At 70.7% G+C, this 55,492-nt stretch carries 58 protein-coding genes (2 of these 58 only partly in view); 8 read left to right on the forward strand and 50 right to left on the reverse strand.

The genetic code is table 11. The features are described from left to right. Positions 1 to 145 carry the 3' end of a hypothetical protein gene (locus ABH940_RS13570; RefSeq protein WP_370105356.1) on the forward strand. Its footprint begins 848 nt before the window's first position, so 145 of the gene's 993 nt are visible here — the last part of the coding sequence; the start codon falls outside the window, past its left edge; it ends in the stop codon at positions 143 to 145. A gap of 43 nt (positions 146 to 188) precedes the next feature. On the opposite strand, the gene ABH940_RS13575 is transcribed toward ABH940_RS13570, so the two are convergent. The 9 genes from ABH940_RS13575 to ABH940_RS13615 form a co-directional block, all read right to left on the reverse strand. Beyond that, entirely contained in the window at positions 189 to 1,619 is a 1,431-nt protein-coding gene (locus tag ABH940_RS13575) for an NAD(P)/FAD-dependent oxidoreductase (RefSeq protein ID WP_370068723.1), read from the reverse strand. A 73-nt stretch (positions 1,620 to 1,692) separates the two neighbouring features. Continuing rightward, positions 1,693 to 3,519, reverse strand: a complete 1,827-nt coding sequence (locus tag ABH940_RS13580) for a serine/threonine-protein kinase (RefSeq protein WP_370105357.1) — start codon at positions 3,517 to 3,519, stop codon at positions 1,693 to 1,695. Between the two features lie 347 nt (positions 3,520 to 3,866). Then, on the reverse strand, positions 3,867 to 5,072 hold the full coding sequence (locus ABH940_RS13585) for a hypothetical protein (protein ID WP_370068727.1): 1,206 nt from the start codon (positions 5,070 to 5,072) through the stop codon (positions 3,867 to 3,869). A gap of 4 nt (positions 5,073 to 5,076) precedes the next feature. Further along, entirely contained in the window at positions 5,077 to 6,849 is a 1,773-nt protein-coding gene (locus ABH940_RS13590; RefSeq protein WP_370105358.1) for a protein kinase, read from the reverse strand. Between the two features lie 135 nt (positions 6,850 to 6,984). Further along, on the reverse strand, positions 6,985 to 8,721 hold the full coding sequence (locus tag ABH940_RS13595) for a glycerol-3-phosphate dehydrogenase/oxidase (protein ID WP_370068731.1): 1,737 nt from the start codon (positions 8,719 to 8,721) through the stop codon (positions 6,985 to 6,987). A 246-nt stretch (positions 8,722 to 8,967) separates the two neighbouring features. Further along, positions 8,968 to 10,080 (reverse strand): GuaB3 family IMP dehydrogenase-related protein, encoded by a 1,113-nt coding sequence (locus ABH940_RS13600; RefSeq protein ID WP_196193070.1) that lies wholly within the window; start codon positions 10,078 to 10,080, stop codon positions 8,968 to 8,970. A gap of 110 nt (positions 10,081 to 10,190) precedes the next feature. Continuing rightward, a complete protein-coding gene (gene guaB / locus ABH940_RS13605) occupies positions 10,191 to 11,693 on the reverse strand; it encodes an IMP dehydrogenase (protein ID WP_370068734.1) in 1,503 nt (500 codons plus the stop codon). Positions 11,694 to 11,929: 236 nt separating this feature from the next. After that, the gene (locus tag ABH940_RS13610; RefSeq protein ID WP_370068736.1) at positions 11,930 to 12,553 is read right to left on the reverse strand and encodes a sigma-70 family RNA polymerase sigma factor; all 624 of its coding nucleotides are present in this window, start codon (positions 12,551 to 12,553) and stop codon (positions 11,930 to 11,932) included. A 194-nt stretch (positions 12,554 to 12,747) separates the two neighbouring features. Then, positions 12,748 to 13,359, reverse strand: coding sequence for a response regulator transcription factor (locus ABH940_RS13615; protein WP_030251459.1), 612 nt, complete (start codon positions 13,357 to 13,359; stop codon positions 12,748 to 12,750). 465 nt (positions 13,360 to 13,824) lie between these two features. On the opposite strand from ABH940_RS13615, the gene ABH940_RS13620 reads away from it, so the two are divergent. Beyond that, entirely contained in the window at positions 13,825 to 14,142 is a 318-nt protein-coding gene (locus tag ABH940_RS13620) for a WhiB family transcriptional regulator (protein WP_370068739.1), read from the forward strand. A gap of 76 nt (positions 14,143 to 14,218) precedes the next feature. On the opposite strand, the gene ABH940_RS13625 is transcribed toward ABH940_RS13620, so the two are convergent. The 3 genes from ABH940_RS13625 to groES all read right to left on the reverse strand — a co-directional run bounded on the left by ABH940_RS13625 (position 14,219) and on the right by groES (position 17,309). Beyond that, on the reverse strand, positions 14,219 to 15,124 hold the full coding sequence (locus ABH940_RS13625) for a LysR family transcriptional regulator (protein ID WP_370068741.1): 906 nt from the start codon (positions 15,122 to 15,124) through the stop codon (positions 14,219 to 14,221). A gap of 148 nt (positions 15,125 to 15,272) precedes the next feature. Continuing rightward, entirely contained in the window at positions 15,273 to 16,907 is a 1,635-nt protein-coding gene (gene groL, locus ABH940_RS13630; protein WP_370068743.1) for a chaperonin GroEL, read from the reverse strand. Positions 16,908 to 17,000: 93 nt separating this feature from the next. Further along, positions 17,001 to 17,309 (reverse strand): co-chaperone GroES, encoded by a 309-nt coding sequence (groES, locus tag ABH940_RS13635; protein ID WP_196193076.1) that lies wholly within the window; start codon positions 17,307 to 17,309, stop codon positions 17,001 to 17,003. A gap of 339 nt (positions 17,310 to 17,648) precedes the next feature. On the opposite strand from groES, the gene ABH940_RS13640 reads away from it, so the two are divergent. Then, positions 17,649 to 18,848 (forward strand): SAM-dependent methyltransferase, encoded by a 1,200-nt coding sequence (locus tag ABH940_RS13640; protein WP_370105359.1) that lies wholly within the window; start codon positions 17,649 to 17,651, stop codon positions 18,846 to 18,848. Positions 18,849 to 18,852: 4 nt separating this feature from the next. Here ABH940_RS13640 and tsaD read toward each other — a convergent pair whose 3' ends face one another. From tsaD to tsaB, 3 genes are read right to left on the reverse strand one after another with little or no spacing between them, the layout of a single operon-like run. Beyond that, entirely contained in the window at positions 18,853 to 19,941 is a 1,089-nt protein-coding gene (gene tsaD, locus ABH940_RS13645) for a tRNA (adenosine(37)-N6)-threonylcarbamoyltransferase complex transferase subunit TsaD (protein ID WP_370068747.1), read from the reverse strand. Beyond that, positions 19,931 to 20,533, reverse strand: coding sequence for a ribosomal protein S18-alanine N-acetyltransferase (gene rimI, locus ABH940_RS13650; protein WP_370105360.1), 603 nt, complete (start codon positions 20,531 to 20,533; stop codon positions 19,931 to 19,933). Before rimI ends, tsaD begins: the two co-directional genes overlap by 11 nt. Next, positions 20,530 to 21,210, reverse strand: a complete 681-nt coding sequence (gene tsaB / locus ABH940_RS13655; RefSeq protein ID WP_370068751.1) for a tRNA (adenosine(37)-N6)-threonylcarbamoyltransferase complex dimerization subunit type 1 TsaB — start codon at positions 21,208 to 21,210, stop codon at positions 20,530 to 20,532. Before tsaB ends, rimI begins: the two co-directional genes overlap by 4 nt. 180 nt (positions 21,211 to 21,390) lie before the next feature. Here tsaB and ABH940_RS13660 point away from each other — a divergent pair, with 180 nt between their 5' ends. Further along, positions 21,391 to 21,954 carry a hypothetical protein gene (locus tag ABH940_RS13660; RefSeq protein WP_370068753.1) on the forward strand — a complete coding sequence of 188 codons (564 nt, stop codon included), beginning with the start codon at positions 21,391 to 21,393 and terminating at the stop codon, positions 21,952 to 21,954. Between the two features lie 88 nt (positions 21,955 to 22,042). On the opposite strand, the gene ABH940_RS13665 is transcribed toward ABH940_RS13660, so the two are convergent. The 10 genes from ABH940_RS13665 to ABH940_RS13710 form a co-directional block, all read right to left on the reverse strand. Continuing rightward, positions 22,043 to 23,923, reverse strand: coding sequence for a protease pro-enzyme activation domain-containing protein (locus tag ABH940_RS13665; RefSeq protein ID WP_370105413.1), 1,881 nt, complete (start codon positions 23,921 to 23,923; stop codon positions 22,043 to 22,045). A gap of 393 nt (positions 23,924 to 24,316) precedes the next feature. Next, positions 24,317 to 24,481 (reverse strand): hypothetical protein, encoded by a 165-nt coding sequence (locus tag ABH940_RS13670; protein ID WP_370068755.1) that lies wholly within the window; start codon positions 24,479 to 24,481, stop codon positions 24,317 to 24,319. Between the two features lie 115 nt (positions 24,482 to 24,596). Beyond that, positions 24,597 to 25,154 (reverse strand): tRNA (adenosine(37)-N6)-threonylcarbamoyltransferase complex ATPase subunit type 1 TsaE, encoded by a 558-nt coding sequence (gene tsaE, locus ABH940_RS13675; RefSeq protein ID WP_370068757.1) that lies wholly within the window; start codon positions 25,152 to 25,154, stop codon positions 24,597 to 24,599. Between the two features lie 74 nt (positions 25,155 to 25,228). Next, complete coding sequence (locus ABH940_RS13680; RefSeq protein ID WP_370068759.1) at positions 25,229 to 26,674, reverse strand: alpha/beta fold hydrolase; 1,446 nt, start codon at positions 26,672 to 26,674, stop codon at positions 25,229 to 25,231. Further along, positions 26,674 to 27,810, reverse strand: coding sequence for an alanine racemase (alr, locus tag ABH940_RS13685; RefSeq protein WP_370068761.1), 1,137 nt, complete (start codon positions 27,808 to 27,810; stop codon positions 26,674 to 26,676). Before alr ends, ABH940_RS13680 begins: the two co-directional genes overlap by 1 nt. A 181-nt stretch (positions 27,811 to 27,991) precedes the next feature. Continuing rightward, the gene (locus ABH940_RS13690) at positions 27,992 to 28,570 is read right to left on the reverse strand and encodes a L,D-transpeptidase (RefSeq protein ID WP_370068763.1); all 579 of its coding nucleotides are present in this window, start codon (positions 28,568 to 28,570) and stop codon (positions 27,992 to 27,994) included. 118 nt (positions 28,571 to 28,688) lie between these two features. After that, entirely contained in the window at positions 28,689 to 30,185 is a 1,497-nt protein-coding gene (locus ABH940_RS13695; protein ID WP_370068765.1) for an NAD(P)H-hydrate dehydratase, read from the reverse strand. Between the two features lie 25 nt (positions 30,186 to 30,210). Continuing rightward, on the reverse strand, positions 30,211 to 30,579 hold the full coding sequence (locus ABH940_RS13700; RefSeq protein ID WP_370068767.1) for a holo-ACP synthase: 369 nt from the start codon (positions 30,577 to 30,579) through the stop codon (positions 30,211 to 30,213). 81 nt (positions 30,580 to 30,660) lie between these two features. Then, positions 30,661 to 32,532, reverse strand: a complete 1,872-nt coding sequence (glmS, locus tag ABH940_RS13705; RefSeq protein ID WP_370068769.1) for a glutamine--fructose-6-phosphate transaminase (isomerizing) — start codon at positions 32,530 to 32,532, stop codon at positions 30,661 to 30,663. A 76-nt stretch (positions 32,533 to 32,608) separates the two neighbouring features. Further along, on the reverse strand, positions 32,609 to 33,184 hold the full coding sequence (locus ABH940_RS13710) for a TetR/AcrR family transcriptional regulator (protein WP_370105361.1): 576 nt from the start codon (positions 33,182 to 33,184) through the stop codon (positions 32,609 to 32,611). Positions 33,185 to 33,249: 65 nt separating this feature from the next. Here ABH940_RS13710 and ABH940_RS13715 point away from each other — a divergent pair, with 65 nt between their 5' ends. Then, positions 33,250 to 33,756 carry an FBP domain-containing protein gene (locus ABH940_RS13715; protein ID WP_370105362.1) on the forward strand — a complete coding sequence of 169 codons (507 nt, stop codon included), beginning with the start codon at positions 33,250 to 33,252 and terminating at the stop codon, positions 33,754 to 33,756. A 117-nt stretch (positions 33,757 to 33,873) separates the two neighbouring features. Further along, positions 33,874 to 34,854 carry a type I pantothenate kinase gene (coaA, locus tag ABH940_RS13720; protein WP_370068775.1) on the forward strand — a complete coding sequence of 327 codons (981 nt, stop codon included), beginning with the start codon at positions 33,874 to 33,876 and terminating at the stop codon, positions 34,852 to 34,854. Positions 34,855 to 34,867: 13 nt separating this feature from the next. Here coaA and ABH940_RS13725 read toward each other — a convergent pair whose 3' ends face one another. The 7 genes from ABH940_RS13725 to ABH940_RS13755 form a co-directional block, all read right to left on the reverse strand. Next, positions 34,868 to 35,296: a hypothetical protein gene (locus ABH940_RS13725; protein WP_370068777.1), complete on the reverse strand. Its 429-nt coding sequence runs from the start codon at positions 35,294 to 35,296 to the stop codon at positions 34,868 to 34,870. 38 nt (positions 35,297 to 35,334) lie between these two features. Next, positions 35,335 to 35,886: a hypothetical protein gene (locus ABH940_RS13730; protein ID WP_370105363.1), complete on the reverse strand. Its 552-nt coding sequence runs from the start codon at positions 35,884 to 35,886 to the stop codon at positions 35,335 to 35,337. 71 nt (positions 35,887 to 35,957) lie between these two features. Then, positions 35,958 to 37,208, reverse strand: coding sequence for an aminotransferase class I/II-fold pyridoxal phosphate-dependent enzyme (locus tag ABH940_RS13735; protein WP_370068781.1), 1,251 nt, complete (start codon positions 37,206 to 37,208; stop codon positions 35,958 to 35,960). A gap of 178 nt (positions 37,209 to 37,386) precedes the next feature. Then, the gene (glmM, locus tag ABH940_RS13740; protein ID WP_370105364.1) at positions 37,387 to 38,745 is read right to left on the reverse strand and encodes a phosphoglucosamine mutase; all 1,359 of its coding nucleotides are present in this window, start codon (positions 38,743 to 38,745) and stop codon (positions 37,387 to 37,389) included. 119 nt (positions 38,746 to 38,864) lie between these two features. Beyond that, positions 38,865 to 39,356, reverse strand: coding sequence for a 30S ribosomal protein S9 (gene rpsI / locus ABH940_RS13745; RefSeq protein ID WP_370068785.1), 492 nt, complete (start codon positions 39,354 to 39,356; stop codon positions 38,865 to 38,867). A 42-nt stretch (positions 39,357 to 39,398) separates the two neighbouring features. Next, entirely contained in the window at positions 39,399 to 39,842 is a 444-nt protein-coding gene (gene rplM, locus ABH940_RS13750) for a 50S ribosomal protein L13 (RefSeq protein WP_370068787.1), read from the reverse strand. Positions 39,843 to 40,161: 319 nt separating this feature from the next. Further along, positions 40,162 to 41,808 carry an ABC-F family ATP-binding cassette domain-containing protein gene (locus ABH940_RS13755; RefSeq protein ID WP_370068789.1) on the reverse strand — a complete coding sequence of 549 codons (1,647 nt, stop codon included), beginning with the start codon at positions 41,806 to 41,808 and terminating at the stop codon, positions 40,162 to 40,164. A gap of 108 nt (positions 41,809 to 41,916) precedes the next feature. On the opposite strand from ABH940_RS13755, the gene ABH940_RS13760 reads away from it, so the two are divergent. After that, positions 41,917 to 43,029 (forward strand): hypothetical protein, encoded by a 1,113-nt coding sequence (locus ABH940_RS13760; RefSeq protein WP_370105365.1) that lies wholly within the window; start codon positions 41,917 to 41,919, stop codon positions 43,027 to 43,029. Between the two features lie 28 nt (positions 43,030 to 43,057). Here ABH940_RS13760 and truA read toward each other — a convergent pair whose 3' ends face one another. The 10 genes from truA to secY all read right to left on the reverse strand — a co-directional run bounded on the left by truA (position 43,058) and on the right by secY (position 50,441). Next, positions 43,058 to 43,954, reverse strand: coding sequence for a tRNA pseudouridine(38-40) synthase TruA (truA, locus tag ABH940_RS13765; protein ID WP_370068793.1), 897 nt, complete (start codon positions 43,952 to 43,954; stop codon positions 43,058 to 43,060). A 219-nt stretch (positions 43,955 to 44,173) separates the two neighbouring features. Further along, positions 44,174 to 44,593, reverse strand: a complete 420-nt coding sequence (gene rplQ, locus ABH940_RS13770; protein WP_370068795.1) for a 50S ribosomal protein L17 — start codon at positions 44,591 to 44,593, stop codon at positions 44,174 to 44,176. Between the two features lie 145 nt (positions 44,594 to 44,738). After that, positions 44,739 to 45,758: a DNA-directed RNA polymerase subunit alpha gene (locus ABH940_RS13775; protein ID WP_370068797.1), complete on the reverse strand. Its 1,020-nt coding sequence runs from the start codon at positions 45,756 to 45,758 to the stop codon at positions 44,739 to 44,741. A 122-nt stretch (positions 45,759 to 45,880) separates the two neighbouring features. Continuing rightward, entirely contained in the window at positions 45,881 to 46,288 is a 408-nt protein-coding gene (gene rpsK / locus ABH940_RS13780; protein WP_030251538.1) for a 30S ribosomal protein S11, read from the reverse strand. Positions 46,289 to 46,363: 75 nt separating this feature from the next. After that, positions 46,364 to 46,744 carry a 30S ribosomal protein S13 gene (gene rpsM / locus ABH940_RS13785; protein ID WP_370068800.1) on the reverse strand — a complete coding sequence of 127 codons (381 nt, stop codon included), beginning with the start codon at positions 46,742 to 46,744 and terminating at the stop codon, positions 46,364 to 46,366. A gap of 206 nt (positions 46,745 to 46,950) precedes the next feature. Continuing rightward, positions 46,951 to 47,064: a 50S ribosomal protein L36 gene (gene rpmJ, locus ABH940_RS13790; protein WP_009740505.1), complete on the reverse strand. Its 114-nt coding sequence runs from the start codon at positions 47,062 to 47,064 to the stop codon at positions 46,951 to 46,953. 33 nt (positions 47,065 to 47,097) lie between these two features. Further along, positions 47,098 to 47,319, reverse strand: a complete 222-nt coding sequence (gene infA, locus ABH940_RS13795) for a translation initiation factor IF-1 (protein WP_003956442.1) — start codon at positions 47,317 to 47,319, stop codon at positions 47,098 to 47,100. Between the two features lie 187 nt (positions 47,320 to 47,506). Further along, complete coding sequence (map, locus tag ABH940_RS13800; RefSeq protein WP_370068804.1) at positions 47,507 to 48,340, reverse strand: type I methionyl aminopeptidase; 834 nt, start codon at positions 48,338 to 48,340, stop codon at positions 47,507 to 47,509. A 131-nt stretch (positions 48,341 to 48,471) separates the two neighbouring features. Further along, complete coding sequence (locus tag ABH940_RS13805; RefSeq protein ID WP_370068806.1) at positions 48,472 to 49,131, reverse strand: adenylate kinase; 660 nt, start codon at positions 49,129 to 49,131, stop codon at positions 48,472 to 48,474. After that, the gene (gene secY, locus ABH940_RS13810; RefSeq protein ID WP_370068808.1) at positions 49,131 to 50,441 is read right to left on the reverse strand and encodes a preprotein translocase subunit SecY; all 1,311 of its coding nucleotides are present in this window, start codon (positions 50,439 to 50,441) and stop codon (positions 49,131 to 49,133) included. Before secY ends, ABH940_RS13805 begins: the two co-directional genes overlap by 1 nt. A gap of 373 nt (positions 50,442 to 50,814) precedes the next feature. On the opposite strand from secY, the gene ABH940_RS13815 reads away from it, so the two are divergent. Continuing rightward, positions 50,815 to 52,269: a glycosyltransferase family 39 protein gene (locus tag ABH940_RS13815; RefSeq protein ID WP_370105366.1), complete on the forward strand. Its 1,455-nt coding sequence runs from the start codon at positions 50,815 to 50,817 to the stop codon at positions 52,267 to 52,269. A gap of 144 nt (positions 52,270 to 52,413) precedes the next feature. Here the strand turns inward: ABH940_RS13815 and rplO are convergent, their stop codons facing one another. The 8 genes from rplO to rplE all read right to left on the reverse strand — a co-directional run. Then, complete coding sequence (gene rplO, locus ABH940_RS13820; RefSeq protein WP_196193106.1) at positions 52,414 to 52,869, reverse strand: 50S ribosomal protein L15; 456 nt, start codon at positions 52,867 to 52,869, stop codon at positions 52,414 to 52,416. Position 52,870: 1 nt separating this feature from the next. After that, positions 52,871 to 53,053, reverse strand: a complete 183-nt coding sequence (gene rpmD, locus ABH940_RS13825) for a 50S ribosomal protein L30 (RefSeq protein WP_042367653.1) — start codon at positions 53,051 to 53,053, stop codon at positions 52,871 to 52,873. After that, positions 53,053 to 53,679, reverse strand: a complete 627-nt coding sequence (gene rpsE, locus ABH940_RS13830; RefSeq protein WP_111504516.1) for a 30S ribosomal protein S5 — start codon at positions 53,677 to 53,679, stop codon at positions 53,053 to 53,055. Before rpsE ends, rpmD begins: the two co-directional genes overlap by 1 nt. A gap of 45 nt (positions 53,680 to 53,724) precedes the next feature. Continuing rightward, positions 53,725 to 54,108: a 50S ribosomal protein L18 gene (gene rplR / locus ABH940_RS13835; protein WP_037605700.1), complete on the reverse strand. Its 384-nt coding sequence runs from the start codon at positions 54,106 to 54,108 to the stop codon at positions 53,725 to 53,727. A gap of 3 nt (positions 54,109 to 54,111) precedes the next feature. Then, a complete protein-coding gene (gene rplF, locus ABH940_RS13840; RefSeq protein WP_370068814.1) occupies positions 54,112 to 54,651 on the reverse strand; it encodes a 50S ribosomal protein L6 in 540 nt (179 codons plus the stop codon). Between the two features lie 23 nt (positions 54,652 to 54,674). Continuing rightward, positions 54,675 to 55,082: a 30S ribosomal protein S8 gene (gene rpsH / locus ABH940_RS13845; protein ID WP_370068816.1), complete on the reverse strand. Its 408-nt coding sequence runs from the start codon at positions 55,080 to 55,082 to the stop codon at positions 54,675 to 54,677. 199 nt (positions 55,083 to 55,281) lie between these two features. Beyond that, the gene (locus ABH940_RS13850) at positions 55,282 to 55,467 is read right to left on the reverse strand and encodes a type Z 30S ribosomal protein S14 (RefSeq protein ID WP_196193109.1); all 186 of its coding nucleotides are present in this window, start codon (positions 55,465 to 55,467) and stop codon (positions 55,282 to 55,284) included. A gap of 3 nt (positions 55,468 to 55,470) precedes the next feature. Next, positions 55,471 to 55,492, reverse strand: partial view of a 50S ribosomal protein L5 gene (gene rplE / locus ABH940_RS13855; RefSeq protein WP_370068819.1) — the 3' end only. Its footprint extends 548 nt past the window's final position; only the last 22 of its 570 coding nucleotides appear in the window; the start codon falls outside the window, past its right edge; it ends in the stop codon at positions 55,471 to 55,473.

Consider the following 55,492-nt stretch of genomic DNA (forward strand, 5'->3'; position numbering starts at 1 on the left):
GGCCCACGGCGTGGTCGGCCACTTCACCTACTACGTCATCGCCGGTCCGTCCGGCAGTGCTCCGGGCATGCACAACCCGGCCTCCGTCGCGGCGACGCAGCGGATGGCGTCCTTCGCGGTGACCGCCCTCAAGCGCCAGCGCTGACACCGCAGTTCGGCCCCCCGCGGGCAGTTCGGCCCGTTCGGCCCTACACCAGCTCCGCCACCGCCGTGCCCACCGCGCGGTGGAAGGTGGGGTAGGCCCAGATCGTCGTCGCCAGCTCGCTCAGCGGGATTCGGGCGGAGACGGCGAGCGAGAGCAGCCCGAGGAGCTCGCCGCCCGACGGGCCCGCGGAGGTCGCCCCGACGAGGGTGTCGCCCGAGGCCACGAGCTTGATGAAGCCCGCGTTGCCGTTCACGCCGTGGATGTAGCCGCGGGGGGAGTCGGCCAGCTCGGTGACGGCGACCCGGACCGGAAGGCCCTGCGCGCGGGCGTCGGCCTCGGTCAGGCCGACCGCGCCGATCTCGGGATCGGTGAAGGTGACGCGCGGGACCGCGTGGTAGCGGGCGGGCGCGCCGCCCTGGCCGAGGATGGCGCGGACGGTGATGTCCGCCTGGTACATCGACATGTGCGTGAACGCGCCCTTGCCGGTGATGTCGCCGATCGCCCAGACCCCGATCGGCCAGCGCTCGACCGGCCAACCCTCGGCCGACCTGCCGCCCGGCGTCCCCGCCACGCGGCAGCGTTCGTCGATCGGCACCACCCGCGCGTCCGCCGGGATGCCGAGCACGCCCGCGCCGATCCTGTCCATCGCCACCCGGCGCCCGGTCGCGACCAACAGCCGTTCGCCGCTGAGGCGTTCACCGCGTCGGCAGATCATCTGGAACCGTCCGTCGCGGTACTCGACCGAGGCCAGTTCGGTTCCGGTGTGCACGGCGACGCCGTCGCCGGTCAGCACCTGGGTGACCAGGTCGGAGGACTCCGGCTCCTCCCGGCCCAGCAGGCGCGGGCCGACCTCGACCACTGTGACCGCGCAGCCCAGGCGTTGCAGCGCCTGGCCGAGCTCCAGTCCGATCGCGCCGCCGCCCAGCACCAGCAGCGACTCCGGCAGTTCGTCGGCCTCGATCAGCTCGCGGTTGGTCCAGTACGGGGTGCCCCCGAGCCCGGGGACGGGCGGCGTGACCGGCTCGGATCCCGTTGCCAGCACCACGGCCTGACGGGGCATCAGAACGGACTCCAGGCCGTCGGTGCCGAGCACGGTGACCTCGCCGGGCCCGGTCAGCCGCGCCGTGCCGCGCAGAAAACGGCCGCCACGACCGGTGAAGCGGTCCACCGCGGCCTTGTCGTCCCAGTTGTCGGTGGCCTCCCTGACCCGCCGCGCGACCGGGCGGAACTCCGGGTGGACCCGGACGATGCCCGCCATTCCCGGGATCCGCCGCGCCTCGCCGACCAGGTCCGCCGAGCGGACCATGATCTTGGAGGGGATGCAGCCGTAGTAGGGGCACTCGCCCCCCACCAGCCGTTCGTCGACGCCGACCACGTCCAGCCCGGCGTCCGCCAGCCGTCCGGCGACGTCCTCACCTCCGGGGCCCATTCCGATGACGACCACGTCTGGTGTCTCACGCGCCGAAGCGGGCATGACGTGCCTCCCGAAAGGTGAATTTCAGGGAACGGCTGGGTTCACACCACGGTGTTCACACCACGGTACCGTTCTACCGGGCCCCGGGCACGGTGAACGTCGCCATGACCTCTTCGAACCGGTTGTAGCCGTTGTCCCAGTCCGTCTGCGGGTAGGAGACGAGGAAGTCGTACTCGGTGCCGTCCGCCGCCTGCCAGAACTGCTCCAGCTCCTCGCGGCGCTCGCCCTTGGTGTCGGTGTAGTAGAACGCCAACTGCGCTCCCGGTCGGCCCTGGTAGGTGTTCTGCCCGAGGCTGATCTGCTGGAACGTCTTGTCGTGCGACTGCACCTGGCTCCGGATGGACTGCGCCTGCTGGAACGGCGTGAGCGGGTTGGCAACGGTGACGCCGAAGCGGATCAGGTGCTCGCCGTGGTCGGGGGTGTAGTCGATCCGGCCCAGGCCTCCGCTGGCGTCCCTGGCCCAGGGCTGCGCCGGGTCGTCGGGCATGCCGAAGGAGAAGTGTCCGTCCGGATCGGTGGTCAGGACGTATCCGGCCCCGACCGGCGCCGGTGAGGCGGACGCCGACGCCGAGGCCCCGGGCTGCGTGCCGGTGCCGGTGCCGGTGCCGTTGCCGGTCCCGGACCCACCGGTGCTGTGGTGGCGCAGCAGGTACGTGACGCCCGCGCCCGCGCCGCCCGCGACGAGTGCCGCGACCAGCAGCCACGCCCAGGCCCGGCCGCGCCGCGCCTTCGGACGCACCACAGCGGTCACCGGCTCGCCGCCGGAACCGCTGCCCGGTATCGGGGACGACATCGGGGTCCCCTGCGCCGGGACACGCGCCGTCGGGCCGGTCGGCAGGCCGCTCCGACCCTGGCCGCTCACGGCACCGGCCTGGCCCGGTACCACCGCCGTCGCCACAGCCGTCGCCTCGCCCGCCACCGGGCTGACGACGGTGCCGAGCGCGGTCGGCGCGTGGCCGTCCTCGTACGGGCCGTCGTGCAGTCCGTCGAACGTGCCGTCGTAGCTGCCGTCGTTCCCGGCCGGCTCCAGCCGGTCGACGGCCGGAACCGACTGGGTCGGGGTGCGCAGCGGGCTCGGACCGAGGGTGATGTTGGTGGTGTGGCCCGCGGCGACGCTCTCCAGCATCCGCAGCACGTCGGCCGCGGGCGGGCGCTCCTGCGGGTCCTTGGCCATCAGCGCGCGTAGCACCGGCGCCAGCGCCCCGGCGTTGCGCGGCTCCGGCAGCGGGTCGGTGACCACCGCCGCCAGCGTCGTCAGCGGTGACTCCCGGCGGAACGGCGACTCCCCCTCGACGGCCGCGTAGAGGGTCGCGCCGAGCGCCCACAGGTCCGACTCAGGCCCGGGACGGCCGCCGTGGACACGCTCGGGGGCCAGGTAGTCGGGCGAGCCGACCAGGTCGCCGGTGCGGGTCAGCGCGGAGTCGCCGACGAAGGTCGCGATGCCGAAGTCGGTCAGCACGACGCGGCCGGTGGCGCGCTCCAGCAGCACGTTGGCGGGCTTGACGTCGCGGTGGATCACGCCGGCCTGGTGGCCCCGGTCCAGCGCGGACAGCACCTGCGCGCCGATCCGGGCGGCCTCGCGCGGGTCGACCACGCCCTCCTGCTCGACCAGTTCGGACAGCGACCGGCCGTCGATCAGCTCCATCACGATCCACGGCTTGCCGTCCTGCTCCAGGACGTCGTGGATGGTGATCACACCGGGGTGCTTGATCCGCGCGGCGGCGCGGGCCTCCTGCTTCATCCGCGACTGGACGATCTGCAGGTCCTCCTCGGCGAGGTGGCCGACGGAGAGCTCCTTGACCGCGACCTCGCGGTCCAGCATCTGGTCGGTGGCACGCCACACGGTGCCCATGCCGCCGCGTCCGAGGCGCGCGCCGAGCAGGTATCTGCCCGCCAGCATGCGACCGGTCTCCGTGCCCACCGTGAGCCCCCTCATCCCGCTCGTCCTGCCGTCCACCCGGTGCCCGCGGCAGGAACCGCGGTACGGCGCACCTTATCCCGTGCCCGGACCTCCCGGCGGCCCCAGGCGACGCCTTGAGACCGGGATGTGACGCTCCCGCACACCGACCGTCGCGCAGCTGTCACTGAGGATCCGTGACACGATCCGTCACGCTGCCCCCAAGGCGTCCCGTGGCCCCCGGTACGGCCGTCGGACCACGTCGTCCGGCCACGCCGACCGCCCCGCACGCGGGCCCTGCGCACCGCCCTGTGCGCCGCCCTGTGCACCTCAGTGCGCCTCAGTGCGCCTCAGTGCGCCAGCATCGAGACGAGCACCAGTGCGATCAGGGTCACAAGGATAATCACACCGACCAGCAGTGGTCCCAGCAGCACCGTCCCCCGCTTGGGAGCCGCGTGGTGGTGCCGTTCGGCGACCTCCGCCGGGGTGCGCTGGGCCGGAAGTCGCGCCGCGCCGCCCGCCCGGTCGGAGGGCGGCAGTTCCAGCCTGAACTCCGTTGCCCCGGTCAGCGGTTCGGGTGCGCGCTGCAGCAGCCTGCGCAGGGCGCTGCGGACCGCGGGCAGCCCCGGCCGCCGGTTCGGGTCGGCGTCGAGCAGGCGCACGACCACTGGCCAGACCGGGCCTGCCGATCGCGGGTCCGGCAGGACTCCCGCCCGTACCGCGTAGAAGAGCTGCTCCGCGTCGCTCTCGGGGAACGGCGCCTTCCCGGTGCAGGCCCGGTAGAGCAGCACGCCCAGCGCCCAGACGTCCGCCGCCGGGCCGACCGGGACTCCCGTCCCGTCCACGACGCCGAGCTGTTCGGGCGCCCAACGCTCCGCCACCGGACCGACGACGACCGACCGCGCGTCCCTGGCCCGCACCCGGGCCGGGCTCCACAGCGCCGTCGGCACGCCGGCGCCGGCCTGAGCGGTCCCAGGACCGCCGCAGAGCGCCTCCTGCGCGGCGGAGACCGCCAACCCGCCCAGCAGCGCGGTGCCGTCCTCGCAGACGGTCACCGACAGCGCAGTGACGTTTCCGTGCACGATCCCGGCCCGGTGCACGGCCTCCAGCCCGGTCGCGACGTCGTAGACCACCTCGGCCGCCCGGTAGGGCGTCAGCGGGCCGTCCTCCAGCAGCTGAGCCAGCGGAATGCCGGGGATGCGCTCGCCGACCGTCCAGAGGTAGCCGCTCTCGGCGAAGGCGTGGAAGACCTGGTTCAGCCGCGGGTGGTCGCCCACCGCCTGCGCCACGGTGGCCGCCTGCGTGAACGCGAGGGTGGCGGCGTCGTTCTCGTCCGTGTCGCCCTTCGCCCCGCCGGCCCCGCCCGTGCCGCCGGCCCCGTCTTCCGCTTCCTCGGTGAACTGGTCGAACGGGCGCACCAGTTCGGGCAGCGGCACGGCTTCGAGCAGGACCGGTGCGCCGCTGCGCAGGTCCATCGCCTCGACGGCGGCACCGCGGCGACGCTCGGTGAGCTCGTAGCGCTCGGCGAGCAACCGCCCTGCGGACGCCCTGGCCATCGGTTCAGCCCCCCGGCTGGAAGGTGTCGAAGAAGCGCGCGAGCAGCTGCCCGCTGCGGCCGTCGGTCCAGCTCGTCAACGGCGCGGTCCAGTAGAGGGCGTAGGCGTGGTGCGCGTCCACGACGAAGCCACGGTTCAGGGACTGACGCATCGTCGACCCGGACTGGTAGCCCCACTCCCAGTCCGCCGCGTCCCAGCCCCGGTAGCTGACCTGGTCCAGCCGGATCAGGTGATAGTCCGTCAGATCGGCGGCCACGCTCGACTCTTCCTTCTTCCACGCCGCCAGCGCCCCGTCGGACTGCGGATGCGCGCTGAAGTCGACCTGCAAGGTCCCGGCCGGGCCGCTGAACTTGACGGAGGACGCGCTCTCGCTCACCAACCGCCAGCCGTCGGGGATCTGGAGGTGCGACCCGCCCGGCCCGGCCACCTGGTGGTAGCCGGCGGCCGTCGGACGCGCCGTGCCGGTGCCGGTGCCGTCGCCGGACCCGGAGTCGCCTGCGGTCGGGGTCTGCGGGGCGCTGTCGCCCGAACTGCCAGGTGCCGCCGTGCTCGTGGCACCGGCCCCGACCCCGGAACCGCTGCCGCTACCGCTACCGCCGGAGTTGTTGCGCATGCTGGCGACTGCGGCGGTGACCAGCAGCACGGCGGCCAGCACGATCCCGCCGATGAGCAGCGCGCGCTGCCGACCCGCCCAGCCCGTGCTCCGCGGCGCCGCCGGGCCGCCGCCGGACAGCTGCGTGGTCGCCGACGCCGGGTCGGGCCCCGGCGCCCCCACCGCCTCGGATCCTGCCGCCTTTCCCGACGCGAGCCCCGACGCGAGCCCCGACCCGAGTCCCGACGTGACGGACGGCTGCACCCGCGTCCGCTCCGGCTCGGGCACGACCTGCGTCGGCGCGTCCGGCGCGACCGCGGCGAAGTTCGTCGTGGCACGGGCCCGGCGCTCGTACTCGCCGACCACCCCGCGCAGCATGGCCTGCGCCGTCGACGCGTCCAGCCGCTGACGAGGGTCCTTGCGCAGCAGTCCGGCGATGACCGGCTCCAGCAACTCGCCGTGGCGCAGCGGCGGCACCGGGTCCGTCATCACCGCGGTCAGCGTGGACAGCGCCGAGCCCTTGTCGTACGGCGGGGTGCCCTCCACCATCGCGAAGATCGTCGCCCCGAGCGACCACATGTCCGCCGGCGGGCCCGGCACCCCGCCGCGCGCCCGCTCCGGCGAGATGTACGACGGCGCGCCGACCAGCATCCCCGTCGAGGTGACCGACGGGTCCCCCTCGACCCGGGCGATGCCGAAGTCGGTCAGCACGACCCGGCCGTCGAAGCCCATCAGCACGTTGGACGGCTTGACGTCCCGATGCAGGATCCCGACCCGGTGCGCCTCGGCGAGGACGCCCAGCAACTCCAGCGCGACCTCCGCGGCACGCTGTGGCGGCAGCACGCCGTCGGCCTGGATCACCTCACTCAGCGACCGGGACTCGACCAGCTCCATCACGATCCACGGCCGACCGTCCTCCTCGACCACGTCGTAGACGGTGACCGCGCCGTTGTGCCGGATCCGGGCGATGGCCTTGGCCTCGGTCAACGTCCGCGAGACGAGCCGCCTGCGCTCCTCGTCGTCGACGTCGGAGGCGAAGCGAAGTTCCTTGACCGCCACGTCCCGGCCCAGGAACTCGTCCTCGGCCCGCCACACGGTGCCCATCCCGCCCTGACCGAGTACGGCCGTCAACCGGTACCGCCCCGCGAGGAGCCTGCCGGCCTGCGGGTCTTGCTCGCCGCTCATCCGTTTCCGTCCCCTCCGCGTGGTTCCTGTCGCACGCCATCATCCCGTGACGCCCACACTGCTTTCACCCGGGCCCAAGGGGTCCTGGGGCAAAAGGTGACGTTGCAACCGCCTCAGGGACGCAATCTGACGTCGTCACTTCAGCGGCACGATGTCCGGCGCGCCCAACCGCGCAGCGTCCGCGGCCAGGTCGTCGGGCTGCTGCTGCGACTCCCGCTCCGCCTCCACCCGGACGCGGTAGTGCTCGATCTCGTTCTCGATCTGCGCCTTGTCCCACCCCAGTTCAGGAGCCATCAGCCCGGCCGCCTCGGCCATCACCGCCGTCCCCCGGTCGAAGGTCTCGATCGAGATGCGGGTTCGGCGCGCCAGCACGTCGTCCAGGTGCCGTGCGCCCTCCGCCCGCGCCGCGTAGACGACCTCGGCGCGCAGGTAGTCGTCCGCGCCGTTCAGTGGCTCGCCGAGGTTTGGATCGGCGAGTACCAGCTCCAACAGCTCCTCCGTCAGCGAGCCGTAGCGGTTGAGCAGGTGCTCGACCCGGGCCACGTGCAGCCCGCTGCGGCGCGCCAGCTCGGCGCGCGCGTTCCACAGCGCGCGGTACCCCTCCGCGCCCGCCAGCGGGATGGTGTCCGTGATGCAGGGCGAGATCCTCCCCCAGCGTCCCGCCGGGGGTACCCCCACATCCAACCCGTGCACCACCTCGTCGACCGCGTCCTCGGCCATCACCCGGTAGGTCGTGTACTTGCCTCCCGCCACCACGACCAGCCCCGGCGCGGCATGCTGCACCACGTGCTCGCGGCTGAGTTTTGACGTCGCGTCCGACTCCCCGGCGAGCAACGGCCGCAGGCCCGCATAGACGCCCTCGACGTCCTCACGCGTCAGCGGCATCGCCAGCACCGAGTTGACGTGCTCCAGCAGGTACTCGATGTCCGCGCTGCTGGCGGCGGGGTGGTCCTTGTCGAGCGTCCACTCGGTGTCGGTGGTGCCGACGATCCAGTGGCGTCCCCACGGGATGACGAAGAGCACGCTCTTCTCGGTGCGCAGGATCAGCCCGGTCGCGGAGTGGATCCGGTCGCGCGGCACCACCAGGTGGATGCCCTTGGAGGCGCGGACGTGGAACTGGCCACGCTCGCCGACCATCGCCTGGGTCTCGTCCGTCCACACGCCGGTCGCGTTGACGATCTGCCGGGCCCGGATCTCGAACTGCCCGCCGGTCTCCAGATCGTGGACCCGTGCGCCGACCACACGCTCGCCCTCGCGCAGAAAGCCGACCACCCGCGCCCTGTTCGCCGGAAGCGCGCCGTAGGACGCGGCGGTGCGGACCAGCATCGTCACCAACCGCGCGTCGTCCACCTGCGCGTCGTAGTACTGCACCGCGCCGACCAGCGCGTCCTTGCGCAGACACGGTGCCTGGTGCAGCGCCTGCCGCCGCGTCAGGTGACGGTGCAACGGCAGCCCCCGGCCGTGGCCGCTGGACACCGACATCGCGTCGTAGAGCGCGACGCCCGAGCCGACGTAGGGGCGCTCCCAGCCGCGCCCCTGCAGCGGGTAGAGGAACGGCACCGGCTTGACCAGGTGCGGCGCGAGCCGGTCCAGCAGCAGGCCGCGCTCCTTGAGCGCCTCCTTGACCAGGGCGAAGTCGAGCATCTCCAGGTACCGCAGGCCGCCGTGGATCAGCTTGCTGGAACGGGAGGAGGTGCCGGAGGCCCAGTCACGCGCCTCGACCAGTCCGGTGACCAGACCGCGCGTCGCCGCGTCCAACGCGGTTCCGGCGCCGACGACGCCTCCGCCGACCACCAGCACGTCGAGCTCGCGCTCCCCCATCCGCGCGAGCGCCTCCGCGCGCTCCTCCGGACCCAGCTTGATGCTCCGCATGACGCCTCCGCTCATCGGCTCCGCAGATCCGCTCCGCTGACCCACAGTACGAAACGCACGGCAGGATCGGCTCGACGGCACGAAGTCAGTTGGCGGAACGCTCAGGCGACGGGACGTTGCAGACGTCAGGGGCGCGGGGAACTGCGCGACAAGCCACCGTGCGAGGTACAACCCCGACCTAAGAGGGCCATCCGCATGTCAGTGGTTTCTCGCGCAGTTCCCCGCGCCCCTGTCGCGCTCACGCGCTTACCGGGCGACGGTGACCTCGACGCGCTGGAACTCCTTGAGCTCCGAGTAACCGGTCGTCGCCATCGCGCGACGCAGCGCACCGAAGAGGTTCATGGTGCCGTCCGGCGTGTGCGACGGGCCGAGCAGGATCTCCTCGGTGGTGCCGACGGTGCCCAGGTTGACCCGCTTGCCGCGCGGCAGCTCCTCGTGGACGGCCTCGCTGCCCCAGTGGAAGCCCTTGCCCGGCGCGTCGTTGGCGCGCGCCAGCGCCGCGCCGATCATGACGGCGTCCGCGCCGCAGGCGATCGCCTTGGAGAGGTCGCCGGAGAAGCCCACACCGCCGTCGGCGATGACGTGGACGTAGCGACCGCCGGACTCGTCCATGTAGTCGCGCCGCGCCGCCGCGACGTCCGCGACGGCCGTGGCCATCGGGACCTGGATGCCCAGCACCGCACGGGTGGTGTGCGCGGCGCCGCCGCCGAAGCCGACGAGGACGCCGGCCGCGCCGGTCCGCATCAGGTGCAGCGCCGCGGTGTAGGTCGCGCAGCCGCCGACGATGACCGGGACGTCGAGCTCGTAGATGAACTGCTTGAGGTTCAGCGGCTCGGCAGCGCTGGACACGTGCTCGGCGGAGACGGTGGTGCCACGGATGACGAAGATGTCGACGCCCGCGTCCACGACGACCTTGGAGAACTCGGCGGTCCGCTGCGGCGACAGCGCGGCGGCGGTGACGACGCCGGAGTCGCGGATCTCCTTGAGGCGCTGCGTGATCAGCTCAGCCTTGATCGGCTCGCGGTAGATCTCCTGGAGGCGACGGGTGGCCAGCGCCTCGTCCTTGACCTCGGTGATCTCCTGCAGCAGCGGGCGCGGGTCCTCGTAACGGGTCCACAGACCCTCGAGGTTCAGCACGCCGAGGCCGCCGAGGCGACCGAACGCGATGGCCTGCTCCGGCGAGACGACCGAGTCCATCGGCGCGGCCAGGAACGGCAGCTCAAAACGGTAGGCGTCGATCTGCCACGCGATCGAGACCTCCTTCGGGTCCCGCGTGCGACGGCTCGGGACGACCGCGATGTCGTCGAAGGCGTACGCCCGCCGGCCCCGCTTGCCCCGCCCGATCTCGATCTCGGTCACCTGAACTGCTCCCTCGGTTGTGCTCAGCGACTGCCAGGGTCAGTATCTCGCACAACGCCGGAGGGGCCGCGCGCGGCGGCCCCTCCGTGAGACGACTGTCGAGCAGGCGACTAGTTCGACGAGTAGTTCGGCGCCTCGACCGTCATCTGGATGTCGTGCGGGTGGCTCTCCTTCAGACCGGCGGAGGTGATCCGGACGAAGCGCGCGTCGCGCTTCATCGCGTCGACCGTCTCGGCGCCCACGTAGCCCATGGACTGACGCAGTCCGCCGACCAGCTGGTAGATGACCGAGCCGACCGGGCCGCGGTAGGCGACCTGGCCCTCGATGCCCTCAGCGATCAGCTTCTCGTCGGAGGTGACGTCGCCCTGGAAGTAGCGGTCCTTGGAGAAGGACTTGGCCTGGCCACGCGACTGCATCGCGCCCAGCGAGCCCATGCCGCGGTAGGACTTGTACTGCTTGCCGTTGATGAAGAGCAGCTCGCCCGGCGACTCCTCGCAACCGGCCAGCAGGCTGCCCAGCATGACGGTGTCGGCACCGGCGGCCAGCGCCTTGCCGATGTCGCCGGAGTACTGCAGGCCGCCGTCACCGATCAGCGGGACGCCCGCGGCGTTGGCCGCGACCGCGGCCTCGTAGATCGCGGTGACCTGCGGGACGCCGACACCGGCGACCACGCGGGTGGTGCAGATGGAACCCGGGCCGATGCCGACCTTGATGCCGTCGCAGCCGGCGTCGATCAATGCCTGCGCGCCGTCACGGGTGGCGACGTTGCCGCCGACCACGTCGGCCGTGACGGACGACTTGATCTTCGCCATCCAGTTGAGCGCGTTGCGGTTGTGGCCGTGCGAGGTGTCCACGACGATGAAGTCCGCGCCGGCCTCGGCCAGGGCGATCGCCCGGTCCAGCGCCTCGGCGGAGGCGCCGACCGCGGCCCCGACGATCAGACGGCCCTCGACGTCCTTGGAGGCGTTGGGGTACTGCTCGGCCTTGACGAAGTCCTTGACCGTGATCAGGCCCTTGAGCTTGCCCTGCTCGTCGACGAGCGGCAGCTTCTCGATCTTGTGACGGCGCAGCAGCGCCATCGCGTCGACGCCGGAGATGCCCACCTGGCCGGTGATCAGCGGCATCGGCGTCATGACCTCGCGCACCTGGCGGCTGCGGTCCGACTCGAAGGCCATGTCACGGTTGGTGACGATGCCCAGCAGACGACCCTCGGGGTCGGTGACCGGAACACCGGAGATCCGGAACTTGGCGCAGAGCGCGTCGGCGTCGGCGAGGGTCGCCTCCGGCGACACCGTGATCGGGTCGGTGACCATGCCGGACTCGGAGCGCTTGACCAGGTCGACCTGGTTCACCTGGTCCTCGACGGACAGGTTGCGGTGCAGCACGCCGACGCCGCCCTGACGGGCCATGGCGATGGCCATGCGCGCCTCGGTGACCTTGTCCATGGCGGCGGACAGCAGCGGGATGTTCACCCGCACATTGCGCGACACGCGCGAGGAAGTGTCCACGGCATTGGGCAGGACCTCGGAGGGGCCTGGCAGCAGCAGCACATCGTCGTAGGTGAGCCCGAGCATGCCGAACTTCTCGGGGACCCCAGCTGCGTTGTAAGACATGACACCCTTCCCGAAGTGGATCCGTGGATCTCCTTGGACGGGAAGGTGGTGGCCGCACCCGCCCGACGCGACACGGCGCCTACGGGGGCCGCAGTGTGGGCAGCTCGGCACCGTTGACTAATTCTACCGGGCCCCCAGAGACCCTCTTGTGCATCCGCAACAACTGAGGTAGCGGTCACATTCCCGCACTCTTGGATGATCGTCCAGTTGCACGATCCGGGGGCGCGAAGTTCAGGTCAGGCCGAGAGCCCCTCGGGCCCGCCGCCTTCGGCGAGCGCGCGCAGGCGCGAGAGCGCACGGTGCTGGGCCACCCGGACCGCCCCCGGCGACATACCGAGGACCTCGCCCGTCTCCTCCGCGCTGAACCCCGCGGCGATCCGCAGGATGACCAGCTCACGCTGACGCTCCGGCAGGAGCGCCAGAAGTTCGCGCATCCACGCGGCGTCGCTGCTCAGCAGCGCCCGCTCCTCCGGGCCCAGCGCGTCGTCCGGCGTGTCAGGGAGTTCCTCGCCGAGCGGGACGCTGTGCGCCGGCCCACCACGCATCGCCGCGCGTTGCAGATCGGCGATCTTGTGCGCCGCGATGCCGTAGACGAACGCCTCGAAGGGGCGCCCCTCGTCTCGGTAGCGGGGCAACGCGCACAGGACGGCCAGGCAGACCTCCTGCGCCACGTCGTCCACATGGTGTCTCGCATTGCCCGGCAGTCTGACCAGCCGGGCGCGGCAATACCGCAGGACCAGCGGGTGCACCTGCGCGAGCAGGGCGTCCACCGCCTCGGGATCCCCACCCACCGCGTGCACCACGAGCGACCCGATGGGCACGCCGGGCCCGCTCACGGGGCTCGCCTCGTCGTCACGCACTGGTCCATGGTGCCTGGTCATGGATGAAAACGTGACACCGCACCCAGACTTGTGCATCGGAACGTTATCCACCACGCCCACGCCACCATCCCCGCCCGGCCCGACTTCGCGCTACACCCCCATGGTGCGCCCTCGGGTGGGAAGTGGGCCACGCCGCCTCCCACCCGGCAGCCAAACAGCTCCCGGCGAGGGGATCAGCGGACGAGGCCCCAGCGGAAACCGAGCGCGACCGCGTGCGCGCGGTCGGACGCGCCGAGCTTCTTGAAGAGGCGACGGGCGTGCGTCTTGACGGTGTCCTCGGAGAGGAACAGCTCGCGCCCGATCTCGGCGTTGCTGCGGCCATGACTCATGCCCTCCAGCACCTGGATCTCACGAGCCGTCAGCGTCGGGGCCGCGCCCATCTCCGCGCAGCGGAGGCGCCGCGGGGCGAGCCGCCAGGTCGGGTCGGCCAGCGCCTGGGTGACCGTGGCACGCAGCTCGGCACGGGACGCGTCCTTGTGCAGGTAGCCGCGGGCACCGGCGGCGACCGCCAGGGCGACGCCGTCGAGGTCCTCGGCGACGGTGAGCATGATGATGCGGGCGCCCGGGTCCGCAGAGAGCAGCCGGCGGACGGTCTCCACACCGCCGAGGCCGGGCATGCGCACGTCCATCAGCACCAGATCGGAGCGGTCCGCGACCCATCGGCGGAGAACTTCCTCACCGTTGGTGGCCGTGGTGACCCGGTCGACGCCGGGGACCGTGGCCACGGCGCGCCGGAGCGCCTCCCGGGCGAGTGGGGAATCGTCACAGACGAGAACGGATGTCATGACCCGCCTCCGCAGCTGATGAGCGTCACGTTGAGCCTCCTGGCTGGTACGAATCGTCACCGGCACGGCCTCCGGCATACCGGCGTCTTCCCCGACGCCCGTGCCGTTTGCCGCCTCCGCACTCCCAACGACCGTCACCCGAATGAGTTACGGTCTGGCAGCAGCCTCCACCACTCTACGTGGTCGACCCGCTACGGATCATCCACCTCGCGGTGCGCACCGGCGCAAAATGCGCCGCTCGTACGACGCCCGCGCGCCTCGTCGGGCTTGCCTTTAGGCCCAACGAGTGCACCCGCATGCAGGACACGCACCCCTTCCCTTCGTCCCATTAGTCCGTTTTCATGGGATTTAATGGTTTTCGGCACGTTGTGCCACGCTGATGGCCTCTTGTCCGTTAGATCTGCATGAGTCATATTTCCATCAGTTCGTACTGAACCGCTAGCACCACGCAAGGGAATGACGACCATGGCCGACTACTCACGGCTTCCTGGCCCGAACGCAGACCTGTGGGACTGGCAGCTCTCCGCCGCGTGCCGCGGCGTGGACAGCTCACTCTTCTTCCACCCGGAGGGCGAGCGTGGCGCGGCGCGCAGCTCGCGCGAGCAGTCCGCGAAGGAGGTCTGCATGCGGTGCCCGGTCCGCGCGCAGTGCGGGGCACACGCGCTGGCAGTACGTGAGCCCTACGGGGTGTGGGGCGGTCTGACCGAGGACGAACGCGAGGAACTGCTCGGACGGGCGCGCCGTCGCACGATGGATCCGCTGTCACTGCTGCCGATCGACTGACTCCGGGTCAGCCCTCGACCCTGCCGTAACGTTTCTGCACGGGCGCGGCGCCCCCTGCGGGGGGCCGCGCCTGTCGTCACCGGCCCTTCAGCTTCTCCAACATCGACGACACCGCCGGCACCCGCTCCAGGTCCGGCAGCGTCAGCGCGACGATCTCGCGGGCGACGCCCGAGCCGAGCGGCAAGACCGCCACGCCGTCCGCGCGTGTCGCGGCCAGCGCGAGGCGCGGCAGCACGGCCACGCCGACGCCGGCGGCGACCAGTCCGAGCACGGCCGGGTAGTCGTCGGTGGCGAAGTCGATCCGCGGGGTGAAGCCGGCGACCTCGCAGAGGTCCACCAGGTGCCCGCGGCACTGCGGACACCCGGCGATCCACGGCTCCTCCGCGAGCGCGGCGAGGTCCAGCTGCCCCTCGTCCCCGCTTCCCGCCAGCGGGTGGTTCGTCGGCAGCAGCGCGACCATCGGGTCGTCCCGCAGATGGGTCACCACGAGGTCGCTCCACTCCTCGGCGCTGTTGTCCGCCGGCGAGGAGGGGTAGCGGAACGCGAGCACGACCTCGCACTCGGCGGCCCGCAGCATGCCGATCGACGTCGGCGGCTCGGCCTCGGTCAGCGAGACCCGCACCCCGGGCGAGTCGGCACGCAGCGCGGCGACGGCCGGGGGCACGAGCGTGGCGCTCGCGGTCGGGAACGACACCAGCCGCACGCGGCCGGCCCGGAGGCCGGCGATACCGGCCAGCTCGTCCTCGGCGGCGGTCAGCCCGGCGAGGATGCCTGCGGCGTGCGAGGCGAGCACCTCGCCCGCCTCGCTCAGCGCGACGCCCCGTCCGACGCGGACGACGAGCGGGGTGCCGACGGACTTCTCCAGCGCCTTCATCTGCTGACTGATGGCTGGCTGCGTCAGCCCGAGCTCGCGCGCGGCAGCAGAAAAGGAGCCCTGACGGGCGACGGCACGCAGGACACGGAGATGACGGGCCTCGATCACGGGGTCAAGGATAGGTGCGCCGTTGCACTGCCTGGGGGCGCGAGGCCCTACTGATGCGCGGCTCCGCCTGCCCGAAGTGCGTGGTGCAACGGAACGCCGGAGGCCCGGCACCCCGCAGGGGGTACCGGGCCTCAGAGCGACGGGAGCGTCAGTGCGCGTGGCCGTGGCCGCCGTGGGAGTGGCCGGCCGCAGCCGGCTCCTCCTCCTTCTTCTCGACGACCAGGGTCTCGGTCGTGAGCAGCAGGGAGGCGATGGACGCGGCGTTCTCCAGCGCGGAGCGGGTCACCTTGACCGGGTCGATGACGCCGGCCTTGAGCAGGTCGCCGTACTCGCCGGTCGCGGCGTTGAAGCCCTCGCGGACATCGGTCAGCTCGGAGACCTTGGTGGTGATGACGTAGCCCTCGAGGCCCGCGTTCTGGGCGATCCAGCGCAGCGGCTCGACCAGGGCGCGGCGGACGACGGAGACACCCACGGCCTCGTCGCCGGTCAGGCCCAGGCCCTCGTCCAGCACCTTCTGCGCGTGGACCAGGGAGGCGCCGCCGCCGGCGACGATGCCCTCCTCGACCGCGGCGCGGGTCGCCGAGATGGCGTCCTCCAGGCGGTGCTTCTTCTCCTTGAGCTCGACCTCGGTGGCCGCGCCGACCTTGATGACGCAGACGCCGCCGGCCAGCTTGGCCAGGCGCTCCTGCAGCTTCTCGCGGTCCCAGTCGGAGTCGGTGCCGTCGATCTCGCCCTTGATCTGGGCGACGCGACCGGCGACCTCCTCGGCGGAGCCGGCACCGTCGACGATGGTGGTCTCGTCCTTGGTGATGGTCACGCGGCGGGCGCTGCCCAGCACGTCCAGACCGGCCTGGTCGAGCTTGAGGCCGACCTCCTCGGCGATGACGGTGGCGCCGGTCAGCGTGGCGATGTCGCCCAGCATGGCCTTGCGGCGGTCACCGAAGCCGGGGGCCTTGACGGCCACGGCGTTGAAGGTGCCACGGATCTTGTTCACGACGAGGGTGGAGAGCGCCTCGCCCTCGATGTCCTCGGCGATGATCAGCAGCGGCTTGGAGGCACCGCCCTGCAGGATCTTCTCCAGCAGCGGGAGCAGGTCCTGGATCGAGGAGATCTTGCCCTGGTTGATCAGGATGTACGGGTCCTCGAGGACAGCCTCCATACGCTCCTGGTCGGTGACCATGTACGGCGAGAGGTAGCCCTTGTCGAACTGCATGCCCTCGGTGAACTCGAGCTCGAGACCGAAGGCGTTGGACTCCTCGACGGTGATGACACCGTCCTTGCCCACCTTGTCCATGGCCTCGGCGATGAGCTCGCCGACCTGGGTGTCCTGCGCCGAGAGCGCGGCGACGGCGGCGATGTCGTCCTTGCCCTCGATCTCGCGGGCGACGGAGAGCAGGTGCTCGGAGACGGCCTTGACGGCGGCGTCGATACCGCGCTTCAGGGCGGCCGGGCCGGCGCCCGCGGCGACGTTGCGCAGACCCTCGTTGACGAGCGCCTGGGCCAGCACGGTGGCGGTGGTGGTGCCGTCACCAGCGACGTCGTTGGTCTTGGTGGCCACCTCCTTCACCAGCTGCGCGCCGAGGTTCTCGTACGGGTCATCCAGCTCGACCTCGCGGGCGATGGTGACACCGTCGTTGGTGATGGTGGGGGCGCCGAACTTCTTGTCGATCACGACGTTGCGGCCCTTGGGACCGATCGTCACCTTGACCGTGTCGGCCAGCTTGTTGACACCGCGCTCCAGCGAGCGGCGGGCGTCCTCGTCGAACTGCAGGATCTTCGCCATGCCTAGGGGTTCCCTCTCGAAACAACCGCGCCCCGGGCCCCGTGGTACGGGCGTCCGGGGCGGGTCACGACTTAGCCGACTGAGCGGTGAGTCTTACTTCTCGATGATCGCGAGCACGTCGCGGGCCGAGAGGACCAGGTACTCCTGGCCGTTGTACTTGACCTCGGTGCCGCCGTACTTGCTGTAGAGGACGACGTCGCCGACCTTGACGTCGAGCGGCAGACGCTGACCGTCCTCGAAGCGACCCGGGCCGACAGCCAGGACGACGCCCTCCTGGGGCTTCTCCTTGGCAGTGTCCGGGATGACCAGGCCAGAGGCCGTGGTCTGCTCGGCGTCGAGCGGCTGGACCACAATGCGGTCCTCGAGCGGCTTGATGGCAACCTTGGAGCTGGTGGTCGTCACGATCCGACCTCCCCCTTCGGAGATCTCACGGGGTACACATGTCTTGGGGCGTGAAGACATGGCATGCCCGTCGTCGCGGTGCCGGACGTACCGTCTCACGCTTAGCGCTCTCTGGTGGAGAGTGCCAACGACGACTGTAGGCGGCGGTTAGCACTCGGTCAACCAGAGTGCCAACGTGGTGCGCGAGAAACCACCGATGAGCGGATGGTCCTGCCCGTTCGGCGGGCCACGTGGGCGGGTGGTTTGTGGCGCAGTTCCCCGCGCCCCTGAGGTGCATGCTCACCCGCCTGCCCATGGTGGCCGTGCTCGGAAGATCCCCCCACTTGCCAGAATGTCCTCGTGGAGATCGAAGCGTTGCGTGCCCTGTTCACCCCCGAGGGCCAAGCCCTGCTGGACGAGTTGCGGGATTACTCCCCCGGTGACGAGCTCGCGCTCGCGACACGCCTGCGGCGGGAGTACGACGCCGGGCTGGTGTCCGCCGCGCTGAGCCAGGCACGGCTCCGCACCCGCGCGGCGGCGAAGTTCGGGGCGGATGCGCAGCGGATGTACTTCACGCCGAACGGGGTCGAGCAATCCACCCGTTCGGGTGTGGCCCAGTGGCGCGCGGAGCGGTTCCGTGCGCTGGGGGTCGGCTCCGTCGCGGACCTGTGTTCCGGGATCGGCGGGGACGCCCTCGCGCTCGCACGGGCCGGGATCAGGGTGCTGGCCGTGGACCGGGACCCGCTCGCCTGCGCCGCCGCCGAGGCGAACGCCGCGGCCCTCGGGCTGAGCGGGCTGATCGAGACCCGCTGCGCCGACGTGACCGAGGTCGACACGAGAGGCTACGACGCGGTCTTCGTGGACCCCGCCCGCCGGGCCACCGGGCGCGGCCGGATCTTCGATCCGGAGGCGTACTCGCCGCCGCTCAGCTGGGCGATCGAGGCGGCGCGCAAGGCGCCCGTCGCCGCGCTCAAGGTCGCGCCCGGAATCCCGCACGAGGCCGTGCCCGAGGACGCCGAGGCCGAATGGGTCTCCGACCGCGGGGACGTGAAGGAGGCCGCGCTCTGGTTCGGCTCGAAGCCGGAGCCGGACCGGCCGCACCGGGCGACGCTGCTGCCGGAAGGCGCCAGCCTGACGGGCGGCCTGCTCCCGGACCCGGAGACCGGGCCCGTCCGCCGCTACCTGTACGAGCCCGACGGCGCGGTCATCCGCGCCCATCTCGTCGCCGAGGTGGCCGGGCAGCTCCGCGACCAGCTCGGCGGCGCGACCCTGATCGACCCGACCATCGCGTATCTGACGTCGGATCAGCTCACGGCGACCCCCTACGCGACCGCGTACGAGATCACCGACGCGCTGCCGTTCAACCTCAAGAAGCTGAAGGCGCTGGTCCGCGAGCGCGGCATCGGCACGCTGGTCGTCAAGAAGCGCGGCTCGGCGATCGAGCCCGAGGAGCTGCGCCGGAAGGTGAAGCCCGAAGGGGCGAACTCGGCCGTCGTGGTGTTGACCCGGGCGGCCGGTGCGCCGGTCATGCTGATCGGGCAACCGGCCACCAACGGGTGACGGCCTATTCGGACAGCCGGTGCAGCTCGTCGTGGGACGCGGGGACCGGCGCGGGGACGTGCGTCTCGGTGACCGGGAGGGACGAGTCGGCGGAGAGGTCGAAGGCCGACGGCCTGCGGTCGCGCCGGACCATCTCCGCGCCGAGGGCGGCGACCATCGCGCCGTTGTCGGTGCAGAGCTTGGGGCGTGGGACGCGCAGCGTGATGCCCGCGCGCTCGCAGCGCTCCTGGGCCATGGCCCGCAGACGGGAGTTGGCCGCGACGCCGCCGCCGATCATCAGGTGGTCGACGCCCTCGTCCTTGCAGGCACGGACCGCCTTCCTGGTCAGCACGTCCGTCACCGCCTCCTGGAACGAAGCGGCGACGTCCCGGATCGGGACCTCCTCGCCCGCTCGGCGCTTGGCCTCGACCCAGCGGGAGACGGCCGTCTTGAGGCCGGAGAAGGAGAAGTCGTACGCCGGGTCCTTGGCACCGCTCAGACCGCGCGGGAAGGCGATGGCCTTCGGGTCGCCCTCCTTGGCGTAGCGGTCGATCACCGGGCCGCCGGGGAAGCCCAGGTTGAGCAGGCGGGCGACCTTGTCGAAGGCCTCTCCCGCGGCGTCGTCGATGGTGGCGCCGAGCGAGCGGACCTCGCTGGTGATGTCCTCGGTGAACAGCAGCGACGAGTGCCCGCCGGAGACCAGCAGCGCCATGGTCGGCTCGGGCAGGCGCCCGTGCTCCAGCTGGTCCACGCAGATGTGCGAGGCGAGGTGGTTGACGCCGTAGAGCGGCTTGTCGAGCGCGTAGGCGTACGCCTTGGCCGCGCTGACGCCGACCAGCAGCGCACCGGCCAGGCCGGGACCGGCGGTGACGGCGATGCCGTCGAGGTCGCTCGCCTTGATCCCGGCCGTGTCCAGCGCGCGCTGGACGGTGGGGACCATCGCCTCCAGGTGCGCGCGGCTGGCGATCTCCGGCACGACGCCGCCGAAGCGGCCGTGTTCGTCGACGCTGGACGCGACGGCGTCGGCGAGCAGCGTGGTGCCCCGGACGATGCCGACGCCGGTCTCGTCGCAGGAGGTCTCGATCCCGAGGACCAGCGGTTCGTCAGCGGCCATCGTCTGTTGTTCCTTCGCTTCTCTGAACGCGGTCTGCGTCGTCGTGTCCGTCGGTGTCCGTCATCTGACGACTCATCACCAGGGCGTCCACGCCGGACGGTTGGTAGTAGTTGCGGCGGATGCCGACCGGCGCGAAGCCGAAGCGCCGGTAGAGCCGCTGGGCGCGGTCGTTGTCGACCCGGACCTCCAGCAGCAGGTCGTTGCACTCGGCCTCGGCGGCCTGGTCGATCAGCCGTCGCAGCAGGCGGGCGCCGAGGCCGGTGCCCCACTGGTCCTGCGCCACCGCGATGGTCTGCACGTCGCCCTCGCCCGCGATCGCCATCAGCCCGGCGTAGCCGACGATCCGGCGCCCCGCGCCCGCGCCCGCGCCGTCGCCCTCCCCCTCACCCTGCTCCGCGACGGTGTACCAGCGGGTCGCGCCCGGGTGCCGGGCGTCGGCGAGCTCGGACCAGAACATGCCGACCGACCACGCGTCGTCGGGGAAGAGCTCCCGCTCCAGTACGAGCACGGCCTCGATGTCCCACCAGCGCATCTCGCGCAGCGTGGCGGGAGTCCGCGCCGTCTCCGGCAGCTGCGCGGTACCGGCGGTCATGCGGGGAGCACCGTCTTGTAGTTCTTCGGGACCTCCGCGTCCGGCCGTCGCAGGTAGAGCGCGGTGGTCGGCGGCAGCAGCGGCGTGCCCGAGGCGAGCGCGTCCGCGGCGAAGGCCGCGAGCGCGGCGGCGGACTGGTGCTCGGGCGCACCGGTCGGGATGTCGGTGAAGACGTCCGGGTAGAGCAGCGCGCCCGCGCCGACGGCGGGCAGCCCGGCCACCCTCTCCGCGATCTCCGCCGGGCGGTCGACCGCCGGGCCCTCGACCCGGACGCCGGCGGCGTCGTAGCGGGCCCAGTAGACCTCCTTGCGGCGGGCGTCCGTGGCGGCGACGAACGGGCCCGTCACCACCCCGGCGTCCCGCGCCGCGCGGGCCACTCCGTCGAGCGAGCAGACGCCGTAGACGGGGATGCCGAGCGCGTGCCCGAACGCGGCGGCCGTGGCCAGGCCGACCCGCAGACCGGTGTACGGGCCCGGTCCGACGCCGACGACCACACCGCCCAGCGACTCCTTGGGCGTGCCCGCCTCGCGCAGCACCGCGTCGATGGTGGGAAGCAGCAGCTCACCATGGCGGCGCGCGTCGACCTGGTCGGCAGCGGCCCGGACGGTACGGGTGTCGGTGTCGTACACGGCGGCGGTGACGGCGGGCGTGGCGGTGTCGAACGCAAGCAGAAGCACGCACCCAGGTTAGTCGGTGGCCCGGACTGCTCATCCGCGAGACGCCCGCCCGCCTGTGCTCGTCGCGGCTGGGAGGATGAGAGGCTTGGACCCGGTCGTGGCCCTCGCACACGCGTGTGTGCGCCACGTCCGCAGAAACGGTCGGCCACTCGGTCGGTCGGAGGAGTGGGAGGAGAGACCGTGGCGAAACTCGGTTCGGGCTCGGTGGTCACCGTGCTGACCGCGGGAGCCCTCGCCGTCGTCACCCTGCTCGCCGTGCAGGCCAAGAACTCCGCGTCCGCGACGGTCGCCGCACCACCCGGCAAGGTCCCCTCGGCCTCCGCGTCCGCGGGGCGGGGCGGGACGCAGGCCAAGCCGCCCGCGGTCCCCGCGGACTCGGGAACGGGTCGGCGGGTGGTGTACTCGCTCGCCCAGAAGCGCGTCTGGCTGGTGGACCCGAGCGACGCGAGCGCGGACCGCACCTTCACCGTGATGCCGGGGAACGTCGACCCGCTTCCGGGCACCTACGCGGCGACCACGCTCCTGCCGGGGCCGTACACCGGCTCGGACGGCAAGCTGATCAAGAACGCGGTCCTGTTCACCAGCCGCGACGGCACCAGAATCGGCTTCAGCTCCGCCGTCGACGGCAGCACTCCCCCGCCGGACCCGTCCAAGCACCTCGGCGGCATCCGCGAGTCGGTCGCCGACGGCCAGGCGCTGTACGACTTCGCGCCGTACAACACCAAGGTCGTGGTCGTTTCCTGACGAGTCCCAGGCAGGAACGCGTGTGGCCCCGCACCGAGGTGCGGGGCCACACGCGTTCAGTGGTTCAGCAGTTCACCGGCGGACCGCGTCAGCGGCGGATGCCGAAGGACTCGATGTACCAGTAGGTCGGCGAGCCGAGGCCGGTGGAGTCGTCGTAGCCCTTCGTCGCCGACAGCGACGAGTCGGTGCCGAGGGTGCGGGCGGAGGTGCTGGTGCCACCCGAGGCGTCCACGCTGTTGTTGAAGTTGACGCGGGCGACCGCCAGCTGGACGTTCGGGCCGAACGGGTGGTCGGTCACGTCGTGCAGCAGGGCCTTGCGGGCGTAGATCGCCGGGTCGGCGAAGCCGAGCGCGAAGCCCTGCTTCTCCTGCGCCAGCGCCTCGATCGCCGTGAAGACCGGCGAGGCGAGGCTGGTGCCGCCGATGCGGTACTCGCTGTACTTGACCGTCCCGTTCGGGAAGGCCTGGGTCTGGCCCATCAGGAAGCCGGTCTGCGGGTCGGCGACCGCGGCGACGTCCGGGACGACGCGCATCGGGCCGTTCTTGCTCGCCGACAGCGAGGACGGGACGACGCCCGCCTGGTACCACGGCTGCGCGGTACGGGCGCTGACGCCACCGCCCGAGCCGCTCTGGAACCCGCCCGGGAAGCCGGTCCAGCTCTTGCCGTTCGCCGCCAGCGGGGCGACGTCCGTGCCCCAGCCGGTCTCGAACTCGTAGTTGCCGTGCTTGCCGACGGCCAGCGAGGTACCGCCGACCGCGGTCACCCACGGCAGGGCGGCGGGCATGTCGGCCTGCTTCGTACCGGAGTTGGCGACCTCGTCGCCGTTGTCGCCGGAGGAGAAGTCAAAGCTGATGCCCTCGACCGCGCCGCGCTCGAAGATGTTGTTGTAGACGGCGTCGTTCGACGGGTCGCTGGCGTTCTCCGGCTCACCCCACGAGTCGCTGACGAGGGACGCCAGGTGGTTCGTGACGATGTTGTTCAGCGCGTCGATCAGGTCCGCGTCGTAGCACGAGGCTGCGGCGACGTAGTGGATGTTCGCGGCCGGGGCGACCGCGTGGACCGCCTCGACGTCGAGCGTCTGCTCGCCGTACCAGCCGGACGCACCACAGTCGTTGGCGGCGGTGTGGGTCCAGGTGGCGGGGTCGTACTCCTTGAACTGGCCCGTCTTGTAGGCCGCGTCACCGTTGAGCCCGGCGTAGGTGCTCGCGTCCGAGGCGATCGTCGGCGAGTCGTACGCGTCCACGATCGCGATGGTCTGGCCCTTGCCGGTCAGACCGGAGGCCGTGGCGCCGTAGGCGGAGCGCAGCTGGTGACCGTTGTAGCCCTTGATGACGTACGGCACGGTACGGCCGTCCACCTTGGGCAGGGTCTTCGCCGGGTTCGAGCCGTAGTAGCTCGAGAACGGACCCGAGTTGACGTACGCCGGGCCGGGGCCGGGCAGCGTGTCCTCGTGCGTCGCCTTCGACGGGGCGGTGCTCAGACCGGTGACGGTGAGCACTGCGTCCGCGACGTCGGCCGGCACGGTCAGCGCGCCCGCCGGGGCGCGGTAGACGTGGCCGTCGGTGGCGAAGCTGTGCAGCTGCGAACCGAACGCGGTCTGCGCGGCGGCGGCGTCACCGGTGACGGTCAGGTACTGGTCGTTCTCCGCGGTGACCTTGAAGCCGGAGGCGGCCAGCCACTGCTTGACCGCGGCGACCTGCGCCTTGGTCGGGCCGTACTTCGCCTGGACGGCCTGCGGGCTCAGATACTTGCCGTAGTCGGCGTTCTGAGGGTTCGACACCTGCGCGGCATAGGCGGCGAGTCCGGCCTGGTCACCCGCGAGGTACACGCGCGCGGTGACCGCGTTGCTCTGGGCCACCTGGCCCTTGTCCGCGGCGACCGCGGCCCAGGTCGGCTTCCCGCCGGCAATCGCGTGCCGGGCGGGCGTGGCACTGGCCGGCGCCCCCGCGGCGACGGCAGCCGCGAGCATGGGCAGCGTCGCCACCAAAGCTATGCCGGCACGCCGATGAGATCCCCTGATGTGCTTCAAACGCCCTCCCCGGGCCGTAGCAGCGGGCCCAATGTTCCCCGCTGCGATGTATGGCAAGGGGAATAGAACCGGGGAATGAACCATCGGTCAAGAGTGCGAAGCGCGTGTGTTACCGAGTTCAGTGGTGACAAGGCGACATTTCACGCGGGGAAATGTGGTTTTGACGGCGCATAGGAATGTGTCATGCACGCCAGGGAGGTTGTAGCTCCCCAGGGGCGCGGGGCTCTGGGGGTGCACCTACCCGCGGGAGCCAAAAGTCAGTGGCTTGGCGCGCGCCCGCGCGGCGGATCCGCATATCAGCAGAGCCCCTCGCCCCTGACGTTTGCAACGTCCCTATTCGTCGGAAGTGGGCGTTTCGTCGTCCGAATTGCTCTCCGCGTTCGCCGACTCGTCCTCCGAGGGTGGCGTGCAGACCGCTGCCGCCGACGGGCCGGATGCGAGCAGACGGGCGACGTCCACGTCGGTGGCGCGGGGGTCGGACGAGGTCGTGCCGGGCATTCGGTCTCCCCGAGGGGTGTCAGGTGCGGCTCATTCCATCTTCCCGACAGCGCGTCGGAAAAACAACCGCAAACCCCGGCAAGGCGGCCGGCAACGTCACCAGGCCGTGCGGGCGCTACGCCCGGGCGACCGCCAGCGCGCCGAGGTCGACGTCCGCCCAGCGGTCGCCGAGGCCGCGGAGGGTGACCGTGCGGTCGTCGGGGACCTCCGGGTTCAGGTCCTCAGCCAGGGACAGCAGGTGGTCCTCGTGCCCGGCCGCGCCGCCCAGCGCGCGGTCGATGCGGACCTCCAGGCGGGTCTCGGAGAGCTCCTCGACCTTGCCCTCGCCCCACTCGACGACCACGACCGACTCCGGCAGGGAGACGTCCAGGTCCAGGTCCTCCATCTCGTCCAGGCCGCCGCTCAGGCGGTACGCGTCGACGTGGACCAGCGCCGGGCCGCCGACCAGCGACGGGTGGACCCGGGCGATCACGAAGGTCGGCGAGGTCACCGCACCGCGTACGCCGAGGCCCTCGCCCAGGCCACGGGTCAGCGTGGTCTTGCCCGCGCCCAGCTCACCGGAGAGCAGCACCAGGTCCCCCGGGCGCAGCACCGTCGCCAGGGTGCGGCCGAGCTCCTGCATCGCGGCCGGGTCCGGAACGGAGATCGTGACAGCGTTCACGGCGTTGCCCATGGGTCCTGCGGGTCCTTTCGGTTCGGGGCGTCAGCCCGACAATCAGGCAGAAGGGGCCACCCGGCACTCAGCCGTCAGGCCTGGCGCGTGTCCTGCGCGAGATCGTGCACGTGTTGCGGCAGCGGCGCACCGCAGTGCCCGGCTGCGCGTTCGAGGAGGTCGGCGAGGCGGGCGTCGACCAGGTCCGGGCGCTCCAGCATCAGCAGGTGGCCGGTGTCCGGGAGTATGTCCAGCTCCGCGTCGGGCAGCTCGGCGGCGATCGCCTCGCTGTGCGAGGGCGGCGTGAGCAGGTCCTCGTCCCCCGCCATGACCAGGGTCGGGATGTCGCGGAGGACGGCCAGCGCGGCCGTCTTCTCGTGCGCGGGGAAGACCGGGAAGAACTCGGCGACCACGTCGACCGGCGTGGACTCCAGCAGGTCCTGCGCGAAGTGGGCCAGTGCGGGATCGACGTCCTCGGCGCCGAAGGAGAACTTCTGGTAGATCGCGGCGGTCAGCTCGCTGCTGAGACGACGGCCGCGCTCGACCAGCTCGGCCTGGCGGCCCAGTGCCTTGATCACACCGGGGCCGATCCGGTGGAACATCCTCGCGCCGACACCGGGGAGGCCGAGGGTCACCCCGCGCCAGCTGCCCGCGGTGGTACCGAGCAGGGCGACTCCGGCGACCCGTTCGGCGAAGAGCTCGGGACGCTGGTCGGCCAGCGCCATGATCGTCATCCCGCCCATGGAGTGCCCCACCAGCACCAGCGGTCCGGTCGGCGCGACGGCGTCGATCACCGCGCCGAGGTCCTGGCCGAGCTGGTCGATGGAGGACTGCTCTCCGGCCAGGTAGCTGCGGGAGCGCTCGGAGCGGCCGTGGCTGCGCTGGTCCCAGAAGACCAGCCGCAGTCCGTCGCGGAAAGCCTCGCGCTGGAAGTGCCAGCTGTCCTGGTTGAGGCAGTAACCGTGAGCGAAGACGACGGTCAGCGGCGGGGTGGGGGGCATTCCGAGCCAGCTGCCGACGCCGGACAGCACGCCGCCCAGCGGTCCGGGCTGCGGCTCGGCACCCGACGCACGCCGTCTGCCGAGCCAACTGCGCAGCGTGGGGCGACCGTTGCCGTTGCCGGCCCGGCCGGGATCGGCTCCGACCGGCGCGGCGGCTGTCTCGCCGTCGCCGTCAGTGCGCTCCGCGGGTTCCGCGCGCTCCGCGGCTTCGCGGGCGATCGCCGGGGCACTGCCGGCCCAGCCGGAGCCGTCGAGCTCGACGTAGAGGTCGGTACCGTCGGCCGCGGCGACATGGAGCGGGGTGCCGCGGAGCGAGCCGAACGCCGCCGCCGCGTCGATCTCGGCGCGGGCCCGGCGGCGCATGTCGCGGCCGACGGTCAGCCGCTCCAGCGCGACGCCCGCCGCCGCACCGGCCGCGACCACCCCGAGGGAGACGCCGACGATGCCCGCGCGGCGCCAGCGGCCGGCCGCGACGTCACCGACGACCGCGCCCGCCACGTCCCGCACCTGGCGGACGACGCCTCCGCTCTCCTCCGGCATCAGCCGCCGCCCTCCAGGTAGCGGCGCGGCACCCGGGCGCCGATACGGGTGACGATCTCGTACGCGATAGTGCCCGCCGCGCGGGCCCAGTCCTCGGCCGTCGGCTCGCCGAGGTCGCCGGGGCCGAAGACGACGACCTGGTCGCCCACCTCGGCGGCGTCACCGCCGAGGTCGACCACGAACTGGTCCATCGCGACGCGTCCGGCGACGGTGCGCCACTTGCCCCCGAGCCAGACCGGTCCGGCGCCGCTTGCGTGACGCGGGATCCCGTCGGCGTAGCCGAGCGGGACCAGGGCCAGCGTGGTTTCGCCCGGAGTGGTGTAGGTGAGGCCGTAGCTGACGCCGTGTCCGCTGGGCACCCGCTTGACCTGGGCGACCCGGGCGACCAGCGACATCACCGGCCGCAGCCCGAAGTCGGCCGGTCCGCCGACCTCCGGAACCGGGGACAGCCCGTACTGGGCCAGACCGGTCCGAACCAGGTCGAAGTGGGACTCCGGCAGGGTCAGCGTGGCGGGCGAGTTGGCGATGTGGCGCACCTCGGGCCGCAGGCCTGCCGCCTCGGCGACGTCCAGCGCGCTGCGGTACGCGTCGAGCTGCGCCGCGACGGAGGGGTGGCCGGGCTCGTCGGCGCAGGCGAAGTGGGACCAGACGCCGGTGACCTTGATCAGGCCCTCGGCCTCGGCGGCGCGGGCGGCGGCGACCAGCTCGGGCCAGTCGTGCGGCTGCGCGCCGTTGCGACCGAGTCCGGTGTCCGCCTTCAGCTGCACCCGGGCCGGGCGGCCGACCTCGCGGACCGCGTCCAGCACGTGGGGCAGCGCCCACAGGCCGCTGACGGTGATGTCGACGTCCGCCGCGACCGCCTCGCGCCACGGGCCGCCCGGCGTCCACAGCCAGCACAGCACCGGGGCCTGGTCCGGGCCGATCCCGGCGGCGCGCAGTGCGAGCGCCTCCTCCGGGGTGGCCGTGCCGAGCCAGCTCGCACCGGCGGCGAGGGCCGCGCGGGCACACGGGATCGCGCCGTGGCCGTAGGCGTCGGCCTTGACCACGGACATGACTCCGGCCGACCCGACACGCTCGCGCAACGCGGCGATATTGCCGCGCAGCGCCGCCAGGTCGATCAGAGCTTCGGCTCGCATCGCAGTTTCCATCGGGGGTAAGTCTCCCAGAAGCAGGCGGGCGCCCGTCACCAAGTGATGGGCGCCACAGTGTCGCGTAGTGCGGGTGGGGCCGCTCAACCGACCCCCGGCCCTTCCGTCCGAGCGTGTCCGAGCGTGCGGCTCAGCTGCCGGGCTCAGCTGCCGGGCTCAGGCGTCTTGCTCAGGTGCCGGGCTTGCGCCCGAAGACGTCGACGACATCGCCGACGCGCAGCAGCTCCCAGGCGATCCGCGCGTCGTGGACGGTCATGTTGACGCAGCCGTGCGAGCCGGGCGGGGTCGACATCGGGATGCCCACCGCGTGCAGCGCCTCGCCGCCGGAGAAGAACTGGCTGTCGGGCATGGGCACGTGGTAGATCGAGGAGACATGGTGCAGGTCGCGCCAGTAGATGTGCCACAGGCCGTCACGGGTGACGTACCCCTTGCGGCCGGTGCGGACGGCCACCGGGCCGAAGACGAGCTTGCCGCCGTCCGAGATCCACAGCTTCTGGTGGGTCAGGTCCACGCAGACCACCCGGCCCCGGTCTGCCGGGCAGGGCGACTTCGGCGCGGTCGTGACCGCGTGCGCCGTGACCGCGTGCGTCGTGACCGCGTGCGTCGTCCCGACGTGCGTCACCGCGGCAGGCGTCGTCAGCGTCGGGGTGGCGGCGTTCGCCGTTCCCGCGCCCAGGGTGCCCACCCCGACCAGCAGTGCCGCGGTCGCCAGGGCCGCCGCGGTCACTCGTGCCCTCAGCTGCGTCAACTCTCCCCCTGCTTTCCGTCCGCTGTGCACGGTGTCGTTGGGAAGACAATCAATTCGGCTGATCGGTTGCACGTATGACCGCGGTTCACCCCCGTCCGGCCGAATATCACCACGAAACTCACCGGAACGGTGGAACCCCGTCATCGCCGTCCCCCGCGATGACGGACCGCCAGGCCTCGGGCAGCGCGGCCGTGATCGCGGTGGCGCAGGTCGGCGCGCCGCCGGAGGAGATCCTGCCCGCCAGACCGTGCAGATACGCGGCGACGGATCCGGCGTCCCTCGGGGCCAGCCCGGCGGCGAGCAGCGCACCGGCCAGTCCGGCCAGCACGTCGCCGCTCCCGGCGGTGGCGAGCTGCGCGGTCCCGGTGGGGTTGACCCGGGCCGGGCCCTCGGGACCGGTGACGACCGTGGTCGAGCCCTTGAGCAGCACCGTGCAGCCGTACGCCCGGGCGAGCGTGCGCGCGTACCGCAACCGCTCGCCCTCGACCTCCTCCCGGGTCGCGGTGACGCCGACCCCGGCCAGCAGCGCGACCGCCTCGCCCGCGTGCGGGGTGAGCAGCGCGTTCGCGGGCGCGCTGCCGCGCCGGGCGAGCAGCCGCAGCCCGTCGGCGTCGACCAGCACCGGCACCTCGGCGGCCAGGGCCTCCTCCACGGCGCGTTCGGCGTCGGCGTTCTGGGACAGGCCGGGGCCGACCACCCAGGCCTGCACCCGACCGGCGTCCGCCGGACCGCCGTCGCCGACCAACGCCTCGGGGTGTGCTCGCACCACGTCCGCGCCCGCCGCGCCGACATAGCGCACCGCGCCGCAGCCGCCGCGCAGCGCGGATCCGACGGCCAGCACCGCGGCGCCCGGATACCGGGCCGAACCGGCGGCGATGCCGACCACCCCACGCCGGTACTTGTCGCTCTCGGCGCCGGGCTCCGGCAGCAGCGCGGCCACGTCGGCGTGCTGAAGCGCCTCGACGACGTGCGTGTCCGACCCCGCTGCGACCGGCAACCCGATCTCGACCAGCCGGACCACTCCCGCGTACGACGCGCCGGGGTCGACGAGCAGGCCGGGCTTGTGGGTGCCGAAGGTGACCGTGACGTCGGCGTGGACCGCACGGCCGGGGACGGCCCCGGTGCCCGGGTCGACGCCGCTGGGCAGGTCGACGGCGACGATCAACGCCTCGCCGCGCTCGGCCGCGTCGACCCACGGGAGCGCGGCCTCGCGCAGCGGACCGCGTCCGCCGATGCCGACGATGCCGTCGAGGACCAGGTCGGCCGACGCGGCCTCGGCGGGATCGTCGGTCGTCCTGCCACCCGCCGCGAGCAGCGCGGCCAGTCCACCCGCGTGGGTACGTTCCGGCGGGGCGAGCAGCGCGGCCCGGACCCGTGCGCCGCGGCGGGCCAGCCGGGCCGCGGCGTAGAGCGCGTCACCACCGTTGTCGCCGCTGCCGACCAGGACCAGCACCCGGCTGCCCCGGACGCGGCCCCGCTTCCCGCTCGCCAGCAGCTCCACGCAGCAGGCGGCCAGCCCGGCCGCCGCCCGTTGCATCAGCGTGCCCTCGGGCAGACGGGCCATCAGTTCGCCCTCCGCCGCCCGGACCCAGTCCACAGCATGTGCACAACGCATGGCCTGTCCACTCCTTGAGAGGCCGTCACCCTTCGGCGATCACCACCGCAGACGCTACGCCCGCGTCGTGGCTGAGCGAGAGATGCCACGACGTCACCCCGAGCTGCTCCGCGCACGCCGCCACGGTGCCGCGCACGGTCAGCAGCGGTCGGCCGGAGGGCTCGGTGCGGACGATCGCGTCGGTCCACTCCAGATTGCCGGGCGCGCCGAGCGCCTTTGCCACCGCCTCCTTGGCCGCGAACCGGGCCGCCAGCGAGGCGATCCCGCGCCGCTCGCCGCTGGGCAGCGTCAGTTCCTCGGCGACGAAGAGCCGGTCCGCCAGCGCGGGGGTGCGGCGCAGGGCCTCCTCGAAGCGGCTGATCTCCGCGACGTCGATGCCGACACCGATGATCATTCAGAACTCCCTGGGACCGTGCAAAACGCGAAGGCCCGGACGCCGACGCGGCGTCCGGGCCTCCACCTTGCCATCGGGCGGCTACTCCACCGTCACCGACTTGGCCAGGTTGCGCGGCTGGTCGACCTCGTGGCCCTTGGCCGTCGCCAGCTCGCAGGCGAAGACCTGCAGCGGGACGGTCGCCACCAGCGGCTGCAGCAGCGTCGGCGTCTGCGGGATGCGGACCAGGTGGTCGGCGTAGGGCACGACCGCGTCGTCGCCCTCCTCGGCGATCACCAGGGTGCGCGCACCACGTGCGCGGATCTCCTGGATGTTGGAGACGATCTTGTCGTGCAGCACCGAGCGCCCACGCGGCGACGGGACGACCACGACGACCGGCAGCCCCTCCTCGATCAGCGCGATCGGACCGTGCTTGAGCTCACCCGCCGCGAAGCCCTCGGCGTGCATGTAGGCGAGCTCCTTGAGCTTGAGCGCGCCCTCCAGAGCCACCGGGTAGCCGACGTGACGGCCCAGGAACAGGACCGACTTGGCATCGGCCAGCGAACGGGCCAGCTCACGGACCGGCTCCATGGTCGTCAGCACCTGCTCGACCTGCTTCGGCGCGTCCGCGAGCTGGCGGATCACCTCGAAGATCTCGTCGCCCCACTTGGTGCCGCGGACCTGGCCCAGGTAGAGGGCGACCAGGTAGCAGGCGACCAGCTGGGTCAGGAACGCCTTGGTCGACGCGACCGCGACCTCGGGACCGGCGTGCGTGTAGAGCACGGCGTCCGACTCGCGCGGGATCGTCGAACCGTTGGTGTTGCAGATGGCCAGCACCTTGGCGCCCTGCTCGCGCGCGTGACGCAGCGCCATCAGCGTGTCCATGGTCTCGCCGGACTGCGAGATGGCGATGACCAGCGTCTGCTGGTCCATGATCGGGTCCCGGTAGCGGAACTCGGAGGCGACCTCGACCTCGCAGGGGATGCGGGCCCAGTGCTCGATCGCGTACTTGGCGATCAGGCCGGCGTGGAACGCCGTGCCGCAGGCGACGATGACGACCTTGTCGATCTCGCGCAGCACCGAGCGGTCGATGCGCAGCTCGTCGAGGGTGAGCGAGCCGTTGGCGTCGATCCGGCCGAGGAGGGTGTCGGCCACCGCCTTGGGCTGCTCGGCGATCTCCTTGAGCATGAAGTAGTCGTAGCCGCCCTTCTCGGCGGCGGAGGCGTCCCAGTCGACGTGGTACTCGCGGTACTCACCCGGATTGCCCTGGAAGTCGGTGATCGTGATGCCCTCGCGGGTCAACTCGACGACCTGGTCCTGACCGAGCTCGATCGCCTCACGGGTGTGCTCGATGAACGCGGCCACGTCCGAGGCGAGGAAGGCCTCGCCCTCGCCGCGCCCGACCACCAGCGGCGAGTTGCGACGCGCGGCGACGACCACGCCCGGCGCGTCGGCGTGCGTGGCGACCAGCGTGAACGCGCCGTCCAGGCGACGGCAGACGCTGCGCATGGCCTCGGCGAGGTCCAGCGTGCCGCTGCCCGCGGCGAGCTGGGCGTCCGTGGCCTCGGCCAGCAGGTGGGCGACCACCTCGGTGTCGGTCTCCGACGCGAGCAGGTGACCGCGCTCGGAGAGCTCGACGCGGAGCCGCGCGAAGTTCTCGATGATCCCGTTGTGCACGACGGCGACCTTGCCCGCGCCGCCCACATGCGGGTGCGCGTTGGCGTCGGTCGGGCCGCCGTGGGTGGCCCAACGGGTGTGACCGATCCCGACCGTGCCCTCCGGCAGCGGCTGCTCGGCCAGCAGCTTCTCCAGGTTGGCCAGCTTGCCGGCCTTCTTCGCGACCGCGAGGCCGCCTTCGGGGGTCTGCACGGCGACACCCGCCGAGTCATACCCCCGGTATTCCAGACGGCGCAGCCCGGACAGGACCACGTCCAGGGCAGGCTGCTCGCCAACGTAACCAACGATTCCGCACATCGCCCCAGCTTAAGGGCACGCCGCGGCAGCCCCGCGCGGCGAGGCCCCGACCCTGCCTCCACCTGGGCGGTTTCCGTCAGAAGGAGGCCCGAGGAACGCCCGCACGGCCGCCCCAGGTACGCAGCGCGCCGTCCAGCGCGGTGAGGGCGACCTGCCAGGACTCCGCCATCGGGCGGCCGGACCGGAACCGGTCGGCGGCCTCCAGGGTCACCCAGCCGTGGAACGAGCTGCACAGCAGCCGGACCGCGTCCACCGCGTCCACGTCCTCCAGCCGGTAGCCGCGGAGCAGCGCCGCACAGGCGGCGACGACGCGGTGGCCGCCCTCACACTCGATGTTCAGCTGGGTTGCGGCGTAGCGCCCGGGGTGGGCGAGGGCGAAGTCCCGGTACGCGTCGGCGAAGGCCGTGAGCGCGGCCCGCCCCGACCGCCCGGCGACGGCGTCGCCCAGCGCGTCCGCCAGCTCCGCCATCGCCAGCCCGGCGATCCGTTCGCGCAGCTCGGCCAGGCTGCTCAGGTGCGCGTAGAGGCTCGCGTCCTTGACGCCGAAACCCCTGGCCACGGCGGAGACCGTGACCTTCTCCAGCCCGACCTGGTCCGCCAGGTCCGCTGCCGCCCGGGTCACCCGTTCGGCGTTCAGTCCCGCCCGCGCCATCCCACTCCAAACTAGAGAGATAAACCATTTGCCTAGGACTCCTAGGCAAGCTTAGCGTCATACCCATGGAGATCGTCACCGAAGAACAGATCCGCGCGTCCTTCGTGAACTGCAGCAAGGGCGAGGCGTCACGCCTCCACATCCCGCGCGACCTGGCCGAACGGCCCTTCGCCGACCTTGACTTCCTGGGCTGGCGCGATCCGGGCGCACCCGACCGCTGCGCGCTGGTCGCCGAGCGGGCGGACACGCCGGGCGGCCTGGTCGGCATCACGCTGCGCTTCCCGCCGCCGCAGCGCGGCTTCCTGCACCGCAGCCTCTGCTCGCTCTGCCTGACCACCCGGCCGGGCAACGGCGTCTCGCTACTGACCGCCCGCCGCGCGGGCAAGGCCGGGCGCCAGGGCAACTCGGTCGGCCTCTACATGTGCACCGATCTCGCCTGCTCGCTCTACGTCCGCGGCAGGAAGCAGGCCGAGTCAGGCGCCCGCCAGGACGAGACGCTCACCGTCGAGCAGCAGATCGAGCGCCTGCGCACCAAGGTCGACGCCTTCCTGGACCAGGTCCTGGAGGCCTGACCGAGCGCGACCTGAGTTCGTACGGATTTCGCGCGGAGTCCCGGTGGAGGTCGTGCGGAGGCCGCTGAGAGATATCTCTCGCACCCCGGCGACGGCAGCTCGGCAGACAATAGGAACGTGTCCACCACCCTGGAAGCCGGGCGTCGCACCGACGCATCGCCCTTCGTCGACCTCGACCGTGCCGAGTGGAGTGCCCTCCACGAGCGCACACCACTGCCGCTGACCGCCGACGAGCTGGAACGGCTGCGCGGCCTCGGTGACGTCATCGACCTCGACGAGGTCCAGGACGTCTACCTGCCGCTGTCGCGCCTGCTCAACCTCTACGTCACCGCGACGGGTCAACTGCGCGGCGCGCTCAACGACTTCCTGGACAGCAACGAGCACACCCACACCCAGTCCGGCACGCCGTTCGTCATCGGCGTGGCCGGCTCGGTCGCGGTGGGCAAGTCCACCACCGCTCGACTGCTCCAGTCGATGCTGGCCCGGTGGCCCGAGCACCCACGCGTGGAGCTGGTGACCACCGACGGCTTCCTGCTGCCCAACGAGGAGTTGCGCCGCCGGGGCCTCATGTCCCGCAAGGGCTTCCCCGAGTCCTACGACCGCCGGGCGCTGACCCGCTTCGTGGCCGACGTGAAGTCGGGCAAGGAGGAGGTCACCGCCCCGGTCTACTCGCACCTGGTCTACGACATCGTCCCCGACGAGCGGCTGACGGTCCGGCGGCCCGACATCCTGATCATCGAGGGCCTCAACGTGCTGCAGCCCGCCCTGCCGGGACAGGACGGGCGCACCAGGGTCGCGGTGGCGGACTTCTTCGACTTCTCCATCTACGTCGACGCCCGCCCGGACGACATCGAGAAGTGGTACCTGAAGCGGTTCCGCAAGCTGCGCGAGACCGCGTTCCAGAACCCGGAGTCCTACTTCCGCCGCTACGCGGAGGTCCCCGAGAACGAGGCGCTCGACTACGCCCGCCACCTCTGGCGGACCATCAACCGCCCCAACCTCGTCGAGAACGTCGCCCCGACCCGCGGCCGCGCCGACCTGATCCTGCGCAAGGGCCCGGACCACAAGGTCCAGCGGATCCGCATCCGCAAGCTCTGAGCTTCAGCGTGCCTCAGCCCTGGCCGGGGGGCTGCCGTGGCGGTCCGTACTGCGGCAGTTGCCCGTACGGCTGCGGCTGGCTGTAAGCCTGCGGCGGCTGCCCGTACGGCACGACAGGCTGCTGCGGCACGCCCGGGACCGGCGCGGCGTCCTTTGCCGCCCTGCCGCGGACCCACTTCACGATCCTCATGATCTGACCGGCGAGCAACAGGCCCGGAACGAAGATCGCCCAGGTGGAGACGTAGTACGAGCCGCTGGTGGAGACGAACCCGACATAGACGCCGTAGCCGCCGAAGGCAAGACCGCAGCCGACCATGAAGATCCGGAAGAAGATGCTGTCCTCACCGGGGGCGAACACAAGGACGAACGCCGTGATGCCGGTGATCAGCAGCAGGATCGCATAGAAGGCCCAGAACGGGTGCGTGGTGATGTGGAGCAGCATGGAGTTCCCCCGGAGCAGGATCAGCTGGTCTCAGGGTCTCAGCCCTGCGGGAACTGGCCGTAGGGGCCCTCCGGCGGCTGGCCGTAAGGCTGCGGCTGGGGCTGGGGCTGGCCGTACGGCTGCTGCTGCGGCTGGCCGTAAGGCTGCTGACCATAAGGCTGCTGGGGCTGACCGTACTGCGGCTGCGCGTACGGTTGCTGTCCGTACGCCTGCTGCGGCTGGCCATAAGGCTGCTGTCCGTATCCCTGCGGCTGCCCGTACGGCATCCCCGGCTGCTGCGGGATGCCCGGCATCGGCCCGGCAGCGTTGGCCGCCTTCCCACGGCGTGCCCTCCCGAGCATGCCGGCGATCAGCAGGAACGGCAGGACGATCCCCCTGCCCGAGAGGATGTACTCACCGCCGGTGAAGAAGAACCCCATGTAGATGCCGTAGCCGCCGAAAAGGAGACCGGCGATCACGCCGAAGATCCGCCAACCGACGCTCCGCCCGCCGATATTGAGCACACTGAGCGCCACCGAGCCGAAGCCGCTGATCATCAGCAGGATCGAGTAGATGGCCAGAAACGGGTGCGCGCTGAATTCGAGCAGCATGAAGTCCCCCCGGAACAGGATCGGATGACGCCCGGCGGACGCTATCCGATCCCGCTCGGACTGTCACGCTGTCAGGTCTGCGCCCCACCCTCGGTGACCGCCTTGTTCTCCTCGGCCGCGAGCCGGACGCAGAGCGCCACCGCCTCCATGGCCTCGGTGAGTTCGGTCAGCGTCGGGTAGCTCGGCGCGATCCGGATCTGGTGGTCGCGCGGGTCGTGCCCGTACGGGAAGGCCGCACCGGCCGGAGTCAGCGCCACGCCGGCCTCCTTCGCCAGGCGCACGACCTCGGCGGCGCAGCCGTCCGGGACCTCGAGGCTGACGAAGTACCCGCCCTCGGGCCGGGTCCAGCGCGCGATGCCGCGACCGCCGAGCTCCCGCTCCAGCACGTGCTCGACCGCGGCGAAACGCGGCGCGAGCAGCGCACGGTGCTCGGCCATGTGCGCGAGCACGCCGTCCGCGTCGCGGAAGAAGCGGACGTGCCGCAGCTGGTTGACCTTGTCGGGGCCGATGGTCTGCTTGGCCATCAGCTTCTTGAGCCACTCGACGTTGGCGGCCGAGGAGCCGAAGAAGGCGACCCCCGAACCCGCCAAGGTGATCTTCGAGGTCGACGCGAAGACGAACGCCCGGTCCGGGTTCCCCGCCTCGGCGCAGGCGTCCAGGATCGACACGAGCTCGGCCCGACGGTCCGTCAGGTCGTGCAGGGCGTAGGCGTTGTCCCAGAAGATCCGGAAGTCGGGCGCGGCGGTCGGCATGGCCGCGAGGCGGCGGACCGTCTCGGCGCTGTAGACCTCGCCGGTCGGGTTGCTGTACGCCGGGACGCACCACATGCCCTTGATCCGCGGATCGGCGGTGACCAGGCGCTCCACCTCGTCCATGTCCGGCCCGTGCCCGGTCAGCGCGACCGGGACCATCCGGATGCCGAACCGCTCGCACACGCCGAAGTGCCGGTCGTATCCGGGCACGGGGCAGAGGAAGACGACCTCGCCCTCGTCCACCCAGCGGCGGGGGGCACCGGGCACGGCGGAGAGGAGCGCGTTGGCGATCACGTCGTGCATGATCTGCAGGCTGGCGTTGCCCAGCGCCAGCAGCTGGCCCTGCGGGATGCCGAGCAGCGGCGAGAAGATCTCGATCAGCTCGGGCAACCCGGTCAGCCCGCCGTAGTTCCGGGTGTCGGTCCCGTCCGCAGCGCGGAAGTCGGCAGCGCCGGGAAGTTCGAGCAGCCCCGCCGAGAGGTCCAACTGCTCGGGCGAGGGCTTACCCCGCGTCAGATCCAGCTTCAGGCCCTTGGCCTGGAGCTGTGCGTATTCCTCACGAAGCGTCACTCGACTCTCCCTCGCTCAGTTGCAGACACCCCAGGGGCGCGGGGCTCTGCACGAGAAACCACTGATGAGCAGACGGCCCTGAACAAGCGGGGCTCCACCCACGTGGGTGGCTCGTCGCGCCCACGCGGCGGAGCCGCACATCAGCAGAGCCCCGCGCCCCTGGACAGTGGAACGTCCCTTATCCCAAGCGTTCCCGCACGACCGTGGCGAGCCGCTCGCAAACCTCCTGGGCCTGGTCGTGGTTCGCTGCCTCCACCATGACGCGAACCAGCGGCTCCGTCCCGGAGGGACGCAGCAGAACCCGGCCGGTGTCGCCCAGCTCCTTCTCCGCCGCCGCCACCGCGTCCACCAGCTCGGGGTCCAGCGCGGCGCGCGTCTTGTCCACGCCCTTGACGTTGATCATGACCTGCGGCAGCCGCGTCATCACCGCGGCCAGCTCCTGCAGCGGCTGCTTGGTCGCCGCGACCCTCGCGGCCAGCATCAGGCCGGTCAGCGTGCCGTCACCAGTGGTCGCGTGCTCCAGCATGATCACGTGGCCGGACTGCTCGCCGCCCAGCGTGTAGCCGTGCTCCTTCATGGACTCCAGCACGTAGCGGTCGCCGACCGCCGTCTGGACCAGGTCGATGCCCTCGCGCTCCATGGCCAGCTTGAAGCCCAGGTTGGACATGACCGTCGCGACCACGGTGTCCTTGGCCAGCGCGCCGGACTCCCGCAGGCCGAGGGCCAGGACGGCCAGGATCTGGTCGCCGTCGACCTCGGTGCCGGTGTGATCGACGGCCAGGCAGCGGTCCGCGTCGCCGTCGTGGGCGATGCCCAGGTCCGCGCCGTGCTCGATGACCGCCGCACACAGCAGGTCGAGATGGGTCGAGCCGACGCCGTCGTTGATGTTGAGGCCGTCCGGCTCGGCGCCGATGATGTGGACGAGCTCCGCGCCCGCCCGGCGGAACGCCTCGGGCGACGCGACCGCCGCCGCGCCGTGCGCGGTGTCGAGGACGATGCGCAGCCCGTCGAGGCGGTTCGGCACCACGCTCAGCAGGTGCTCCACGTACTGGTCGAGCCCGGCCTCGTGGTCGCGGACCCGGCCGACCCCGGCGCCGGTCGGGCGGGACCACTCCTCGCCGCCGAAGCGCTCGAAGTGCGCCTCGATGGCGTCCTCGATCGCGTCGTCGAGCTTGTGGCCACCCTTGGCGAGGAACTTGATGCCGTTGTCCGGCATCGGGTTGTGGCTGGCCGACAGCATGACGCCGAAGTCGACGCCCAACGCCTCCGTCAGGTACGCCACGGCAGGGGTCGGCAGGACACCGAGACGGAGCACGTCGACACCGGAGCTGGCGAGGCCGGCCACCACGGCCGCCTCCAGGAACTCACCCGAGGCCCGCGGGTCGCGGCCGACCACGGCCACCGGGCGGTGGCCCTCGAACGCGCCCAGATCACCGAGCACGTGCGCGGCGGCGACGGAGAGGCCCATCGCCATCTCGGCGGTCAGATCGACGTTCGCAAGCCCGCGTACGCCGTCAGTGCCAAAGAGTCGTCCCACTGCCAAAACCTTCCGGGTGTGCCGGGTATGAACGAACCACGCCCTGGGAACACAGGGTGCTCCCAGGGCGTGGTGAAAACCAGCTCCCCCATGCGATGAACGGCGGAGCGGGATGCGACTTAGCGCTTGCTGTACTGCGGCGCCTTACGGGCCTTCTTGAGACCGGCCTTCTTGCGCTCGACGGCGCGCGGGTCACGGGTCAGGAAGCCGGCCTTCTTCAGGGCCGGGCGGTTGGTGTCCTCGTCGGCCTCGTTCAGGGCGCGAGCGACACCGAGGCGCAGGGCGTAGGCCTGGCCGGAGATGCCGCCACCGTTGATACGGGCGACGACGTCGTAGCGACCGTCCAGCTCAAGGATCTTGAACGGGTCGTTCACGGTCTGCTGGTGCACCTTGTTGGGGAAGTACTCCTCCAGGGTGCGACCGTTGATCTTCCACTGGCCGGTGCCGGGGACGATGCGCACGCGGGCGATCGCCTCCTTGCGGCGACCCAGGCCGGCGCCCGGAATGGCCTCGGCGAAGGCGGAGGGAAGGGACTCGCTGGTGTACTCGGTCTCCTCGACCTCGAAGGTCTCCTCGACCTCGAGGGGGAGCTCAGCAGTGGTCTCGGCCACGGTTTCCTCTGTTCTTCTCGTCAGATTGTCTGGTGGCCGGTCTTACTGAGCGACCTGGGTGATCTCGAACGGCACCGGCTGCTGGGCAGCGTGGGGGTGCTGGTCGCCCGAGTACACCTTCAGCTTCGAGAGCATCTGACGACCCAGGGAGTTCTTCGGGAGCATGCCCTTGATGGCCTTCTCGACGGCCTTCTCCGGGCTCTTCGCCAGAAGGTCGTCGTAGCGGACGGCCCGCAGACCACCCGGGTAACCGGAGTGGCGGTAGGCCATCTTCTGAGTCTTCTTGTTGCCGGACAGGTGCACCTTGTCCGCGTTGATGATGATGACGAAGTCACCCATGTCAACGTGCGGCGCGTACACCGGCTTGTGCTTACCACGGAGGATGGTGGCGGCCTGGGAGGCCAGACGACCCAGGACAACGTCCTGGGCGTCGATGACGAGCCACTGACGCTGGACGTCGCCGGGCTTGGGGCTGTACGTACGCACGGTCGTAGCCTTCGCTTTTCAGTGAGTGTGTGCCTGACAGGGCCACCGGGACGATCGGAGCAGCCTCAGCACTGGGACCCGGACGCAATCGGGTGTGCAGCGCCGCCACTCATCGACCTGGCGGACCGGCGTACCGACGTCTCACGTGAGATAGAGCGAGCCAATACGCACAACGAACTCGCAGAATACCGGCCCGGTGGCAGGCGGGTCAAAACGCCCGGCAACCACCGCGCTGGTTTTCCACAAGCTGTGCACTAGTCTACGTGGACCCGGGACGTTCGCCGACCAGTCGGAGCTCGTCAGCGGCCCTCATCGCCCGTCACCGCTCCCGGGTGACCCGGCGCTCGTCCCAGACCGGCTCCGGCGACTCGTACACCCGGCCGTCCGCGCCGAAGACCAGGAACCGGTCGAAGGACCGGGCGAACCAGCGGTCGTGCGTGACCGCCAGGACCGTGCCCTCGAAGGCCTCCAGCCCCTCCTGCAGCGCCTCGGCGCTCTCCAGGTCCAGGTTGTCGGTGGGCTCGTCCAGCAGCAGCGCCGTCGCACCGCCCAGCTCCAGCCGCAGGATCATCAGCCGGGCCTGCTGGCCGCCGGAGAGGTTCTCGAAACGCTGCGCCTCCTGGTGATGCAGCTCATACCGGCGCAGCGCGCTCATCGCCGCCGCGCGGTCCAGTGCGTGCTCGGTCTGCAGAATCTCGCGCGCGGTCCGGCCCAGCAGCTCCGGATGCGCGTGCGTCTGCGCGAAGTGGCCCGGCACAACGCGCGCGCCCAGCTTCCACGCCCCGCTGTGGGCGACCGGTCGCCGCTCGTCGCCGGCGACCAGGCGCAGGAAGTGCGACTTGCCCGAGCCGTTGGAGCCCAGCACGGCCACCCGCTCGCCGTAGTAGACCTCCAGGTCGAACGGCTGCATCAGGCCGGTCAGCTCCAGCTTCTGGAAGGTGAACGACCGGACGCCGGTGCGTCCGCCCTTGAGCCGCATGCTGATCGCCTGCTTGCGCGGCGGCTCCGGCGGCGGGCCCGCCTCCTCGAACTTGCGCAGCCGGGTCGTGGCCGCCTGGTAGCGGGAGGCCATGTCGTGCGAGCGGGCCGCGTACTCACGCATGTCCAGCACGAGCTTCTTCAGCTGGGCGTGCTTCTCGTCCCAGCGCCGGCGCAGCTCCTCGAACCGGGCGAAGCGCTCCTCCCGGGCCTCGTGGTAGGTCGCGAAACCGGCTCCGTGCACCCAGACCTCGCTGCCGTCCACGCCGGGCTCGACGCTGACGATCTTCTCGGCGCTGTTGGCCAGCAGCTCGCGGTCGTGCGAGACGAAGAGCACGGTCTTCCGGGTCTGCCGGATCTGCTCCTCCAGCCAGCGCTTGCCGGGGACGTCCAGGTAGTTGTCGGGCTCGTCCAGCACCAGCACCTCGTCGGGGCCGCGCAGCAGCGCCTCCAGCACCAGGCGCTTCTGCTCGCCGCCGGAGAGCGTGTTCAGGCCGCGCCACTGGGCGCGCTCGTAGGACGTGCCGAGCGCGGCGACGGTGCAGACGTCCCAGACGGTCTCCCACTCGTAGCCGCCCGCGTCCGCCCAGTCGGAGAGCGCCTGGGCGTAGTCGAGCTGGGTCCGCTCGTCCTCCTGGGCGATCATCGCCAGCTCGGCCGCGTCCACGGTCTGCGCCGCGGCCTTGACCTTGGGCGGCGCGACGGCGACCAGCAGGTCGCGCACCGAGGCGTCCTCGGCCAGCGGCGACTCGCGCCCGGTCGTGCCGACGAACTGACGCATCACCCCGAGCCCACCACTGACCGTCACCGTGCCGCCGTGCGGGGTGAGATCACCCGCGATCAGCCGCAGCAGCGTGGTCTTGCCCGCGCCGTTGGCTCCGACCAGGGCGACCGCTGCGCCCTCCCCGACCCGGAAAGACGCGTCGGCGAACAACACCCGCCCGTCGGGTAGGTAGTACTCCAGGTGCGAGATCTCGACGTGTCCCATGTTCAGCGATTCTCGTCCCTGCCGCGTTCCTGGGAAAACGGGTTTTCCGCACCCCTCTCACCTGGGCTTTGCCGGATCCGGAAGCTGGACCTACTACGCTTTCGGCGCATGACGACAGGCCCCCGTCAGGACCGTCAGCCGCAGGCCGACCCGCAGCAGTCCCTCCCCCGCCGCGGCGACCGGCAGCACGGCCGGATCCCGACCCAGTACGCGCCAGGCCGTCTGCGCGCGCGGGCACTCACCGCCTTCAAGGTGCGGCCCGGCGCTCCGGAGCCGCCCACGCCCGAGCCGCAGCAGGGCACCGCTCCCGTCCGCGGCGGCGCCAGGACCACCACGGCCTTTGCGATACGCCCCGGCCTGCCCAGCGACCCGCCGCCCGAGGGCACGCCGGCCCCTGACTGGGAGCAGCCCGCCGAGACCGCCCCCGAGCCCTCGCACCGGTCCAACCAGCACACCCGGCCCACCGGGCCCACCCGTCTGCGCCGCCGCATCGCCCTCGGCGCTGCCGCCGTCCTCGTCCTCGGCGGCGGGGCGGCCGCCCTCGCCCTGACGGGCGGTCACTCCACCGGCCACCCCACGGCAGTCGCGAGCCCCTCCGTGGCCGTGCCCACGACCCAGCCCTCGTTCGCCCCCACGACGATGCCCCCCGCGCAGCCGACGCCCAGCCCGACGCTGCTCGACCCGATCACCCTGCTCTCCAGTGCCACGACGGACACGGCCCCGCTCAGCGTGGCGGCGCTCTTCCCCGGCAAGAAGGTCACCGTCAACGGCCATCCCTACACCCAGGCACTGACAGCGACCTCCGCGTGCACGGACGCCGCCACCGCGCCGCTGGCCGCGGTGCTGGCCAAGAACGGCTGCCAGGCCGTCTTCCGTGCCACCTACGGCAGCGGCGCGGCCGACGTCACCGTCGGTATCGCCGTCTTCCCCTCGGCGGCCCAGGCCGACGCGGTGAAGGCCCAGGCCGCATCGGGCAACCTGCAGTCGCTCTTCGGCGGCCCGGTGAAACCGTTCTGCCGCGGCGTGGTCTGCAGACTCTCGACCGACGCGATCGGCCGCTACACCTACTTCACCGTCGCGGGCTACACCAACGGCAAGCCGGTCCCCGCCAACGACACCGTCGCACTGGCATCAGGCAACGACATCGCCGCGATGGCCTTCCAGAACCTCGCCGCCCGCGGCCGTGCGGAAGCGGCTGCAGCCGCCCAGTCCGCGCACTGATGGGCCGTCAGGTCGGCTGCCGCCGCGGTTACTTCGCTCCGAGCACCCGGAGCCGACGGGCCGCGCGGTTGCGTTCCGCCAGCAGCTCGTCGGCCGGGTAGCCGACCTCCTCCAGCGTCAGCCCGTAGGGCCGGACCACGTTGACGGCCGAGTTCCGCTCGCCGCCGGCGAGCACCTCCGCCGGGAAGTCCACCGGCCGCTGCCCACCGCCGACCAGCAGCATCGAGCCGACCAGCGCGCGCACCATGTTGTGGCAGAACGCGTCCGCCCGGACCGTCCCGACGACCAGCCCCGGCACTCCGGGCCCGAGCAGCGCGTCGCCCTCGGTGCGCTCCCAGGAGAACTCCAGCAGCTCCCGGATGGTGGTCGCGCCCTCGCGCTTCTTGCAGTACGCGGCGAAGTCGTGCTCTCCCACGAGGCGTCGTGCCGCCTCGTTCATCAGCGGCACGTCCAGCGGACGGTCGTGCCAGAGCACGTGCCCGCGCCGCAGCGGGTCGACGCCGCCCTGGACGTCACAGATGCGGTAGGCGTAGCGCCGCCAGATCGCGCTGAAGCGCGCGTCGAAGCCCGCGGGAGCCTCGGACAGCCGCCACACCCGGATGTCCCCCGAAAGCCGCCCGGCGAGCCGTCGCAGCAGCTTCTCGCCCTCCGCCTGCCAGATGCCCTCCGGCAGATCCACGTGCGCGACCTGCCCCCGCGCGTGCACCCCGGCGTCGGTCCGCCCGGCGACGGTCAGCGGGAACAACACGTCGTGCTGCCGCGTGACGACCGCGATCGCCTCCTCCAGCTCCTGCTGGACCGTCCGCCGCCCGCTCTTCTGCCGCGCCCACCCGGAGAACTCCGCGCCGTCGTAGGCGAGGTCCAACCGGATCCGGACCAAGCCGTCGGCAGGGCCGTCCTTACGGGGCTCTTCTTCGCAGGCCACAGGGGAAACTCTCTACGCAAGGGGTGGAGGTCAAACGCCAGGGGCGCGGGGCTCTGCCGATATGCGGCCCCGCCGCGCAGGCGCGACAAGCCACCATGACAGGTGACTCGCCGAACGAGCAGAGCCATCCGCACAGGATGGTTGCTCGCGCCCACGCGGCGGAGCCGCAAAATCAGCAGGGCCTCGCGCCCCTGGATAGTGCAACGAGTCCTCTGGGGACTACTCCGCAGCCGCGACCTTGGTCGCCGCCTCGGCCTCGCCGACGGCCTCCTGGGCCACCGTCAGAGGCTCGACCAGCTCGATGACGGCCATGGGCGCGTTGTCGCCACGGCGCGTACCGATCTTGGTGATACGGGTGTAGCCACCGGGGCGGTTCACGTAACGCGGACCGATCTCGGTGAACAGGGTGTGCAGCACCGCGACGTCGGTGATGACCTTGCGCGCCTCACGGCGGTTGTGCAGGTCACCCTTCTTGGCCTTGGTGATCAGCTTCTCCGCGAACGGGCGCAGGCGGCGGGCCTTGGCCTCGGTCGTGGTGATGCGGCCGTACTGGAACAGCTCGCGAGCCAGACCGGCGAGCAGCAGACGCTCGTGGGACGGGCCGCCGCCGAGGCGGGCACCCTTGGCGGGACGAGGCATGGTGTCTCCTTCAATATCCGGCGTCGGCCGTACTAGGAACCGGACCGGGCGTACGGGCAGTGGCGCCCGCACGACTTAGACATACAGGTGACAAGAATACGGGACCGCCGAAGCGGTCCCGTACCCAAGCGGAGTCGGATCAGACTCAGTACTGCTCGGTCTCCGCGAAGCCCGGGTCGTCGTCGTCGGCGCCGAAGGCGTCCGCAGCGGCGGTCGGGTCGAATCCGGGCGGGCTGTCCTTGAGGGCCAGGCCCATGCCGGCCAGCTTCGCCTTGACCTCGTCGATCGACTTCGCACCGAAGTTGCGGATGTCGAGCAGGTCGGCCTCGGAGCGGGCGACGAGCTCACCCACGGTGTGGATGCCCTCGCGCTTGAGGCAGTTGTAGGAGCGGACCGTGAGCTCCAGCTCCTCGATCGGCAGCGCCAGGTCCGCGGCCAGGGCGGCGTCCGTCGGGGACGGGCCCATGTCGATGCCCTCGGCATCGATGTTCAGCTCGCGGGCGAGACCGAACAGCTCGACCAGGGTCTTACCGGCCGACGCCATCGCGTCACGCGGACGCATGGCCGGCTTGGTCTCGACGTCGACGATCAGCTTGTCGAAGTCGGTGCGCTGCTCGACACGCGTGGCCTCGACCTTGTAGGTGACCTTCAGCACGGGGCTGTAGATCGAGTCGACCGGGATACGGCCGATCTCCTGGCCGGACTGCTTGTTCTGCACGGCGGAGACGTAGCCGCGACCGCGCTCGACGGTCAGCTCCATCTCCAGCTTGCCCTTGCCGTTCAGCGTGGCCAGGACCAGCTCGGGGTTGTGGACCTCGACACCGGCCGGGGGCGCGATGTCAGCGGCGGTGACCAGACCCGGGCCCTGCTTGCGCAGGTACATCACGACCGGCTCGTCGTGCTCCGAGGAGACGACCAGCTGCTTGATGTTGAGGATCAGGTCGGTGACGTCCTCCTTGACGCCCGGCACGGTGGTGAACTCGTGCAGCACGCCGTCGATCCGGATGCTGGTGACAGCAGCGCCGGGGATCGAGGAGAGGAGGGTACGACGCAGGGAGTTGCCGAGGGTGTAGCCGAAGCCCGGCTCCAGCGGCTCGATGACGAACCGGGAGCGGTACTCGTCGACAACCTCTTCGGTCAGCGACGGACGCTGAGCGATCAACATGAGGGAAATCCTCCAGATAGATCTTCGGCACCCACTATTTGATGCCGACGAAAGCAAGGATACGGCCTCCGGCTGAACCGGAGGCCGTATCCCTTGGAGCTACACGCTGCGAAGCGCGTGCGTCAGACGCGACGACGCTTCGGCGGGCGGCAGCCGTTGTGCGGGGTGGGGGTGACGTCCTGGATGGAGCCGACCTCCAGGCCGGTGGCCTGGATGGAGCGGATCGCGGTCTCACGACCGGAGCCCGGGCCCTTGACGAAGACGTCGACCTTGCGCATGCCGTGCTCCTGCGCGCGGCGAGCAGCGGCCTCGGCGGCCATCTGCGCGGCGAACGGGGTCGACTTGCGGGAGCCCTTGAAGCCGACGTGGCCCGAGGACGCCCAGGCGATCACGTTGCCGGACGGGTCGGTGATCGAAACGATCGTGTTGTTGAACGTGCTCTTGATGTGGGCGTGCCCGTGAGCGACGTTCTTCTTCTCCTTGCGGCGGATCTTCTTCGCGCCGGCAGCCTGACGGCCCTTGGGAGGCATGAGCTGAAATCTCCTGATGAGGTGGTCGGTCCGCTAGCCCAGCGGGCCGGATTGAAGTCCGGTTGAGGGGGCGGACTACTTCTTGCCCGGCTTCTTCTTGCCGGCAATCGCGCGACGCGGGCCCTTGCGGGTACGCGCGTTGGTGTGGGTGCGCTGACCGCGGACCGGCAGGCCACGGCGGTGGCGCAGGCCCTCGTAGCAGCCGATCTCGACCTTGCGGCGGATGTCGGCGGCGACGGCACGGCGGAGGTCACCCTCGACCTCGAAGTTCGCGTCCACGAACTTCTGCAGGGCGACGAGGTCGTCCTCGGTGATGTCGCGGACGCGGATGTCCGGGTTCACACCGGTCTCGACCAGCGCCTGCTTGGCGAGGGTGCGGCCGATGCCGTAGACGTAGGTGAGGGCGATCTCGATCCGCTTCTCGCGCGGGAGATCAACGCCACTGAGGCGTGCCATGAATCTGGCTCCTGTTGTTTCCTCGGAGGTCTGACGTGACGCCTACCCGTTCAGCTCCCGCTGATCGAGCCCCGGCCTCCGACCGGGGGTGGCAGTCTCCCGTCCCTGCAGAGTGAATCCCTGCAAGGACAACGAGAGATCGGGCATCCCGTTTCATGTTGTTTTTCGCGTCGCGCGAAGAGTTACGACCCGTACAGGGGGTGAGATCAGCCCTGGCGCTGCTTGTGGCGCAGGTTCTCGCAGATCACCATGACCCGACCGTGACGGCGGATCACCTTGCACTTGTCGCAGATCTTCTTGACGCTCGGCTTGACCTTCATCTGACTCAGGTTCTCCGGGTCTGGATCTGCTGGTTACTTGTACCGGTAGACGATGCGACCACGGGTCAGGTCGTACGGGCTGAGCTCGACGACGACCCGGTCGTCCGGGAGGATGCGGATGTAGTGCATGCGCATCTTGCCGCTGATGTGCGCGAGAACCTTGTGACCGTTCTGCAGTTCGACCTTGAACATCGCGTTCGGCAGAGACTCGATCACGGTGCCCTCGATTTCGATGGCGCCTTGCTTCTTGGCCATAATCCTGCGGAATTCGCCTTCCGGAATCGACTACCGTAGTCGGCACTCACGCAGGGACCGGATCGATCCATCCTCGCCTTACCGGGCGGGGACGTGCGGAAGCAAGCTACGAGTGAGCCGACACAGCAGTCTACGACAGTGTCCAAGCGAACGCGAAATCACCCCGTCGCAGCCCGGCCCGACGGGCTCAGCCCAGCGGGTCCGGGGCCACGGTCACACCGAGCTCGGCGAGCTTCGCCTTGCCGCCGTCGACGGCGGTGAGGACGAGCGGGCCCTCCTCGGTCAGGGCGATGGAGTGCTCCCAGTGGGAGGACCAGGTGCCGTCGTTGCTGACGACCGTCCACTCGTCCTCGAGGACGTGGGTCTTGGGGGTGCCGAGGGTGATCATCGGCTCGATGGCGATGCAGAAGCCCGGGACCAGCTTCATACCGCGCCCACGGCGGCGGTCGACGTAGTTGAGCAGGTGCGGGTCCATGTGCATGGCGGAGCCGATGCCGTGGCCGCCGTAGTCCTCGACGATGCCGTACTTTCCGCGCGGGGGCAGCGGCTGACGGCGGATGAAGCCCTCGATGCTGCGGCTGATGTCGGAGAGCCGGTTGCCCTTCTTCACCTGTGCGATGCCCGCCCACATCGAACCCTCGGTGGTCTCGCTCAGCGCGTGCAGCTCCGGGGCGTGGCCGCCGCCAACGAAGACGGTGACGGCTGCATCGCCGTGCCAGCCGTCGACGATCGCGCCGCAGTCGATGGAGATGATGTCGCCGTCGTTCAGCACGCGGTCGCCGGGGATGCCGTGCACGACCTCCTCGTTGACGGAGGCGCAGATCACACCGGTGAAGCCGTGGTAGCCGAGGAAGTTGGACGTCGCGCCATGGCCCTCGATGACCTTCTTGGCGACGGCGTCGAGCTCGCCGGTGGTGACACCGGGCACCGCGGCCTCGCTCGCGGCCTTGAGCGCCTCGGCCACGATCAGCCCGGCCTCCCGCATCTTCGCGATCTGCTCGGGCGTCTTGATCTCAACCATGCGCTCTTCTCGCTCTCCTCAACTCGTCCAACCAGACACGTGCAACCAGTGGCGACGCAGCGGCGCCTGGAAAACGCACTGCGGCCGTGACATCCATCCAGGGTGTCACGGCCGCAGCCAAGAAATGAAACTCAGTCGTTCGCGTTCTCCCGCAGCGCGGCGATCGCGCGCTCGGTGACCTCGTCGACCTTGCCGAGCGCCGAGATCGTGGTGACCAGGTGCTGCTTGCGGTAGTACTCGATGATCGGCTCGGTCTCCGTGTGGTAGACCTCGAGCCGGGTGCGCACGGTCTCCTCGCTGTCGTCCGAGCGCTGGTACAGCTCGCCGCCGCAGACGTCACAGACGCCCTCGACCGCGGGCGCGTTGTAGAGCACGTGGAAGATGTGCGCGCTGTCGTTGCGGCACAGGCGGCGGCCGGCGATGCGCCGGACCACCTCGTCCTCGGGGACCTCCAGGTCCAGCACGCCGTCGAGGGCGATGCCGAGCTCCTTGAGGATCCCGTCCAGCGCGACGGCCTGCGCGGTGTTGCGCGGGAAGCCGTCCAGCAGGAAACCGTTCTCGGCGTCCGGCTGGTGCAGCCGGTCCTTCACCATCGCGATGGTGACCTCGTCGGGTACCAGCGTGCCCTCGTCCATGATGCTCTTCGCCAGCCGGCCGAGCTCAGTGCCCTGCGAGATGTTGGCGCGGAACAGGTCACCGGTGGACACATGGGGGATGGACAGGGTCTTGGCCAGCAGCGCGGCCTGAGTACCCTTCCCGGCCCCCGGGGGTCCGACGAGGACGATACGCATCAGCGGAGGAACCCTTCGTAGTTGCGCTGCTGGAGCTGGCTCTCGATCTGCTTCACAGTTTCAAGGCCCACACCCACAACGATGAGGATGCTCGTACCGCCGAACGGGAAGTTCGAAGACGCCTGGAACAGCCCGAGTGCGATCAGGGGCACCAGGGCGATCAGGCCCAGATAGAGCGAGCCCGGCCAGGTGATCCTGGTCAGCACATAGTTCAGGTATTCCGCCGTCGGGCGGCCGGCCCGGATGCCCGGGATGAACCCACCATACTTCTTCATGTTGTCGGCGACTTCTTCGGGGTTGAACGTGATGGCCACGTAGAAGAAGGCGAAAAAGACAATCAGGACGAAGTAGACCAGCATGTAGAGCCAGTGGTCGCTCTTGGTGAGGTTGTTCTCGATCCACGCCCCCCAGCCTGAGCTGGTCTTGTTGCTGAGCTGGACCACGAGCGCGGGGATGTAGAGCAGCGAGCTGGCGAAGATGATCGGAATCACACCCGCCTGGTTCACCTTGAGCGGGATGTACGTCGAGGTGCCGCCGTAGGCGCGGCGACCGATCATGCGCTTCGCGTACTGCACCGGGACGCGGCGCTGGGCCTGCTCGACGAAGACGACCAGGCCGACCATGGCCAGACCCATGATGATCACGCCGAAGAAGGTCAGCCAGCCGTGGCTCGCCTTGATGCTCCACAGCTGCGACGGGAACTGCGCGGCGACCGAGGTGAAGATCAGGATCGACATGCCGTTGCCGATGCCGCGGTCGGTCACCAGCTCGCCCAGCCACATGATGACCGCGGTGCCCGCGGTCATGGTGATGACCATGGTCGCGATGGTGAAGACCGACTGGTTCGGGACGACCTGGCTGCCGGAGCAGGCCCCGCCGAACAGCGCACCGTTCTGCGCGGTGGCGCTGATCGCGGTGGCCTGGAGGATGGCCAGCGCGATGGTCAGGTACCGGGTGTACTGGGTGATCTTCGTCTGACCGGCCTGGCCCTCCTTCTTCAGGGCGTCCAGGCGCGGGATCACCACCGTCAGCAGCTGGAGGATGATGCTCGACGTGATGTAGGGCATGATCCCGAGCGCGAAGATGGTGATCTGCAGCAGCGCACCGCCGCTGAAGAGGTTCACCAGGCCCAGCAGCTGGTTGCCGCCCGACTTGTTCAGGCTGGTCAGACAGGACTGCACACCCGCGTAGTTGACGCCCGGCACGGGGATGTGCGCACCCGCGCGGAAGACGACCATGATGCCCAGCGTGAACAACAGCTTCTTGCGCAGGTCGGGCGTCTTGAACGCCCGGGCGAACGCGGTGAGCACGGGGCCTCCTGCTGCTCCCGGCCGTGGGGGCCCGGAGGGACGGTGGATCGGGGGGCGTACCGTCTGAGACGGGTGGGCCAACCTACATATGGACTCCACGGACTCTAACAGCCAGTGGCCGCACGAATGAAGCACAGAACCCAAGGGAGACAAGCCGATCTTGGGGCTTCCCCCGATGGTTACCGGCAAAGGGTGCCTTCTGTCCGTCTTCTGTCCGATTCGCGCACGTCAAGCTCCGAGGTCAAGGCGACGCCACAACGCACACCTTCGAAGTAATTGAGCGATGAATTGCGCATGAAAGCCCGTTTACCGAGCCGCTACGCCGCTTGGCGGCTGGTAGACAGGACCCCGTTCGAGGGAAAACCACAAACCGATGAAGGCACCCGAGGCACCCGTGCTGCTCCGCAGACCCCCCGCATGGGCCCCGCCCGCGCTCCTGGCGCTCGTCCTCGGCCTGATCGAGGTGGGACGTCCGGACCTCTGGCGCGACGAACTGGCCAGCTGGACCGCCGCCACCCGCAGCCTGGGACAGCTGTGGGGCTTGCTCGGCCATGTGGACGCCGTCTCCGGTGCCTACTACGTCCTCCTGCACTTCTGGATCAACAGCTTCGGCACCTCGGCCGCGGCCCTGCGGATGCCCAGCGTGCTGGCAACCGCGGTCTCCGCCGGGCTCACCGCCGTCATCGGCAAGCGCCTCTTCAGCGCCCGGGTCGGGCTCTGGGCCGGCCTGCTCTACGCGCTGACGCCTCTGGTCATCCGCTATGCGCAGGAGGCCCGGGTCTACGCGATGGTCGACACCGTCGTCCTGCTGGCCACCCTGCAACTGCTGACCATCCTCGACTGCCGGGAGAACCCGGGCCGGCGCCGGATGGCACTCCGCTGGCTGGGCTACGCGGCCCTGATGGCCCTGGCGGGACTTCTCCACCTGGTCGCCCTCAGCGTGCTGACGGGCCACCTCTGGCTGGTGTACACCCGCCGCAGGCGCGCCTGGCGCGGCTTCGTCCCGGCCGCCGTGCTGGCCTTCGCCGTCCTCACCCCGCTGCTGCTGGCGGGCCACGACCAGGCCGGCCGCCAGCTCAACTGGACCACCCGCCCGAACATCTTCGCCCTGCCCGGACTGCTCGGTTCGATCACGGCCTCCTGGCCGGTGACGGTGGTGCTGCTGGCCCTGACCGTCGTCGCCTGCCTGCGCCGCCCCGGCCGACTGCTGCTCCCCCTGCCGATCCTGCCGGTGCTGACGGTGTGGCTCGTCTCCCAGGGCTCCACGTCCTACTGGGTCGAGCGCTACCTGCTCTTCGTCGTCCCGTTCTGGGCGATCATCGCCGCGGCAGGCGCGGAACGGCTTCCCTTCTCCCGCTGGACCGCACCCGCGGCGGTCCTGCTGGTCGCCCTGATCGCCCTCCCCTACCAGGTCCAACTGCGCCAGCCCGCCGCTCACACCACGACCGACTGGAAGGGCGCGGCCTCGATCATCGCCACGGGCTACCGCGAGGGGGACGCGTTCGTCCCGGAGCGCGGCCCGTACGCGAAGTACATGCTCGATCTGGGGATCGAGTACTACCTGCCCTCCGCCGACAGACCCCGCGACCTCTTCGCAGCGAAGACCCCGGCCCAGGCGGACGACCTGATGGCGGTCGAATGCACGGTGCCCGCGACCTGCCTGCACAACGCTCCGCGCCGCATCTGGGTCGTCTCCTACGGCTACTGGCACAGCCCGATGAGCGGCCTGACTCCTGCGGAGCGCGCGGCGCTCGCCGCCCGGTACAACGTCACCTCGGTCCACCACGTCCAGGGCCTGACCATAGGGCTGCTAACCCTCAAGCGATAGGCGCAACTCCTTCGGGGGCGCTGCCGCAGGCAGTTGCACCACCAGGGGCGCGGGGAACTGCAACGTCCCTCTGTGGAAAAGGCGAAAGGCCCGGCTCCCCCGAAGGGGAACCGGGCCTCAGCGCTCAGGGCGTCAGCGACGAGCTCAGATGAGCTCGGTCACCGAGCCGCCCGCAGCGGCAATCTTCTCCTTGGCGGAGCCGGAGACGGCGTCAACCGAAACCTGCAGCGCCACGGCGATCTCGCCGGTGCCGAGCACCTTGACGAGCGAGTTCTTGCGAACCGCACCCTTCGCGACCAGGTCCTCGACCGTGACCTCGCCACCCTGCGGGTAGAGCGCGGCCAGCTTGTCGAGGTTGACGACCTGGAACTCGACGCGGAACGGGTTCTTGAAACCCTTCAGCTTCGGCAGGCGCATGTGAAGGGGCATCTGGCCACCCTCGAAGCGCTGCGGAACCTGGTAACGGGCCTTGGTGCCCTTGGTACCACGACCAGCGGTCTTACCCTTGGATGCCTCACCACGACCGACACGGGTCTTGGCGGTCTTGGCACCCGGGGCGGGACGCAGGTTGTGGATCTTCAGCGGGTTCTGCTCCGCCATCTCAGTCCACCTCCTCGACCGTGACGAGGTGACGGACAGTCTGGGCCATCCCGCGGATCTCGGGACGGTCCTCCTTCACGACCACGTCGTGCATGCGCTTGAGACCAAGCGAACGCAGGGTGTCACGGTGGTTCTGCTTGCTACCGATGTAGGACTTGACCTGGGTGATCTTCAGGCGAGCCATTACGCAGCCCCCTGCCCAGCAGCCCGGGCGCGCAGCAGCGCGGCCGGAGCAACGTCCTCCAGCGGCAGACCACGACGGGCAGCGATCTCCTCGGGGCGCGAAAGGCCCTTCAGCGCGGCCACGGTCGCGTGGACGATGTTGATCGCGTTGTCGGAGCCCAGGGACTTCGACAGGATGTCGTGCACGCCGGCGCACTCGAGCACGGCACGCACCGGACCACCGGCGATAACGCCGGTACCCGGGGAAGCCGGCTTGAGCAGGACGACGCCCGCGGCCTTCTCGCCCTGGATGGGGTGGGGAATGGTGCCCTGGATACGGGGGACCTTGAAGAAGTGCTTCTTGGCCTCCTCAACACCCTTGGCGATGGCGGCCGGCACCTCCTTCGCCTTGCCGTAACCGACACCCACGGTGCCGTCACCGTCGCCCACCACGACCAGCGCGGTGAAGCTGAAGCGACGGCCACCCTTGACAACCTTGGCGACTCGGTTGATCGCTACGACGCGCTCGACGTAGGCGGTCTTCTCGACGGCGGCTCCGCCGTCACGACCGTCACGCTTACGGTCACGCCGCTCGCCACCGCCGGTGCCGCCGCCGGCGCCGCTACCGCGGCGCTGGGGTCCAGCCATTGGATTTACCTCTCTCGTTTCGTCCGTCAGCCTGTGGCGGGCGGGTCAGAAGTCCAGACCGGCCTCGCGGGCGGCGTCCGCCAGGGCCGCAATGCGGCCGGCGTACTGGTTGCCCGCGCGGTCAAAGACGACCTGCTCGATACCGGCAGCCTTGGCGCGCTCGGCGACCAGGGCTCCGACCTTCTTGGCCTGCTCGGTCTTGTCCGCCTCGTTGCCCTTGATGGACACGTCGAGGGTGGACGCCGAAGCCAGGGTGTGGCCCGCGAGGTCGTCGATCACCTGCGCCACGATGTGGCGGTTGGACCGGGAGACCACCAGGCGCGGACGAACCGGAGTACCGGAGACGCGCTTGCGGACGCGGATGGCGCGGCGCTTACGGGCGGCGGCCTTGTAGCCGTTGCCCTTGCCGATCTTCACACCGACAGTCATGGGTTACTTACCACTCTTTCCGACCTTGCGGCGGATGACCTCGCCCGCGTACTTGACGCCCTTGGCCTTGTACGGGTCGGGCTTGCGCAGCTTGCGGATCTTCGCGGCGACCTCGCCGACCTTCTGCTTGTCGATGCCGTCCACGTGGAACTTGGTCGGCGACTCGACCACGAAGGAGATGCCCTCCGGGGCCGGGACCAGGATCGGGTGGCTGTAGCCGAGCTGGAACTCCATGTCGGAGCCCTTCGCCGCGACACGGTAACCAACACCGCTGATCTCGAGCGACTTGCGGTAGCCCGCGGTCACGCCGGTGATCATGTTCGCCACCAGCGTGCGGGTCAGGCCATGCAGGGCCTTCGACATGCGCTCGTCGTTCGGGCGGGAGACGACGACAGTGCCGTCCTCAGCCTTCGCGATCTCGATCGGCGCGGCGACGGCGTGGGTGAGGGTGCCCTTGGGGCCCTTCACCGAGACCGTGCGGCCATCGATGGTGACGTCCACGCCGGCGGGAACCGGGATGGGCAGCCGTCCAATGCGAGACATTGCTGTACCTCCGTTTCCCTGAGTTACCAGACGTAGGCGAGGACTTCCCCACCCACGCCCTTCTTGGCTGCCTGCTGTCCGGTGAGCAGACCTGCGGACGTGGAGATGATCGCCACGCCCAGGCCGCCGAGCACCTTCGGCATAGCGGTGGACTTGGTGTAGACCCGCAGACCCGGCTTGGAGATGCGCTTGATGCCCGCGATCGAGCGCTCACGGTTCGGGCCGAACTTGAGGTCGATGGCCAGCTTCTTGCCGACCTCGCCCTCCTTCGGCTCCTCGACCTTCCAGCTGGAGATGTAACCCTCCTGCTTGAGGATCTCCGCGATGTGCGTCTTGATCTTCGAATGGGGCATCACGACGGAGTCGTGGTAGGCCGAGTTCGCGTTTCGCAGACGCGTCAGCATGTCTGCGATCGGGTCGGTCATGGTCATGATGGCCTGTGGCCTCTCTCACCGCGGTTTCCGCGCGCCTCGTTTGCAGAAGGGGCACGGGACCTACGGTGTAGTAAGACGAATTCGGGGCAGCACGGGCCCCGACCTCCCTAGGTTACAGGAGGTCGGGAACCCGACTGTTCCGAGGTTGCTTACCTCTGAGTTCCTGACAGTCCTTCGGATAGGCCGAAGGAGCTGGTTACCAGGAGCTCTTGGTCACGCCCGGCAGCTCGCCGCGGTGCGCCATCTCACGAAGGCAGACACGGCAGAGGCCGAACTTGCGGTACACGGAGTGCGGACGGCCGCAGCGCTGGCACCGGGTGTAGCCCCGGACACCGAACTTCGGCTTGCGCTCCGACTTGGCGATCAGTGCCTTCTTCGCCATCGGTCAGCTCTCCTTGAAGGGGAAG

The organism is Streptacidiphilus sp. BW17 (assembly GCF_041262485.1).
Lineage (GTDB): Bacteria > Actinomycetota > Actinomycetes > Streptomycetales > Streptomycetaceae > Streptacidiphilus.

Coding starts and splice junctions, on each gene's coding strand:
- ABH940_RS13575 (WP_370068723.1), bottom strand. CDS start 1,619: ATGCCCGCTTCGGCGCGTGAGACACCAGACGTGGTCGTCATCGGAATG.
- ABH940_RS13580 (WP_370105357.1), bottom strand. CDS start 3,519: ATGCTGGCGGGCAGATACCTGCTCGGCGCGCGCCTCGGACGCGGCGGC.
- ABH940_RS13585 (WP_370068727.1), bottom strand. CDS start 5,072: ATGGCCAGGGCGTCCGCAGGGCGGTTGCTCGCCGAGCGCTACGAGCTC.
- ABH940_RS13590 (WP_370105358.1), bottom strand. CDS start 6,849: ATGAGCGGCGAGCAAGACCCGCAGGCCGGCAGGCTCCTCGCGGGGCGG.
- ABH940_RS13595 (WP_370068731.1), bottom strand. CDS start 8,721: ATGCGGAGCATCAAGCTGGGTCCGGAGGAGCGCGCGGAGGCGCTCGCG.
- guaB (WP_370068734.1), bottom strand. CDS start 11,693: ATGTCTTACAACGCAGCTGGGGTCCCCGAGAAGTTCGGCATGCTCGGG.
- ABH940_RS13615 (WP_030251459.1), bottom strand. CDS start 13,359: ATGACATCCGTTCTCGTCTGTGACGATTCCCCACTCGCCCGGGAGGCG.
- ABH940_RS13620 (WP_370068739.1), top strand. CDS start 13,825: ATGGCCGACTACTCACGGCTTCCTGGCCCGAACGCAGACCTGTGGGAC.
- groL (WP_370068743.1), bottom strand. CDS start 16,907: ATGGCGAAGATCCTGCAGTTCGACGAGGACGCCCGCCGCTCGCTGGAG.
- tsaD (WP_370068747.1), bottom strand. CDS start 19,941: ATGGCCGCTGACGAACCGCTGGTCCTCGGGATCGAGACCTCCTGCGAC.
- rimI (WP_370105360.1), bottom strand. CDS start 20,533: ATGACCGCCGGTACCGCGCAGCTGCCGGAGACGGCGCGGACTCCCGCC.
- ABH940_RS13665 (WP_370105413.1), bottom strand. CDS start 23,923: ATGCTCGCGGCTGCCGTCGCCGCGGGGGCGCCGGCCAGTGCCACGCCC.
- ABH940_RS13670 (WP_370068755.1), bottom strand. CDS start 24,481: ATGCCCGGCACGACCTCGTCCGACCCCCGCGCCACCGACGTGGACGTC.
- tsaE (WP_370068757.1), bottom strand. CDS start 25,154: ATGGGCAACGCCGTGAACGCTGTCACGATCTCCGTTCCGGACCCGGCC.
- ABH940_RS13680 (WP_370068759.1), bottom strand. CDS start 26,674: ATGCCGGAGGAGAGCGGAGGCGTCGTCCGCCAGGTGCGGGACGTGGCG.
- alr (WP_370068761.1), bottom strand. CDS start 27,810: ATGCGAGCCGAAGCTCTGATCGACCTGGCGGCGCTGCGCGGCAATATC.
- ABH940_RS13695 (WP_370068765.1), bottom strand. CDS start 30,185: ATGCGTTGTGCACATGCTGTGGACTGGGTCCGGGCGGCGGAGGGCGAA.
- ABH940_RS13700 (WP_370068767.1), bottom strand. CDS start 30,579: ATGATCATCGGTGTCGGCATCGACGTCGCGGAGATCAGCCGCTTCGAG.
- glmS (WP_370068769.1), bottom strand. CDS start 32,532: ATGTGCGGAATCGTTGGTTACGTTGGCGAGCAGCCTGCCCTGGACGTG.
- ABH940_RS13710 (WP_370105361.1), bottom strand. CDS start 33,184: ATGGCGCGGGCGGGACTGAACGCCGAACGGGTGACCCGGGCGGCAGCG.
- ABH940_RS13715 (WP_370105362.1), top strand. CDS start 33,250: ATGGAGATCGTCACCGAAGAACAGATCCGCGCGTCCTTCGTGAACTGC.
- ABH940_RS13725 (WP_370068777.1), bottom strand. CDS start 35,296: ATGCTGCTCCACATCACCACGCACCCGTTCTGGGCCTTCTATGCGATC.
- ABH940_RS13730 (WP_370105363.1), bottom strand. CDS start 35,886: ATGCTGCTCGAATTCAGCGCGCACCCGTTTCTGGCCATCTACTCGATC.
- ABH940_RS13755 (WP_370068789.1), bottom strand. CDS start 41,808: ATGGGACACGTCGAGATCTCGCACCTGGAGTACTACCTACCCGACGGG.
- ABH940_RS13760 (WP_370105365.1), top strand. CDS start 41,917: ATGACGACAGGCCCCCGTCAGGACCGTCAGCCGCAGGCCGACCCGCAG.
- rplQ (WP_370068795.1), bottom strand. CDS start 44,593: ATGCCTCGTCCCGCCAAGGGTGCCCGCCTCGGCGGCGGCCCGTCCCAC.
- ABH940_RS13775 (WP_370068797.1), bottom strand. CDS start 45,758: ATGTTGATCGCTCAGCGTCCGTCGCTGACCGAAGAGGTTGTCGACGAG.
- rpsK (WP_030251538.1), bottom strand. CDS start 46,288: ATGCCTCCCAAGGGCCGTCAGGCTGCCGGCGCGAAGAAGATCCGCCGC.
- rpsM (WP_370068800.1), bottom strand. CDS start 46,744: ATGGCACGCCTCAGTGGCGTTGATCTCCCGCGCGAGAAGCGGATCGAG.
- rpmJ (WP_009740505.1), bottom strand. CDS start 47,064: ATGAAGGTCAAGCCGAGCGTCAAGAAGATCTGCGACAAGTGCAAGGTG.
- infA (WP_003956442.1), bottom strand. CDS start 47,319: ATGGCCAAGAAGCAAGGCGCCATCGAAATCGAGGGCACCGTGATCGAG.
- map (WP_370068804.1), bottom strand. CDS start 48,340: ATGGTTGAGATCAAGACGCCCGAGCAGATCGCGAAGATGCGGGAGGCC.
- ABH940_RS13805 (WP_370068806.1), bottom strand. CDS start 49,131: ATGCGTATCGTCCTCGTCGGACCCCCGGGGGCCGGGAAGGGTACTCAG.
- ABH940_RS13815 (WP_370105366.1), top strand. CDS start 50,815: ATGAAGGCACCCGAGGCACCCGTGCTGCTCCGCAGACCCCCCGCATGG.
- rplO (WP_196193106.1), bottom strand. CDS start 52,869: ATGGCGGAGCAGAACCCGCTGAAGATCCACAACCTGCGTCCCGCCCCG.
- rpmD (WP_042367653.1), bottom strand. CDS start 53,053: ATGGCTCGCCTGAAGATCACCCAGGTCAAGTCCTACATCGGTAGCAAG.
- rpsE (WP_111504516.1), bottom strand. CDS start 53,679: ATGGCTGGACCCCAGCGCCGCGGTAGCGGCGCCGGCGGCGGCACCGGC.
- rplR (WP_037605700.1), bottom strand. CDS start 54,108: ATGACTGTCGGTGTGAAGATCGGCAAGGGCAACGGCTACAAGGCCGCC.
- rplF (WP_370068814.1), bottom strand. CDS start 54,651: ATGTCTCGCATTGGACGGCTGCCCATCCCGGTTCCCGCCGGCGTGGAC.
- rpsH (WP_370068816.1), bottom strand. CDS start 55,082: ATGACCATGACCGACCCGATCGCAGACATGCTGACGCGTCTGCGAAAC.
- ABH940_RS13850 (WP_196193109.1), bottom strand. CDS start 55,467: ATGGCGAAGAAGGCACTGATCGCCAAGTCGGAGCGCAAGCCGAAGTTC.